Annotated in this window: 63 protein-coding genes, 1 tRNA gene, 1 other RNA gene and 1 pseudogene (1 of these 66 running past the window's edge); 30 read left to right on the top strand and 36 right to left on the bottom strand. The window is 63.3% G+C overall.

Features of this window, described 5'->3' with window-relative positions; genetic code table 11:
- A pseudogene (locus AV929_RS04350) lies at window positions 1-663 on the bottom strand (NAD(P)/FAD-dependent oxidoreductase); the annotation flags it as partial.
- Between the two features lie 271 nt (window positions 664-934).
- On the bottom strand, window positions 935-1,630 hold the full coding sequence (locus AV929_RS04355; RefSeq protein WP_014040677.1) for a ThuA domain-containing protein: 696 nt from the start codon (window positions 1,628-1,630) through the stop codon (window positions 935-937).
- Between the two features lie 279 nt (window positions 1,631-1,909).
- Between AV929_RS04355 and AV929_RS04360 the strand changes: the two genes are divergently transcribed.
- Together AV929_RS04360 and AV929_RS04365 are read left to right on the top strand one after the other, a co-directional pair.
- Window positions 1,910-2,284, top strand: a complete 375-nt coding sequence (locus AV929_RS04360) for a helix-turn-helix domain-containing protein (RefSeq protein ID WP_014040678.1) — start codon at window positions 1,910-1,912, stop codon at window positions 2,282-2,284.
- Window positions 2,285-2,330: 46 nt separating this feature from the next.
- On the top strand, window positions 2,331-2,741 hold the full coding sequence (locus AV929_RS04365) for a CoA-binding protein (RefSeq protein ID WP_014040679.1): 411 nt from the start codon (window positions 2,331-2,333) through the stop codon (window positions 2,739-2,741).
- Window positions 2,742-2,992: 251 nt separating this feature from the next.
- Here AV929_RS04365 and AV929_RS04370 read toward each other — a convergent pair whose 3' ends face one another.
- Both AV929_RS04370 and AV929_RS21735 read right to left on the bottom strand, forming a co-directional pair.
- Window positions 2,993-3,376 (bottom strand): DUF393 domain-containing protein, encoded by a 384-nt coding sequence (locus AV929_RS04370; RefSeq protein ID WP_050007246.1) that lies wholly within the window; start codon window positions 3,374-3,376, stop codon window positions 2,993-2,995.
- A 92-nt stretch (window positions 3,377-3,468) separates the two neighbouring features.
- Window positions 3,469-3,621 (bottom strand): hypothetical protein, encoded by a 153-nt coding sequence (locus tag AV929_RS21735; protein ID WP_155120723.1) that lies wholly within the window; start codon window positions 3,619-3,621, stop codon window positions 3,469-3,471.
- Window positions 3,622-3,694: 73 nt separating this feature from the next.
- Between AV929_RS21735 and AV929_RS04375 the strand changes: the two genes are divergently transcribed.
- Together AV929_RS04375 and AV929_RS04380 are read left to right on the top strand one after the other, a co-directional pair.
- Window positions 3,695-3,937 carry a BolA/IbaG family iron-sulfur metabolism protein gene (locus AV929_RS04375; RefSeq protein WP_014040681.1) on the top strand — a complete coding sequence of 81 codons (243 nt, stop codon included), beginning with the start codon at window positions 3,695-3,697 and terminating at the stop codon, window positions 3,935-3,937.
- A gap of 93 nt (window positions 3,938-4,030) precedes the next feature.
- On the top strand, window positions 4,031-4,369 hold the full coding sequence (locus AV929_RS04380) for a glutaredoxin (RefSeq protein ID WP_008313275.1): 339 nt from the start codon (window positions 4,031-4,033) through the stop codon (window positions 4,367-4,369).
- 24 nt (window positions 4,370-4,393) lie between these two features.
- Here AV929_RS04380 and AV929_RS04385 read toward each other — a convergent pair whose 3' ends face one another.
- Window positions 4,394-4,573 carry a DUF5786 family protein gene (locus AV929_RS04385; RefSeq protein WP_004516241.1) on the bottom strand — a complete coding sequence of 60 codons (180 nt, stop codon included), beginning with the start codon at window positions 4,571-4,573 and terminating at the stop codon, window positions 4,394-4,396.
- Window positions 4,574-4,747: 174 nt separating this feature from the next.
- Between AV929_RS04385 and AV929_RS04390 the strand changes: the two genes are divergently transcribed.
- Window positions 4,748-6,670, top strand: a complete 1,923-nt coding sequence (locus AV929_RS04390; RefSeq protein ID WP_064287560.1) for a beta-CASP ribonuclease aCPSF1 — start codon at window positions 4,748-4,750, stop codon at window positions 6,668-6,670.
- An 8-nt stretch (window positions 6,671-6,678) separates the two neighbouring features.
- Here AV929_RS04390 and AV929_RS04395 read toward each other — a convergent pair whose 3' ends face one another.
- The 3 genes from AV929_RS04395 to moaA are packed head-to-tail and all read right to left on the bottom strand — an operon-like array spanning window position 6,679 to window position 9,967.
- Window positions 6,679-7,692 carry a bifunctional oligoribonuclease/PAP phosphatase NrnA gene (locus AV929_RS04395; RefSeq protein ID WP_014040683.1) on the bottom strand — a complete coding sequence of 338 codons (1,014 nt, stop codon included), beginning with the start codon at window positions 7,690-7,692 and terminating at the stop codon, window positions 6,679-6,681.
- 55 nt (window positions 7,693-7,747) lie between these two features.
- Window positions 7,748-8,833, bottom strand: coding sequence for a putative sulfate/molybdate transporter (locus AV929_RS04400; protein WP_064287561.1), 1,086 nt, complete (start codon window positions 8,831-8,833; stop codon window positions 7,748-7,750).
- A gap of 51 nt (window positions 8,834-8,884) precedes the next feature.
- The gene (gene moaA / locus AV929_RS04405) at window positions 8,885-9,967 is read right to left on the bottom strand and encodes a GTP 3',8-cyclase MoaA (RefSeq protein WP_064287562.1); all 1,083 of its coding nucleotides are present in this window, start codon (window positions 9,965-9,967) and stop codon (window positions 8,885-8,887) included.
- Between the two features lie 109 nt (window positions 9,968-10,076).
- Between moaA and yqeC the strand changes: the two genes are divergently transcribed.
- Window positions 10,077-10,796, top strand: coding sequence for a selenium cofactor biosynthesis protein YqeC (yqeC, locus tag AV929_RS04410; protein WP_064287563.1), 720 nt, complete (start codon window positions 10,077-10,079; stop codon window positions 10,794-10,796).
- Window positions 10,797-10,823: 27 nt separating this feature from the next.
- Here the strand turns inward: yqeC and AV929_RS04415 are convergent, their stop codons facing one another.
- Window positions 10,824-11,429, bottom strand: a complete 606-nt coding sequence (locus AV929_RS04415; RefSeq protein ID WP_064287564.1) for a molybdenum cofactor guanylyltransferase — start codon at window positions 11,427-11,429, stop codon at window positions 10,824-10,826.
- A 78-nt stretch (window positions 11,430-11,507) separates the two neighbouring features.
- Between AV929_RS04415 and AV929_RS04420 the strand changes: the two genes are divergently transcribed.
- From AV929_RS04420 to AV929_RS22740, 6 genes are read left to right on the top strand one after another with little or no spacing between them, the layout of a single operon-like run.
- The gene (locus AV929_RS04420; protein WP_064287565.1) at window positions 11,508-13,280 is read left to right on the top strand and encodes an aldehyde ferredoxin oxidoreductase family protein; all 1,773 of its coding nucleotides are present in this window, start codon (window positions 11,508-11,510) and stop codon (window positions 13,278-13,280) included.
- A complete protein-coding gene (locus AV929_RS04425; protein WP_064287566.1) occupies window positions 13,277-14,065 on the top strand; it encodes a hypothetical protein in 789 nt (262 codons plus the stop codon). Before AV929_RS04420 ends, AV929_RS04425 begins: the two co-directional genes overlap by 4 nt.
- A gap of 48 nt (window positions 14,066-14,113) precedes the next feature.
- Window positions 14,114-14,380: a hypothetical protein gene (locus AV929_RS04430; protein WP_064287567.1), complete on the top strand. Its 267-nt coding sequence runs from the start codon at window positions 14,114-14,116 to the stop codon at window positions 14,378-14,380.
- Complete coding sequence (locus tag AV929_RS22240) at window positions 14,377-14,520, top strand: hypothetical protein (protein ID WP_004591875.1); 144 nt, start codon at window positions 14,377-14,379, stop codon at window positions 14,518-14,520. Before AV929_RS04430 ends, AV929_RS22240 begins: the two co-directional genes overlap by 4 nt.
- Window positions 14,517-14,861 carry a hypothetical protein gene (locus AV929_RS04435; protein WP_191450409.1) on the top strand — a complete coding sequence of 115 codons (345 nt, stop codon included), beginning with the start codon at window positions 14,517-14,519 and terminating at the stop codon, window positions 14,859-14,861. The genes AV929_RS22240 and AV929_RS04435 overlap by 4 nt, the downstream gene beginning before the upstream one ends.
- Window positions 14,862-14,905: 44 nt before the next feature.
- Entirely contained in the window at window positions 14,906-15,040 is a 135-nt protein-coding gene (locus AV929_RS22740) for a hypothetical protein (RefSeq protein WP_008313251.1), read from the top strand.
- A gap of 60 nt (window positions 15,041-15,100) precedes the next feature.
- Here AV929_RS22740 and AV929_RS04440 read toward each other — a convergent pair whose 3' ends face one another.
- Window positions 15,101-16,318, bottom strand: coding sequence for a hypothetical protein (locus tag AV929_RS04440; RefSeq protein WP_064287569.1), 1,218 nt, complete (start codon window positions 16,316-16,318; stop codon window positions 15,101-15,103).
- Between the two features lie 96 nt (window positions 16,319-16,414).
- On the opposite strand from AV929_RS04440, the gene AV929_RS22245 reads away from it, so the two are divergent.
- Genes AV929_RS22245 through AV929_RS04450 form a run of 3 tightly spaced genes read left to right on the top strand, consistent with a single transcriptional unit; the run spans window position 16,415 to window position 17,065 of the window.
- On the top strand, window positions 16,415-16,564 hold the full coding sequence (locus AV929_RS22245) for a hypothetical protein (RefSeq protein WP_014040693.1): 150 nt from the start codon (window positions 16,415-16,417) through the stop codon (window positions 16,562-16,564).
- Window positions 16,564-16,839 (top strand): hypothetical protein, encoded by a 276-nt coding sequence (locus AV929_RS04445; RefSeq protein ID WP_014040694.1) that lies wholly within the window; start codon window positions 16,564-16,566, stop codon window positions 16,837-16,839. Before AV929_RS22245 ends, AV929_RS04445 begins: the two co-directional genes overlap by 1 nt.
- A complete protein-coding gene (locus AV929_RS04450; RefSeq protein WP_050036718.1) occupies window positions 16,832-17,065 on the top strand; it encodes a hypothetical protein in 234 nt (77 codons plus the stop codon). Before AV929_RS04445 ends, AV929_RS04450 begins: the two co-directional genes overlap by 8 nt.
- 8 nt (window positions 17,066-17,073) lie before the next feature.
- On the opposite strand, the gene AV929_RS04455 is transcribed toward AV929_RS04450, so the two are convergent.
- Window positions 17,074-17,700: a molecular chaperone gene (locus tag AV929_RS04455; RefSeq protein ID WP_014040696.1), complete on the bottom strand. Its 627-nt coding sequence runs from the start codon at window positions 17,698-17,700 to the stop codon at window positions 17,074-17,076.
- Entirely contained in the window at window positions 17,697-19,832 is a 2,136-nt protein-coding gene (locus AV929_RS04460) for a hydrogenase iron-sulfur subunit (RefSeq protein ID WP_064287570.1), read from the bottom strand. The genes AV929_RS04455 and AV929_RS04460 overlap by 4 nt, the downstream gene beginning before the upstream one ends.
- Window positions 19,833-20,065: 233 nt before the next feature.
- On the opposite strand from AV929_RS04460, the gene AV929_RS04465 reads away from it, so the two are divergent.
- From AV929_RS04465 to AV929_RS04480, 4 genes are read left to right on the top strand one after another with little or no spacing between them, the layout of a single operon-like run.
- The gene (locus tag AV929_RS04465; RefSeq protein ID WP_064287571.1) at window positions 20,066-23,467 is read left to right on the top strand and encodes a formate dehydrogenase subunit alpha; all 3,402 of its coding nucleotides are present in this window, start codon (window positions 20,066-20,068) and stop codon (window positions 23,465-23,467) included.
- Between the two features lie 11 nt (window positions 23,468-23,478).
- A complete protein-coding gene (locus AV929_RS04470; RefSeq protein ID WP_023843324.1) occupies window positions 23,479-24,141 on the top strand; it encodes a 4Fe-4S dicluster domain-containing protein in 663 nt (220 codons plus the stop codon).
- On the top strand, window positions 24,138-24,548 hold the full coding sequence (locus tag AV929_RS04475; protein WP_064287572.1) for a hypothetical protein: 411 nt from the start codon (window positions 24,138-24,140) through the stop codon (window positions 24,546-24,548). The genes AV929_RS04470 and AV929_RS04475 overlap by 4 nt, the downstream gene beginning before the upstream one ends.
- Window positions 24,545-25,588: a cytochrome b/b6 domain-containing protein gene (locus AV929_RS04480; protein WP_064287573.1), complete on the top strand. Its 1,044-nt coding sequence runs from the start codon at window positions 24,545-24,547 to the stop codon at window positions 25,586-25,588. Before AV929_RS04475 ends, AV929_RS04480 begins: the two co-directional genes overlap by 4 nt.
- Before the next feature lie 28 nt (window positions 25,589-25,616).
- Here the strand turns inward: AV929_RS04480 and AV929_RS04485 are convergent, their stop codons facing one another.
- The gene (locus tag AV929_RS04485) at window positions 25,617-26,015 is read right to left on the bottom strand and encodes a hypothetical protein (protein WP_008313240.1); all 399 of its coding nucleotides are present in this window, start codon (window positions 26,013-26,015) and stop codon (window positions 25,617-25,619) included.
- 89 nt (window positions 26,016-26,104) lie between these two features.
- Between AV929_RS04485 and AV929_RS22250 the strand changes: the two genes are divergently transcribed.
- Window positions 26,105-26,281, top strand: coding sequence for a hypothetical protein (locus tag AV929_RS22250; RefSeq protein WP_008313239.1), 177 nt, complete (start codon window positions 26,105-26,107; stop codon window positions 26,279-26,281).
- A 670-nt stretch (window positions 26,282-26,951) separates the two neighbouring features.
- Here AV929_RS22250 and AV929_RS04490 read toward each other — a convergent pair.
- The 3 genes from AV929_RS04490 to AV929_RS04500 form a co-directional block, all read right to left on the bottom strand.
- Window positions 26,952-27,716 (bottom strand): IclR family transcriptional regulator, encoded by a 765-nt coding sequence (locus AV929_RS04490; RefSeq protein ID WP_014040702.1) that lies wholly within the window; start codon window positions 27,714-27,716, stop codon window positions 26,952-26,954.
- Window positions 27,717-28,053: 337 nt separating this feature from the next.
- Entirely contained in the window at window positions 28,054-28,917 is an 864-nt protein-coding gene (locus AV929_RS04495; protein WP_014040703.1) for a fumarylacetoacetate hydrolase family protein, read from the bottom strand.
- A gap of 455 nt (window positions 28,918-29,372) precedes the next feature.
- Window positions 29,373-29,975, bottom strand: a complete 603-nt coding sequence (locus AV929_RS04500) for a bifunctional 2-polyprenyl-6-hydroxyphenol methylase/3-demethylubiquinol 3-O-methyltransferase UbiG (protein WP_014040704.1) — start codon at window positions 29,973-29,975, stop codon at window positions 29,373-29,375.
- 100 nt (window positions 29,976-30,075) lie between these two features.
- Between AV929_RS04500 and AV929_RS04505 the strand changes: the two genes are divergently transcribed.
- A complete protein-coding gene (locus tag AV929_RS04505) occupies window positions 30,076-31,761 on the top strand; it encodes an acyl-CoA synthetase (RefSeq protein ID WP_064287593.1) in 1,686 nt (561 codons plus the stop codon).
- A gap of 401 nt (window positions 31,762-32,162) precedes the next feature.
- Here the strand turns inward: AV929_RS04505 and ffs are convergent.
- Both ffs and AV929_RS04515 read right to left on the bottom strand, forming a co-directional pair.
- Window positions 32,163-32,475: signal recognition particle sRNA (ffs, locus tag AV929_RS04510), an RNA gene on the bottom strand.
- A 79-nt stretch (window positions 32,476-32,554) separates the two neighbouring features.
- Window positions 32,555-32,968, bottom strand: coding sequence for a hypothetical protein (locus tag AV929_RS04515; RefSeq protein WP_064287574.1), 414 nt, complete (start codon window positions 32,966-32,968; stop codon window positions 32,555-32,557).
- A gap of 79 nt (window positions 32,969-33,047) precedes the next feature.
- On the opposite strand from AV929_RS04515, the gene AV929_RS04520 reads away from it, so the two are divergent.
- Window positions 33,048-33,323: a DUF5798 family protein gene (locus AV929_RS04520; protein WP_014040706.1), complete on the top strand. Its 276-nt coding sequence runs from the start codon at window positions 33,048-33,050 to the stop codon at window positions 33,321-33,323.
- 74 nt (window positions 33,324-33,397) lie between these two features.
- Window positions 33,398-33,472: transfer RNA gene (locus AV929_RS04525), tRNA-Arg, on the top strand.
- A 461-nt stretch (window positions 33,473-33,933) separates the two neighbouring features.
- On the opposite strand, the gene AV929_RS04530 is transcribed toward AV929_RS04525, so the two are convergent.
- From AV929_RS04530 to AV929_RS04555, 6 genes are all read right to left on the bottom strand, one after another.
- The gene (locus tag AV929_RS04530; RefSeq protein ID WP_050036724.1) at window positions 33,934-34,929 is read right to left on the bottom strand and encodes a hypothetical protein; all 996 of its coding nucleotides are present in this window, start codon (window positions 34,927-34,929) and stop codon (window positions 33,934-33,936) included.
- Between the two features lie 89 nt (window positions 34,930-35,018).
- The gene (locus AV929_RS04535) at window positions 35,019-35,435 is read right to left on the bottom strand and encodes a PIN domain-containing protein (RefSeq protein WP_014040709.1); all 417 of its coding nucleotides are present in this window, start codon (window positions 35,433-35,435) and stop codon (window positions 35,019-35,021) included.
- A 9-nt stretch (window positions 35,436-35,444) separates the two neighbouring features.
- Complete coding sequence (locus tag AV929_RS04540) at window positions 35,445-35,675, bottom strand: hypothetical protein (RefSeq protein WP_044951905.1); 231 nt, start codon at window positions 35,673-35,675, stop codon at window positions 35,445-35,447.
- Between the two features lie 409 nt (window positions 35,676-36,084).
- Window positions 36,085-36,963 (bottom strand): mechanosensitive ion channel family protein, encoded by an 879-nt coding sequence (locus AV929_RS04545; protein WP_044951907.1) that lies wholly within the window; start codon window positions 36,961-36,963, stop codon window positions 36,085-36,087.
- The gene (locus tag AV929_RS04550; protein ID WP_004591849.1) at window positions 36,963-37,211 is read right to left on the bottom strand and encodes a YhbY family RNA-binding protein; all 249 of its coding nucleotides are present in this window, start codon (window positions 37,209-37,211) and stop codon (window positions 36,963-36,965) included. The genes AV929_RS04545 and AV929_RS04550 overlap by 1 nt, the downstream gene beginning before the upstream one ends.
- A gap of 52 nt (window positions 37,212-37,263) precedes the next feature.
- Window positions 37,264-37,551 (bottom strand): ribonuclease P protein component 4, encoded by a 288-nt coding sequence (locus AV929_RS04555; protein ID WP_005538431.1) that lies wholly within the window; start codon window positions 37,549-37,551, stop codon window positions 37,264-37,266.
- Window positions 37,552-38,060: 509 nt separating this feature from the next.
- On the opposite strand from AV929_RS04555, the gene AV929_RS04560 reads away from it, so the two are divergent.
- Complete coding sequence (locus AV929_RS04560; protein ID WP_064287575.1) at window positions 38,061-39,110, top strand: glycosyltransferase family 4 protein; 1,050 nt, start codon at window positions 38,061-38,063, stop codon at window positions 39,108-39,110.
- A 39-nt stretch (window positions 39,111-39,149) separates the two neighbouring features.
- Here AV929_RS04560 and AV929_RS04565 read toward each other — a convergent pair whose 3' ends face one another.
- The gene (locus tag AV929_RS04565; RefSeq protein WP_064287576.1) at window positions 39,150-40,472 is read right to left on the bottom strand and encodes an MFS transporter; all 1,323 of its coding nucleotides are present in this window, start codon (window positions 40,470-40,472) and stop codon (window positions 39,150-39,152) included.
- Between the two features lie 120 nt (window positions 40,473-40,592).
- On the opposite strand from AV929_RS04565, the gene AV929_RS04570 reads away from it, so the two are divergent.
- Window positions 40,593-41,696 (top strand): glycosyltransferase, encoded by a 1,104-nt coding sequence (locus tag AV929_RS04570; protein WP_050036727.1) that lies wholly within the window; start codon window positions 40,593-40,595, stop codon window positions 41,694-41,696.
- A 32-nt stretch (window positions 41,697-41,728) separates the two neighbouring features.
- On the opposite strand, the gene AV929_RS04575 is transcribed toward AV929_RS04570, so the two are convergent.
- The 4 genes from AV929_RS04575 to gatC form a co-directional block, all read right to left on the bottom strand.
- Entirely contained in the window at window positions 41,729-41,914 is a 186-nt protein-coding gene (locus tag AV929_RS04575) for a hypothetical protein (protein ID WP_044951910.1), read from the bottom strand.
- A gap of 41 nt (window positions 41,915-41,955) precedes the next feature.
- Window positions 41,956-43,101: a M48 family metallopeptidase gene (locus AV929_RS04580; protein ID WP_064287577.1), complete on the bottom strand. Its 1,146-nt coding sequence runs from the start codon at window positions 43,099-43,101 to the stop codon at window positions 41,956-41,958.
- A 91-nt stretch (window positions 43,102-43,192) separates the two neighbouring features.
- Complete coding sequence (gene gatA, locus AV929_RS04585; RefSeq protein WP_064287578.1) at window positions 43,193-44,470, bottom strand: Asp-tRNA(Asn)/Glu-tRNA(Gln) amidotransferase subunit GatA; 1,278 nt, start codon at window positions 44,468-44,470, stop codon at window positions 43,193-43,195.
- On the bottom strand, window positions 44,471-44,749 hold the full coding sequence (gene gatC, locus AV929_RS04590; protein WP_014040718.1) for an Asp-tRNA(Asn)/Glu-tRNA(Gln) amidotransferase subunit GatC: 279 nt from the start codon (window positions 44,747-44,749) through the stop codon (window positions 44,471-44,473). It abuts the gene before it with no gap.
- 225 nt (window positions 44,750-44,974) lie between these two features.
- On the opposite strand from gatC, the gene AV929_RS04595 reads away from it, so the two are divergent.
- Entirely contained in the window at window positions 44,975-45,949 is a 975-nt protein-coding gene (locus AV929_RS04595; RefSeq protein WP_008313196.1) for a transcription initiation factor IIB family protein, read from the top strand.
- A gap of 43 nt (window positions 45,950-45,992) precedes the next feature.
- The gene (locus AV929_RS04600; protein WP_050007234.1) at window positions 45,993-46,466 is read left to right on the top strand and encodes an NUDIX hydrolase; all 474 of its coding nucleotides are present in this window, start codon (window positions 45,993-45,995) and stop codon (window positions 46,464-46,466) included.
- A gap of 1 nt (window position 46,467) precedes the next feature.
- Here AV929_RS04600 and AV929_RS04605 read toward each other — a convergent pair whose 3' ends face one another.
- The 6 genes from AV929_RS04605 to AV929_RS04630 all read right to left on the bottom strand — a co-directional run bounded on the left by AV929_RS04605 (window position 46,468) and on the right by AV929_RS04630 (window position 51,898).
- Entirely contained in the window at window positions 46,468-46,674 is a 207-nt protein-coding gene (locus AV929_RS04605) for a DUF2061 domain-containing protein (RefSeq protein ID WP_050036731.1), read from the bottom strand.
- A 148-nt stretch (window positions 46,675-46,822) separates the two neighbouring features.
- On the bottom strand, window positions 46,823-47,917 hold the full coding sequence (locus AV929_RS04610) for an asparagine synthase C-terminal domain-containing protein (protein ID WP_050007233.1): 1,095 nt from the start codon (window positions 47,915-47,917) through the stop codon (window positions 46,823-46,825).
- Window positions 47,917-48,603: a PHP domain-containing protein gene (locus tag AV929_RS04615; protein WP_014040722.1), complete on the bottom strand. Its 687-nt coding sequence runs from the start codon at window positions 48,601-48,603 to the stop codon at window positions 47,917-47,919. Before AV929_RS04615 ends, AV929_RS04610 begins: the two co-directional genes overlap by 1 nt.
- Before the next feature lie 248 nt (window positions 48,604-48,851).
- Window positions 48,852-50,087 carry a TIGR04347 family pseudo-SAM/SPASM protein gene (locus AV929_RS04620; RefSeq protein WP_014040723.1) on the bottom strand — a complete coding sequence of 412 codons (1,236 nt, stop codon included), beginning with the start codon at window positions 50,085-50,087 and terminating at the stop codon, window positions 48,852-48,854.
- Window positions 50,084-50,398 carry an Htur_1727 family rSAM-partnered candidate RiPP gene (locus AV929_RS04625; RefSeq protein ID WP_014040724.1) on the bottom strand — a complete coding sequence of 105 codons (315 nt, stop codon included), beginning with the start codon at window positions 50,396-50,398 and terminating at the stop codon, window positions 50,084-50,086. Before AV929_RS04625 ends, AV929_RS04620 begins: the two co-directional genes overlap by 4 nt.
- Window positions 50,399-50,746: 348 nt before the next feature.
- Window positions 50,747-51,898, bottom strand: a complete 1,152-nt coding sequence (locus AV929_RS04630) for a multicopper oxidase domain-containing protein (RefSeq protein ID WP_014040725.1) — start codon at window positions 51,896-51,898, stop codon at window positions 50,747-50,749.
- Window positions 51,899-52,110: 212 nt separating this feature from the next.
- On the opposite strand from AV929_RS04630, the gene AV929_RS04635 reads away from it, so the two are divergent.
- The 3 genes from AV929_RS04635 (at window position 52,111) to AV929_RS04645 (ending at window position 53,244) form a co-directional block, all read left to right on the top strand.
- On the top strand, window positions 52,111-52,488 hold the full coding sequence (locus AV929_RS04635) for a helix-turn-helix domain-containing protein (protein ID WP_004591803.1): 378 nt from the start codon (window positions 52,111-52,113) through the stop codon (window positions 52,486-52,488).
- A gap of 2 nt (window positions 52,489-52,490) precedes the next feature.
- Window positions 52,491-52,790 carry a hypothetical protein gene (locus tag AV929_RS04640; RefSeq protein ID WP_014040726.1) on the top strand — a complete coding sequence of 100 codons (300 nt, stop codon included), beginning with the start codon at window positions 52,491-52,493 and terminating at the stop codon, window positions 52,788-52,790.
- Between the two features lie 157 nt (window positions 52,791-52,947).
- On the top strand, window positions 52,948-53,244 hold the full coding sequence (locus AV929_RS04645) for a hypothetical protein (protein ID WP_023843329.1): 297 nt from the start codon (window positions 52,948-52,950) through the stop codon (window positions 53,242-53,244).
- Between the two features lies 1 nt (window position 53,245).
- Here the strand turns inward: AV929_RS04645 and AV929_RS04650 are convergent, their stop codons facing one another.
- Window positions 53,246-53,678, bottom strand: the final stretch of a protein-coding gene (locus tag AV929_RS04650; RefSeq protein WP_064287579.1) for a hypothetical protein. It continues 881 nt past the right edge of the window; the window shows 433 of its 1,314 coding nt (coding positions 882-1,314); the start codon falls outside the window, past its right edge — the gene reads right to left on this strand; its stop codon occupies window positions 53,246-53,248.

Below are 53,678 nucleotides of genomic sequence, written 5' to 3' on the forward strand. Positions count from 1 at the left end.
TTCCCTTCCGCGTGGACGCGGTGGTTGCGCTCGTCTTTGTCCAGATCGACGTCTTGCATACAATCGCGGCCGGTGATGCCGCCCGTCCAGACCAGTACGTCGTAATCCAGTTCGTCCTCGTCGCCGATGTACACTGTCTCCTCGTCGACTTCGCCGATGAACTCCCCGCACTTGATGTTCACGTCGGCGGCTTCCAGACGCTTACGCAGGGCACCCTGCAGTTCCGGGTCGCTGTTGGGCAGGACCTGGTCGAGCCCTTCGACGAGGTGGATGTCGATGGGCGCGTTGTGNNGCGTCACGAGCGGCCTGCTGGATGTTGTCGTGGATGTCGAGCGCGTCGTCGAGGCTCTTGAGCGTCAGCGCGTGCTCTTTGAGGCCCTCGATGCCGAAGAATGCGGTCTGCGATCCCAGCCCCACGAGCAGGTAGTCGTACTCGACAGTGTCGGAATCGGCGAGGGCCACTTCCTGGGCGTCGGTGTCGATGCCGACGACTTCGTCCTGAACGAACGAGGTCGAGGGCTGTTTGATCTCGTGGACGGGAATAGTGATGTTCTCCTGGACGCTCGGGTCCCGAATGCAGCGGTGGGACTCGTGCAAGACCAGGTGGTAATCCGTCTCNNCACCAGCGTACCCCGCACCGAGTACGACCACGTTCTCTGTCATAGGCCACTCTCCGAAGTCATTAGATACAAACCCTTTGGAATCGGTCTACGGCTCCGCTGTTGTCCTCGCATGCTGGCTCACGGTCGTGACCCAGCCCCCTAAGTTTGCAGTCGCCTTCGGTCACCCTCCCGAGGTAAAACAGCACCTACCGTTCCGAAAGACGCCTCCTAATCACCTATTTACAGAGACAGTCTGTCCTTTCTGGTCGGCCAATCAAACAGAAGGAGGGGCAACCGAGAGCTAACAGACAGCACAACGGTTGTCCCGACTGTCAGGACTGTCCAGCGCAGCGGTGGTCGGTCTCATCCGGCGCGGCCCAGGTAACAGCGTTGTGCAGGAGCTTCTGAACGACCGGCCGGTGATACACTGGAAACGTCTCGTGGCCGGGTTGGAAGTAGAATATCCGTCCTGCATCACGGTAGTAACAACACCCGCTGGGAAACACTGTGCCGTCGCCACACCAACTTACGGTCACCAGGGTGTCCGGTATCGGCAGGTCGAACCCCTTTCCGTAGATCTCGGCACGTTCGAGTTCGAACTCCTCGGGAAGCCCGTCGGTAATTGGGTGGCTCGATTCGACGACCCAGACGTGCTCGCGCTCGCCCTCCTCGCGCCAGCGCAGGGTGCCAGTCGTTCCCATGAGTGCCTCGAACGGCTTCGATTCGTGACTGGAGTGTAGCGGGATGAACCCCATTCCCTCACGGACAGCCTGCTCGACGCGGCTCGCAGTCGCATCGCTGACAGCATCGTGTGCGACATCGCCCCACCACAATAAAACGTCAGTTTCGGCGAGTATCTTCTCGGTTAGTCCGTTGGCAGGGTCATCGAGTGTCGCTGTCTGGACGGTGTGGCCGTAGGAAGTAAGCATCTCAGCCAACGTCGTGTGGATCCCGTCGGGGTACATCGCATTGGCCGGGCCTGTCGCCCGTTCGTGCCGGTTTTCGTTCCACACGGTGACTGCAACCATACAAGAATACACTGAATAACCGGAGAAAAATATAATTACTCTCTCATGGCTGGGAAGCTGCCGCTCGCCATGATTTTGGGCAGGCACACGCTGTGCGAGGGTCCACTGTGTCTCCCAAGCTATAGTAGCCATTGAAAATCAATACACACCTGATCGCACGACAGCAGTGCGATCAGGTGTGTACATGTTTCAATTGTTACTATAGCCCACGAACAGTAGCGTCCGGCTACCTGCACAGGGGTAGTTATTAGCCGGCCGCGGCCGAAATCCCGACAAGATATGAGCGATTCACCGGAGAAGCTCTCCGTCTGGTGTGCTGGCGAAGAGTGGTGTCCGATAACCACGACGGCGTCCCTCATCGGGAAGAAGTGGCACCCCGTCATCATCCACCGACTGCTTGATAACGGCCCGTCAGGATTTAACGAACTCAAAGAGAACGTCGACGGGATTTCTTCCAAAGTGCTCTCTGACAGCCTCGAAGACCTACAGGAGAAAGGGCTCGTCGACCGGGAAGTAATCAACGAACAACCGTTTCGCGTCAATTACTCGCTCACCGAACACGGGGAGTCACTTGAGTCCGTAATCACCGAAATGGCAGCGTGGGGCCAGACATACCTGCAGGAACCGACAGGGGCCGACGAGCCCACGGAGTAAGTCCCGCAGGCAATCGCTTTTGTTGCTGCCCGGCTAACATCCGTGTATGCCTGTTACTTCGGACGACGAACTCCGAGAGATCCTCGAACTGGACCGCGTCGCCGTCGTCGGGTGTTCGACCAGCCCCGGCAAGGACGCTCACGAGATCCCGAAGTACCTCCGCGAACAGGGGTACGAGGTGATTCCGGTCAATCCCTTCGCAGACGAGATATTCGGACAGAAGGCCTACGACTCGCTGTCAGAGATTCCCGGCGAGATAGACATCATCGACGTGTTCAGGCCAAGCGACGAGGTCAGCGACATCGTTGACGCGGCCCTGGAACGGGACGACGACGCCGTCATCTGGCTCCAGCTCGGCATCCACGACGACGAGGCCGTCGAACGTGCCGAAGCGGCCGGCCGCCGCGTCGTCCAGGACCGCTGTATGAAGCCGACCCACCAGCAACTGATGGCCTGAACAGGCAGATAACGGCTGAATGCGGTTGACACAGCCGTCGCCCGTACGGTCAGTCTGTGTCTGGGCCACATCCGGAGTGTGCTGCCGTGGGAGCCAGAGGGTACTGGCTCGTCCGGATGCTGTTCACCGGGCGCTGGCGGTCAGTTACCTCCTGGTGTTCGTTGTCGCGACCACGCGGTTCCGGTGTCGGTTCTGCGCTACGCCAGCCCGGTCAGCGAGGGCAATTTGCAACACGCCAGGGTCCGAGGTCGTCAGTTCGTGCCGTCCCTGCGCGCTGGCGGCGTCTTCGACATGACCTTCCCCCACTTCGAACGGTTATCGGCGACCTGTCGATAGGCCCGCTCGCGGAACCGCTCGTAGTCTTCGAACTGCCGGAAGAAGGAGACCAGCGGCCGCGCCGGCTTGCCTATGTCAGTGTAGGTGAGCGCTGTCTCGATGGACTCCCCACAGGAGTACACCTCCTCCTCGGTCACCAGATGCGAGCAGGACTCGTAGTCGTCCGGGAGTCGCTCCAGCAGGTCATCGTCGAGGTCGGAGAACCCGACGATTTCGAGGTCGGACCGCTCGTCGATGAAGTCCGCCCACCACGTACAGAAGCCGCAGTCGTCGTCGTAGACGAGCGTAGCGTCGCTCATATTCGAGCTACGTACCCGAGGCACAAACACCTATGGTTCAGCCGGCGGGAATTTACAGCCGATCACCACAGGTACGGACGTGGAGCGATTCGTCAGACTGATTGTTGATCGTGGCCGGCGGGCTTGCCTTGGTGGTCGCGCTCTGGACGGTTTGGCTTGTGGCCTCGTTCTCGGCAGTCCGGTTCGGCGGGGTCGCGCTCGCACTTCTGGGACTGGCCGCCCTCGGAGTCGGTATCAGCCGGCAACTGTCACTCAGTTAGTGACCGCGGCGTGACTGTGACGCCAACTGTTTTGCCTGCCGCTCTCTTCAGAGCGCGTATGGACGAGGATGCAGTCGCCGAACTCATCGAAACGGAACTGCCGGAGGCACAGGCGACGGTCACCACACCGCGGGACCCCGACGACGACAAACACTACGCCGTACGCGTGGTGTCCCCGGCGTTCGAGGGAGAATCACTAGTCGACCAGCACCAGCTCGTCCACGACGCGCTCGGGGACCATCTCACCCGCGACATTCACGCTATCGAGCTGACGACACTGACGCCCGAGGAAGCCGAGTAGTCGTATCCCGGCGGTGCGGTTCCGCTCGACCCGTCGGTACAACCTCGTTTGTCCCGTCGGTACGCCTTTATTGCCGACGGCGTTAGTGAGGGTATGGCATTCGAGCCCGAAGAACTCTCGCCCGAAGAAGTCACGGACCAGGTAGACAGCGTCATCGAGGACAACGAGGTCGTGCTGTTCATGAAAGGCAACGAGCTGATGCCACAGTGTGGCTACTCGAAGAAGGCCCTCGCACTACTGCAACAGCACCGCGACGACATCGAGACAGTGGACGTGCTCAAGGCGACCGACGCCTATCGGGAGGCCCTAGAGCGCCACAGCGACCGCGAGACTATCCCCCAAACGTTCGTCGACGGGGAGTTCATCGGCGGCAGCGACATCCTCGAACAGCTGGACGAGCGCGGTGAACTCGCGGAAAAAGTCGGCCAGTAAGCGCAGTCGGGAATGGCGGCGGCGTTACTCCTCGTCCTCGTCTTTCATGTCGCCGAGTTTGTCGACGAGGTCGCTCGTGGTCGCCTCCGTCTCGAAGGAGACCGACCCGTCGTGGTCGTTCTCGTGGACTGCAACGCCCTCGCTGTCGTCTGCGTCTACGTCGTTGTCCTTCTGTTCGGATTCATCGTAGCTACCAAAGCCCATACAACTACAACTCGCAGTCCCACACTAAAATTCGCCGGTTCCTGCCGAGACACGACCACACGATGACATACCGAGACAAGCAAAGGTTCTTTACCGTGCTTGCACTCCCGCTAGATAACGGCAGTCGAGAGCCGTGGTTTTACCGACGGCTATCGGGCCTCCATCTCCAAACTTATGAGTTCCGCAGACGAGACACTTGATCGAATCAAAGCACAGGTCGAAGAAGAGACACCGGACGACATCGAAATCGATTCCGTCGCGTTCGAGGGGCCGGAGCTGGTTATTTACACGCCGGATGCGCAGACGGTCGCCAACCGCGACGGGATCGTCAGAAACCTCGCACAGACGCTTCGCAAACGAATCAACGTTCGCCCCACGCAGGAAGCCCTCGTGCCGCCGAACGAAGCGCGGGCTCGGATCACGCAGACGATTCCCGAGGACGCCGGCGTCCAGAACCTGGATTTCGACCGCCAGACCGGCGAAGTGTTCATCGAGGCCGAAAAGCCCGGCCGCGTCATCGGCCGCCACGGGGCGACGCTGGACGATATTTCCGCCTCCGTCGGCTGGACTCCCGAAGTCGTCCGGACGCCGCCGATGGAGTCCTCGACCGTCTCGAACGTCCGGAACTACCTCAAGCAGGAACGCGAGGAACGACGGGACATCCTCCAGCGCGTCGGTCGACAGATCAACCGCCCCACTACGAGCGACGAGGACTGGGTTCGACTCACGACGCTGGGCTGCTGTCGTGAGGTCGGGCGCGCCGCGTTCATCCTCTCGACGCCCGAGTCCCGCATCCTCATCGACTGCGGCGACAAGCCCGGTGCTGAGGGCGAGGTCCCGTACCTTCAGGCACCCGAAGCGCTCGCGGCGGGGCCGAACTCCCTCGATGCCGTCGTCCTGACACACGCCCACCTGGACCACTCCGCGCTCATTCCGATCCTGTTCAAATACGGCTACGACGGCCCGATTTACACGACAGCGCCGACACGAGACCTGATGGGCCTGCTCCAGCTGGACTACCTCGACGTGGCTTCGAAGGAAGGGCGGACGCCACCATACGAGAGCCAGCAAGTCCGTGACGCGCTGAAACACACGATTCCTCTGGAGTTCGGCAACGTCACCGACATCGCGCCCGATATCAAACTCACGATGCACAACGCCGGTCACATCCTCGGCTCGGCGGTGTGTCACTTCCACATCGGCGAGGGACGGTACAACGTCGCCTTCTCCGGTGACATTCACTACAAGGACACTCGGCTGCTCGACGGCGCTGTCAACGACTTCCCGCGGGTGGAGACGCTCGTGCTGGAGTCGACCTACGGCGGGAAAAACGACTACCAGACCGACCAGTCCGACTCCGAACGGGTCCTCAGAGATGTCATCAACGAGGCCTACGAGAACGACGGCAAAATCCTGATTCCGGCGTTCGCCGTGGGTCGGTCCCAGGAACTCATGCTCGTCCTCGAAGAGGCGATGCGAAAGGGCGACATCCCGACGATGCCGGTGTATCTCGATGGGATGATTCGAGAGGCAACGGCCATCCACACCGCGTATCCGGAGTACCTCCGGGACGACCTCCGCCAGCGCATCCTGTACGAGGACGAGAACCCGTTCCTCGCCGAGCAGTTCGAGCAAGTCGACGGCGGCGACGAGATGCGGCAGGACATCGCCGACGACGAGCCGGCCATCATTCTGACCACCTCCGGGATGGTCACTGGTGGCCCCGTTATGTCCTGGCTCCGACTGCTGGGCAGCGACCCGGACAGCACGATGGCCTTTGTCGGCTATCAGGCCGAGGGAACGCTCGGTCGCCAGATCCAGCGCGGCCAGAACGAGATTACCTTGGGCGATACGAGCGGGCCACGCGCCGAACGGGTGAGCCTCAGGCTCAACGTGGAGACGGTCGATGGCTTCTCCGGCCACGCCGACCGACAGGGGCTGGAGTCGTTCGTCGAGACGATGCACCCGCGACCGGAGAAAATCCTCTGTGTCCACGGCGACGCGTCCACGACGAACCAGCTGTCCTCGGCGCTGTACCAGAAGTTCAATATGCGGACGCACAACCCGAAGAACCTGGAAACGTTCCGCCTGTCCTGAACGGCGTCTCAGTCCTTTTCAGAGAGGTTCAGTCCGGCAAACAGCCGCGCCGAAATCACTTGCTCGACGATGTCGACGAGCACGGCGTCGTCGCTCGTGTAGTCGGCGAAAATGCCAAGCGGGACCTCGCCGCCGGCCATCTCTCTGTGACCACCCGCGCTCCCGACATCGCCCAGCGATGCGTCCAGAACGTCACCGATATTGATACGGGAGTCCGTTGACCGGGCGCTGAGCTGGATGGTGTCCTCGACAATGCCGAAGACGATGGCCGTCTCGACGCCCTCGAGCGTCGCCAGGTAGTCGGCCGCCTGCGGTAGTGCGTCCCGCTCCTGTGTCCGGCCGACGTGCGAGATTAACACCGAGCCTTTGACCGTCCGGTTCTCGATTGCGTCCGCGATGGCGTCGACGGTCGCACCACTGACTGATGGCGAGGAAAGCTGGCGCAACAGGTCCGAATCAGCCGCCGCTGTCAGGAAGCCGGCCGCCCCGTGCTCGTCTGTCGTCACGCCGCGCAGGAAGCCCAGCGTCTCGCGTCGAATGGCAAACAGTAGCGCCGTCGCCAAGCGGTCGTCGAGTTCGATGTCGAGGTCCCGCAGGTACTCGGTCAGTATCGTCGCCGTCGCCCCGATTTCTACCCGGTGATCGACGAACCGGGCGCTGATATCCTCGGCGGGATGGTGGTCGATAACGATGTCGACCGAGACGTCTTCGGGGACCCGGTTGTTCGCCCCCGGAATCGAGTGGTCGACGAAGGCGAGCAGTTCCGAGGATTCCCGGTCGGTCACGTCGGCTGCATCGAACTCCTGGATGTCCATCTCCAGCAGATTGACGAACGAGCGGTTCTGCTGGTGTGAGATCTCGCCGCTGTAGAGGATGCGTCGCTCGTCGATGCCGACGGCGGCCGCGATACGGCCGAGCGCGAGCGCGCTAGCCAGACAGTCGGGGTCGGGGTTGTTGTGACAGACGATGGTGAGTGACTCCGCCTCTCCGAGCAGGTTTTCGAGTTCCGTTGCGGGGCGCATCTATCAGTCGACGCTTCGGGCTCCTGCTACAAGCGTGTGGGGGCCAGCCGCTGAGTCACAACTGGGCGCGCAGTTGCTGGACGAGGACGCCGACGACGAACGCGAGGCCGAGGTTGACGAGCACGCCGAGGACACCGATTGCCGCGACGACCGCCAGGTCGTCCGTTTTGGAAACGCCGGTCCAGCCCAGTTGGAGCGCGATCAGTACCAGAATGACCCCGAGCAGCGCCGTCGGGTAGGCCGCGATGACGCCGACGGCGAGGAACGCAGTCAAGACGTAGCCCGCGCCGAGTAGCAGGTTCGCGCCGGGCGTTCTGGCACCGAAGGCGTACTTTCCGGCGACGCCGCCGCTCCCGTGACACATCGGGAACGCGCCGAACGGGACCGCGACCAGATTCATCAGTCCCATGCTGTTCGAGAGTTGGTCCGCGGACACGTCCCGGTCGAAGTAGTCCGCAAGCAGGACTGACGTGGCGATGGCGGCGTTGCCGACCGTGACCGCAATCTGGGCGAGAACGGCCTCTGCCGTCTGCACCGACAGTGTCATGCGTGGAAGCATGAACATGGCGTCGACAGCGGGGACGGCCGGCGTCGGTACGCCGGTCTCCGCGAGGGCGAGAACGACGCCGAGGACGAAGACGGCGAAGGCGCTCTGCCCACTGTAGCCCAGAAGTGCGAAGAGGGCCACAAGGCCGACGGCGACGGCCACGAGTCTCGGATCGCTGAGCCCGAGGTCAACGCCCGTCTCCAGCAGGACCAGCGCGACGCCGAGTTGTACCCCACGAACGACGGTGTCGTCGACGTACTGATTGACCGTTTCGAGTGACCGCGTGGTTCCGAGCGCGAGCAGGATGCCGGCCAACAGGAGCCCTGCGACGACGAGCTCGCCGGTGGAGATGGTCCCGGCGATGACCAGCGCGGCGAAAGCCTTCATCGGCTCGATAGAGATGGGAACGCCGTAGTACAGCCCCCAGACGACCTGAAAAACGCCGAACCAGACGAGCATGACCGGGAGCGAGAGCTCCGTCAGCACGGCGACGGCCACGACGACCGGGAGCACCGTCGCGGAGTCCCCGACAGCGCCGGTGAGTTCGTTCCACGACAGTGAAATCGCGGTTCGGTCGCGGAGCGGGAGACTCATCCTGGCCGGTTTTCACGATGGAACAGTAAGAGCGTTTGCCCGCGGCGACCGCTACTCCGAGTACTCGTAGGGCGCACGGTCCCCGTCGGTGTCGATGTACTCGTCGTTTATCTCCCACTCGCCGTCCTCGGTCTCGACCATGTACTCGCCGTAGTAGGGGACGCGGGTGTCGACCGTCTCGCGGAACGCGGCGCGCATCGACTCCTTTGTCGTGCCGATGTCCCGCAGGTCGTCGTTGCGGTTCAGACAGCCCTTGAGATAGCCATCGTGGGTGAGCCGGACGCGGTGGCAGTTCGCACAGAAGTTCTCGTTGCCGACGGGGTCGACGATTTCGACCATGCCGCTGTTCTGGTTGTTGACCGGTTCCGTCTGAACGCCGCCGTCGGACGCGGCCAGCGAGGTGGTCGCGCCGCTCCCTTCGACCGCCGCCTCGGTGCTGTGTATCCAGTAGCGCTTGCGGTCGTGCATCTCCCGGTGTTCAACCGTGTCCGCGCGGTCTTCGAGCCAGTCGTGGACGCGGTCGATGTCGATGGCCCACTCCGGGTGGCCGGCCAGTTCCGGCATGTACTCGATGAGCTGGAGCTGGAGCCCGGGGTTCTCGGCGACGTGGTCGACCATCTTCGGGACGTAGCCCGCGGTCGGCTCGAACACGACCATGTTGAGCTTCACCGGCGCGAGGCCGGCGTCCAGCGCCGCTTCGACGCCTTCGAGGACGCGGTCGTAGGCCCCGCTCTGTGTCAGCTCGGCGAAGGCCTCGCTGTCGAGCGCGTCCTGCGAGACGTTGACCCGCTCAAGGCCCGCGTCGACGAGGTCCGGGGCGCGGCCGGGGAGGAAGGTGCCGTTGGTCGTCATCGACACCTCCATCTCGTCGGGGGCGCGCCGGACGATTTCCTCTAAGTCCTCCCGGAGCATCGGCTCCCCGCCCGTGAACTTCACCGAGTCGACGCCGAACTCGGCGGCGACTTCGAGGAAGGCCACGATGGTGTCGGCAGTGAGTTCGTCGTCCTGTGCCTCCATCGGGCCCCGTGTGTCGCCCAGCCCCTCATTGTGGCAGTAGACGCAGTCGAAGTTACACCGGTCGGTCAGGGAGACGCGGACACCGGAGACCTCGCGACCGAAGTCGTCTTCGAGCATTTCCTTGCTAACTGTTCACAGCACAACCTCTTAAATGGCGTGACTGGTCCGGTTCCGTTGTCGCGCGCACCAGGGTAACGATTAATTCGGCGACTGCCGTGCACTGCGTATGAACATCGTCGATGCGCTGGACGCGCGGCGGGGAACGACCTGTTTCGTCGGCGCTGGGGGGAAGAAGACGACGATGGCAACGCTCGCCGGCCGACTGGACCGCACGGTTGTCACAGCGACGGTCCGGATTCCGATATTCGACGGCTGGGTCGAGAACGTTGTCGTGACGGAGACCCCACGGACAGCCATTGACGAGGCGTCTGCGTGGCCGCTGGGCGTCGTCCCGACACAGGAGCGGCCGGACCGCTACCGCGGCTACGACCCGGAAACCGTCGCCGACCTGGCTGATATCGACCATCCGATTCTGGTGAAAGCCGACGGCGCACGGATGCGAGAGTTCAAAGCGCCGAGCGACCGCGAGCCACAGCTCCCCACGTCGGCCTCGACCGTCGTCCCGATTGCCAGCGCCCACGTCGTCGGCGAACCCTTGACCGACGACATCGTCCACCGGGTCGACGAAGTTACCGCGATTACCGGGCTCGCTCGCGGTGACGAGATTCGACCGCAAGACGTCGCTGCGGTCCTCGCCCACGAGCAGGGCGGGCTGAAAGACGTGCCAGCCAACGCGACCGCGGTTCCGCTGCTCAACATGGTCGATGACGCGGGACTCGAAACAAGCGCGCGGGCCGTTGCCGAGGCGATTCACGACCAAGCCGACGTGTCGCGTGTCGTCCTTGCTGAGATGCGGAGCGACGACCCGCTGGTGGCAGTCGTCTGAGAGCGAGGCGACACCGGCCCCGCTCGTTCAGAACCGCTCGGCCGCGGCCTCGAACTCCTCACGGGTGTTGAGGTTCTTGAACGTATCCAGTGAGGTGTGTGCGAGTACGTCTTCGCGCTCAACGACAACGTACTCAAGGTCGAACAACGGTTCGACGATTTTGTGCTCGCCGCGTTCCAGCGCTCGCTGGCAGGCCGCCTGCATTGCCTCGGCGTGGTACACCGCCTGTGTCGTCTGGAACCACTCGTCCGGGCGCGGCACCGCGGCCTCGTGGGACGCTGCCCGCTCGAACAGATAGTCGAGGAACGCGGGATCGACGAAAGGCATATCACAGGCCACCACGGCGGCGTACTCGCTATCGACGGCCCCCAAACCGGTTGCGATGCCCGCCATCGGCCCCTGATCGGGGTCCTCGTCGAGCGCGAACGTCGGGTCGAGGGTGTGGCCCGACAGCGCCGCGTCGATGGCCTCGACCTGGTCCTCGCGGCAGTTCACGACGAGTTCGTCGACGGTTTCGCCGAGGCGGTCGGCGACGCGGCGGACCATCGGTGTCCCCGCGAGGTCAGCGACGGCCTTGTCGCTGTCGCCGAACCGCGTCGACCGGCCGCCAGCGACGATGACACCTGCGCGCATACCCTGCCTTCTCGGGTCTGGCAGAAAGGTGCTTGGTGCTGTGGGTAATCCTTTAGTCGACAGACGGAAGAGTGAGGTATGATGACAGTAGCCAATCGGGACCGGATGCTCCACGTCGACCTGTCGTCGGCATCGGTCGAGAGCTGTCCGGTTCCGGAGGCCTGGCGTCGCCAGTTTGTGGGCGGCAAGGGACTCGGCGCTCGGTACCTGTACGACAAACTCGACGCAGGCACCGACCCGCTAGGCCCCGAGAACGTCCTGTTGTTCATGCTCGGGCCGGTCTCCGGGCTGCTCCCCGGCGAGACACGCTACGCGGCGGTCACGAAGTCGCCCCTGACTGGCGGCTTCCTCGACTCCTATGCGGGCGGGACGTTCCCGGACACGCTGGCCGGCGCGTTGCAGGACCACACCGGGATTCTTGTCACCGGGCGCGCTTCGGAGCCGGTCAAACTCGTCGTCGAGGCCGACGGCGCGACGGTCGAACCCGCCGAGACGTGGGGGCAGGATACAGCCGAAACCGACGCAGCGTTCCCCGAGGCTGCGGTGGCGTGTATCGGCCCGGCGGGCGAGCAGGGCGTCGCGTTCGCGACTATCGCTTCTGACGGCGGCGAACACCACGCGGGGCGGGGCGGTGCCGGAACAGTGATGGGCGCAAAACGGCTGAAAGCCGTCGTCGTCCGCGGTGAGCCGCCGACGGACCTCGCGGAGCTACGGGAGCAGTACGCCAAGCGGTACCGCGAGGGCGACACCGGACAGTGGCTCAACGCCAGCGGGACCGTCGAAACGGTCGACTTCGCCAACGAGATCGGCGCGCTCTCGACGCGCGGCTGGGAAGACGGCCAGTTCGAGGGAGCCGACGGGGTCGGTATCGAAGCCGTGCAGGAACTTGCCGCGGGCCGAGAGTACGACGACGGAGGCAACCCCGGCGGCTTCCGCGTCCAGACGGAGGACGGCGAAACCGTCCCGCGCGGCGCGACGGCGATGAGCCTAGGGGCCGGCCTCGGCATCGACGACTTCGACGCCGTGGCGGCGCTGGGCGAGACCTGTAACCGGTTGGGTCTCGACCTCATCAGCGCCGGGAGCGCCGTCGCGTGGGCCATCAAAGCCGGCGACGCCGGCCTGCTCGACGAATCGCTCGATTACGGGAGCCCCGACGACGCGCGGGCGCTCCTCGAAGCCATCGTCGCGCGGGAGTCGACGCTCGGCGACGCTCTGGCCGACGGCGTTGACGCGGCCTCGGCCCGTCTAGGCGGGGACGACCTCCTGCCGACGGTCAAGGCTATGGAACTGCCAGCGTACGACCCCCGCGGCGCACGGAGCATGGCACTGGCGTACGCGACCAGCGACCGCGGGGCCTGTCATCGGCGGGCGCTCCCCATCGAGCGGGAAGCCTTCGACTCCGATTGGGACCCGGAGCGGGCGGCCGCGGCCGTCATCCGCGAACAGGACCAGCGCTCGGTGCTGTGGTGCCTCGTCGTCGACGACTTCGTCGGCGACGCCTTCGAAGACCTCGGCGCGGAGTGGCTCGACGCTATCGGCCTGGACACGGACGGCGACCTCGCGACGGTCGGCGAGCGGGTCTGGACGCTCACGCGCCTGTTCAACGTCCGGGAGGGCGTTTCCCGAGCCGACGACGAACTCCCGGCAAAGCTGCAGGAACCGCTTGATTCTGGCCCGAACGCTGGCGCGGCAATCGACACCGAGTCGTTCGACGCGATGCTCGACGAGTACTACAGCCAGCGCGGCTGGGACGCCGACGGCCGGCCCACCCCCGAGACAATCGAGCGACTCGGCCTCACGGACGCCGTCGACCAATCGACACGACCAGCGGACACGACACTCGGAGAATGACAGACGAAATCGACCTCGACGAACTCGACGTACAGGACGACGAGGAGACGCCGAACCGGGGCGACTGGTTCTGGAATGGAAAGGGCGACCCCGAAGACGAACCCGACCCCGGATCGACTGGGACCGTATCGGTGCGGCCCGACAGCGATACCGAGGCTGAGAGTCCCGGCGCGGCCGCAGATACGGGTCCTGCTTCGGACACTGGTGTCGAAGGGAACGGCGGAGATACCGCCAGCGCAGACTCCAGAGACCAAGCGGTCCCCCACGTCCCGCGGGAGAACAAGGACAAGCCGGTCGGTATTCCGACAGACAGCGGCGGCGCGGGCGGCGCGGCCGCGACCGACACAGACCCGGCCTCGAACGTCGCCGAGGACCCCGCTGCCGGCGAGGAACCCGTCGAAGCGAGCGGTCCCCACGGCGGCGGCATCGACGACATGACGATGGCTGTGACCTACGACGCGGCCCGGCAGTTCGCCGACCCGCAACTGGTCTTCCGCGAGGCGCGGGCGTGGGCCGACTGGGTCGGTATCGTCGGCGACGTAGAGGCGTTCGTCATCAACAAGTTCCAGCGTGACCACGGCATCGATGCCGACTTCTTCAGCGGCGCGGGTCAGGAACCGGCCGAACGCCTCGCCGACATCGGCGAGCACTCGATGTTCTACGCCGAGCGGATGGTCCTCGTCGGCCGTCCGGACGACGAGCCCATCGCCGACCGGACGGGCTGGGAGTTCATCCCGCTCGCCGACGCCGCAGAGAAGGCGGAGTGGGAACTCGCTGACGAGTGACGCCCTATATTTATAATGCTTGCTGGTCATTGTCATACACGAACGACAATGACACTCCGAACCGCGGTCCACCAGTCGAAGATACTCACGTTCGTGGTACTGGGGGCCTTCGTCTGGCTCTTATTGACACTGTTCGAAGTACTGTCGACCATCGACTTCGCGACCGGAACAGCGACGTTCGTCGGTCAGAACGCGCTGGGCGGTCTCGCCGGAGTGCTTGTGCTGACTATCGTCCTCGGAGCGCTCGTGGTCCTGTACTCCGAGATAACCGAGTCAGACCCGGCCCCGCAGTCGTGGCCCCCGTCGGAAGAATGACGTACTACAGTTGCGAAGAATGCGGCCAGATGATAGACCTCTCGGCGTTCGAGGGGCAGCCGCGCCGGCAGAACTGTCCGGTGTGTGAGGAGACGACGCTGTGGACGCCCGAGTTCGAGGGTGAAGGGGTGTCGTTTTGACACTCGCTTTCGAGGTGAGCGACCGCCTGTACGAGGCCGCTCAGGAGTGGGCCGACCGGCGGTTGGAGGACATCGACGAAGCGATGGAAACGAAAGTCGAGCAGGCGTTGCTGGAGATCGAACACCTCGTCTCACAGTCCCACGACGTGGCGTTCGAGGTCGACGGCCGCGAGGTACGGTACGAACCGACAGAGGAACTGGCCGCGTTGCTCCGTCGGCAGGCCGAGGAGAGCGAAATCGACGAGAGTACCGTGCTGAAGATGCACGTCGACCTCTACGCGAACGCGTTCCTCGACGAAGTCTCGGACGAGCAGAAACCGCCGGGAACGCCGTCTGAGTGACGGCACCAAAACTTAAGCCCGGCCACTACGACAGATGATATACAATGGCACACGAAGAGAGTGAGTGGAAACCGAAGGGTGCGACAGAGACGTTCAACGACTTCGAGGTCTGGGACCACGGCGTCTGGCCGGGCGACGTGAACCAGAACGACACGACGACGGACGACGACGAGGAGTGACCCGCTGCCGGCGTCAGGTTCGTACTGTTTTCGTGGCCCCTCTCTACATGCGAGCGACAGCTACGGGGCCGGGAAGACCCGTTTGTCACGCGGCGGGACGTAGAAGTTCGAGCGTGACGCAACCTCGATGAATTCCAGCAGGCCGTTGTTCTGTCGATCCCGGAGTTCCTCGTGTTCCTCCCGGAGCCACCACCCGTTCATCGCGTCCCGGACTTCCTCGAAGTCACGCGGGCGTTCCTGTAACGAGAGGAAGTGAATCCCGGCCTGGCCGCCGTCAATCGTGTTGAAATCGCGCCGGAGGACAATCGGCTCCCCGTCCTTGCGGGCGCGGGCCACCTTCTCGAAGTGGCCGACCTCCCCCTCTGTGCTCGCGTGCTCGCGGACCATGTCGGCGAAGGGGAGGGTACCTCTATCGATGTCCTCCGGCGAGAACTCCGCCGAGAACAGTCGCTTGACGCGGTCGGACTGGGCGAGTTCCCACCAGTTGTCGAAGGCCTCGTTGATTCGTGAGAGGTGTATCGTCGTCCCGCCGGCGTACGGGCCGTCGTCGATGGTGACGCAGTCCTCGCTGGCCTGCGTCCCGGCCCGGCCGGCGAAAAAGCCCGAGAACATATACGACTCCTCGGGGATGTCGGCGGGGACGCCCTCCGCGTCGGCGTGGGCCGCCGGGAGCCCCTCGCCGATGAAGCCGCCGCGGCGGTCGGCGACGGAGAACACGTCGCCGAGTCGACCCTGAATCTCCGCGTCCGCGAGCGTCGGCCGCGTGTCGAACATCGCCGACTCGGCGGCCGCGAGGTGCGAGGGAACGTCGCTCGCGAGGACGAGCATCGCGTCGAAAGACTGCAGGTCGGGGTTGTCCGTCCGGGAGAGGACTCGCGGGCTGCGTATCGGGGACGAATCGAGCGACCCGTAGGTGTCGAAGTAGCTCGTCCCCCAGCCGAGCATATGCAGGAGCCCCGAACTGGTGAACTCGTAGGCGTCTTCCAGTGTTCGCATCGCTAGCTCGACAGTCTCCGCGGCAGAATCCGACGGTGACCCGTCGAGGTCGAGCATGAACAGACGGAAATGACGTGGCAACAGGTCGTTGCCGGCGGCGTCGCTCCGGAGGCGCGCGTTCCAGGCGTGTTGCCGTCTCGGGAGTTCGTCGGCTCGGGGGTTCGGGTCGAGGTCACCCGTCGGCGACTCCGCTTGCCTGGCCAGCAGGGACGAACACCCGCTGAGACCGGCTGCTCCGGAGAGTGCGGAGAGTCGAAGCAGCAGCCCTCGGCGCGAGTTCATGGTATGATATCACAAGGGTAGGTCTGCGTGGAGAAAAACGTTGTCTCAAGGGAACAGGTCGCAACGGTTTTTACTTGACATTCCGTACCATATACCATGTTAACTATACTCATACACTCGGAATCGGGACTCACCCTCCCGTTTCCACCCGATATGGGCACGGCGGTCCTCGGTGTCGGACTGGTCGTCCTCGCCGTCGTCACGTACGATATCTATCAGCAGCACTGGACCGGGGAGGGAACCTGATGGCCACCGAACAATCGGACTCCCGGCTGACAGCCGTCTCGCTCCTCGGATATCTTCGAATCCTGGTCTACACTCTCGCTACGCTGCTGGCGCTGTCACTGCTTGTCGTCGGAACGATCGGACTCATCGCCGAGCTCAAGGGGAGCTGGCACTGGGAGATTCACCTCAAATCGACTATCAGCTACATCGGCCTGTTCGTCAGCCGGCTGCTGATCGTTCTCGTCCCGCTGTTCGTGGTCCTCGTCGTCGGTCGGCGGGTGGTGCCCGATGCGTGAGCGACTGCGTGTGAACCCCTTCGGCGTCGTCGCGGCGGCGTCAGTCACGCTCCTCTGCGTGCTGGTCGCGGGCGCGGGAGCCGTCGCAGTCGTCGCACGGTCGGTCAACTCCTGGCGGTCGCTCTTTTTCATGGAACAGACGATGGCGTTCCTGCTGCCCGCGGTGAAGGTCCTGCTGGTCGTCGGCCTCATCGCAAGCACGGGCCTCGTGCTCCGTATCCGGTAGCCGCCCTGCTAGCCGATCTGCGCGACGATCTCGTCCTCGAAGCGGACCAGCCCCTCACAGATGAGCGCCGCCGCGAGGAACAGCCCCTCGTCGGCTTCCTCGCGCATCTCGTCGGCGAAGTCGATGACCCACTCGCTGAGGTGTTGCTCGATGAACACCCGCTCGTAGCCGACGGTCTCCTCGTCGCCCTCGCGCTGGCGCTCGATGAGATACCGCAGGAACGCCAGCTCGACGGCGATGAAGTCGTCCTCTTCGGGGTAGTCCTCGGGCGGTGCCCAGCCTGCCGCACCGTAGCTGGCATCGACTTCGGCGAGCCCCTCGCCGATGAACTCCGTGTCCTCGCGGTAGTTCGTCTCGTGGGGCAACACCGGCGGCCGCGGGCCGACGAGCAGGTCCGTGTACTCCCGTTCGAGTTCGTCCTGCACGTCCGAGACCGACCGGTCAGTGTTGTCGTCTATCCACGCCTGCAGCATCTCGAAACCCTCGTCCAGCTGGTCGTTGATGGAGTCCTCCGGCAGTTGAACCTCGCCGCTCAACAGCCGCTCGACGAACGCCTCCTCGGGCACGTCCCAGAACACGTCGATGACGAAGTCCACCAGTTCGAGGCGGGCCTCGTAGACAGCCGCGTCGTTCATCGTTTCTCCCCCTGGTCGAACAGCAGGCGACTCCGACAGTCGCTGCAGTACTCGAAGACGCTGTGGTCGGCGTCGGGGGCCAGCCCCTCGACCCGGTCGCCGACCTCCGCCTCGATCTTGTCGGCGGAGGCGACGCTGGTGAACGGTTTGCCACAGCGAACGCATTCCAGCATATCGCCCTCGTGGACGGTCACCCAGGCCTCGCCGTCGCGGTTCTCGGGGAGCAAGGAGAGGTCGAGCCCGTCATGCATCGTGATCGCCGTCTCCGGACACCCCTCCTCACAGAGGCCGCAGTTCACGCAGTCCGCGTGGTTGAACGCCAGTTCGCCCTCGCCGGTTCGCTTGATCGCGTCAGCCGGACAGAGGTTCGTGCAGGTCGGCGTCAGCGTACACGCGTCGTTGACGTCCATGACGCCGAAGTCCTTCAGCCCGCGGATCACCTCGCGTTCGGGCTCGACGTGGTCGAGAATGGTTCGGACACTCTCTAAGGTCCAGCCGTGGCTGTCGAAGTCGGGATTGGGGCGGGGCTCCTCGCGGTCGGTGTCGCTGCGGCCGGTCGCCTCGTAGTCGCCAGCCGGAATCGGCGTCTCGTCGAGGCCGAACTCGACGAAGCCAGACAGCGATTCGACGAAGGCTTGGGGGTTGCCGGCCTCCGGCGCGAAGAAGCCGACCCGGTCGCCCAGGCCCAGATCGGTCGTCGCCTGATTGAGCCGGTCGACCAGCTCCTGCTTGGGGTCCGGGCCAGAGTGGAGGCAGGAGCCGCCACAGCCGACGATGGCGACGCCGTCCGCGCCGGCCGCCAGCGCGTGCATGACGTGTGCTTCACCGACCGTGTCCGTGCAGTTGACCTGCACCGGGAGAATCGGTGGGTAGTCGAGATCGCCCGATTGGACGGCTTTGCGTCCGTGTGCGCGGAGCCGTTCGGCGGCGTACTCCGAGCAGACGAACGCGATGACCTGCGTGTCGATACCTGCGCTGTCGCCACGCGAGAGTAGTCCCTCGTCCGTGTCGTCTTCCAGCAGCGCCTCGACTTCGCGCGCAAGCCGCCGGTTCGAGGGCTCGCGGAGCTGTGTCGCGCCCGTCGGACAGGAACTCGTACAGGCCCCGCAGTTCTCGCAGGCTGCCTCGTCGAACTCGACTGAATCGATAGTGGGCCGGTCGACCGCGCCGTGGGGACAGGCGTCTACGCAGGCCGTACACCCCTCCTGGCTAGATGCCCCGGCGGCACAGACGTCCATATCGAGGTCGAGGAACTGCGGCTTCTCGATGCCGCCCAGTTGCGATTCCACGGCGGCGATGGTTCCGGCGTCGACGGGACCCGTATAGAAGCCAAGCCGGCCACCGCGGGCGTTGTCCCGGCCGCCGGGGTAGATGACCTGGTCGACTTCGACGGTGTGGGTGACGCCGTCCAGATCGATAGCGTCGGTCGGGCAGATGTTCGTCCATTCGCCGTCGGGCGCGTCGGGGTGAATATCGACAGGGAACTCGATCACCATTCCGTCCGGCCCCTCTCGAACGCAGTCCATGCAGTCGATGCAGTCGTCGGTGACGCGGGCTTCCAGCGTGAGTTCGTACTCGCCGTAGGAGCCATCGATGTCGACGACGCGGCCGCACTCCATCGTCACGTCGCCGAGCCCTTCCACGTCCGCGAAGTCCCGCCCGTCCGCAACGAACGTCACGTCGGCGCCGTCGGTCAGTGACCGCGCTGCTTCCGGATCACCAACGACGGCGACGCGGTTCCCGGCGTCTTTCGACACCGTCCGCGACGGCGCTTCCTCGTGGAGGCCGGCCCGCTTTGCATTGATGAGACGGGCCGTCTTGTCGGTGGCCGCGGCCCCGTCGTGGACCCAGGCGTTGGTTTCCCGGTGGTCGACGAACACCGACGCCTCGGGGTGAAGGCCGTGTTCGTCGGCGAGCCCGCGGATGCGATCCTGACACGACGGTTCCGGTGTCGTCGCGATGACCTGATCGAGATCGTACTCCTCGATGACCTGTGACATCCCGGCCAGGCCGTCCTGACAGAGCAGTTCGGAACTGGCCACGACGTCGACATCGCTGACACCGTCCCGTACCGCTTCGAGGTCGATATCGCACGATCCCCCACAGGAACACACGAAGGCGCCCGTGTTCATTAATCATCCAAAACCCTGTCCCGGTAATAGACCTTGCGGAGTGTTCACACATCTATTCATGAATACAACCCCAAATATTTGGCTGGGTAGAAAATTTCATGAATTATTATGGCTAACTATGACACATTTTATCATGGATGACATCGAATTTGTGGCACGTCTAGAGAGACAATGACAAACCAGATTTCGTGGCAAACACGGACAGCATCGGTAATGGGTGGGCACCATTCACCATGAGTACACAGCAGGAACCAGTCTCACTGGATCTCGACCGGCGCTCGTTTATGAAGGCGAGCGCCCTGGCGGGCGGGGTCGCCCTCGGCGTCAGCGGCGCTGGTCGGGCACTTCAGGAGGACGGCGAGGAAACCGACGGGACAGACACGGACACCGAACTGACCAAGACAATCTGCAACTACTGTTCGGTGGGCTGTGGCTTCCGTGGTGAGCGAGAGGGGAACTCCTTCGTCGGCATGGAGCCATGGCATGAACACCCGATAAATGCCGGGTCGTTGTGTTCGAAAGGGGCCGGCATCTACGAAACCGAACATTCCGAGAAGCGTCTCAAACACCCGATGATACAGGAGGACGGGGAGTGGCGCAAACTCGGCTGGAACGATGCCTACGAGCGCCTGGCGACGGACATCCGGGCGCTGTGGCCCGACTCCGATGTCTCACCGGCGGAAGCCGTCGATGTCGAGGCGGAACACAGCCGCGAGAGTGTGATGCTGCTCGGCAGTGCCCACCACTCCAACGAGGAGGCCTATGCTATCCGAAAGCTGGCGGCGTTCATGGGCACGAACAACATCGACCATCAGGCGCGTATCTGTCACTCCACGACGGTGACGGGGCTGGCAAACACCTGGGGCTATGGCGCGATGACCAACACCGTTCAGGACTACCGCAACTTCGACCTGAACATCATCATCGGCCAGAACCCCGCCGAGGCACACCCCATCGCGATGCAGCACATCCTCGAAGGGCAGAAACGCGGCGGGACCATCCTCAATCTGGACCCGCGGTTCACGAAGACGTCGGCCCATGCCGACGAGTTCATGCGGTTCCGTCCGGGGACCGACGTGGCCCTGATGATGGGCATCATCAAGGAGCTCCGCGACAAGCACGGGCTTGCGACAGACCCCGACGCGGACGAAAGCGGGCAGAACATGCTCACCGACCGCGTCCAGGGCTGGGAAGACGTCGACGCAGAACTCGACCAGTACGACAAGGAGACCGTCGAGGAAATCACCTGGGTGTCCGCCGAGGACATCGAGCGCATCGCCGACATGATAGACGAGGCCCGCCCCCACGTTCAGATTGAGTGGGCGATGGGCGGAACCCAGCACAACAACGGGACCCAGAACATCCGCTCGTACGCGATGGCGAGTCTCGCCTCCGGGAGCGCGGCCCGGAGCGGCGGCGGCCTGCAGGTCATGCGTGGCCACGCGAACGTTCAGGGAGCGACCGACCTCGCGGTCGCGAGCCACATCCTGCCGGGGTATTACGGTCTCTCAGCCGGTGGCTGGTCCTGGTGGGCCGAAATCTGGGACCGCACGCCCGAGACTAGCGGCGACACGTCGTTTGCGGACATGTACAACCGGTTCGAGCTGATGCCGCCGGAGAAGTACGTCCGCCAGAGCCCCAACTACGAGGGTAGCGAGGATGCGAGTAAACTGCCGCCAAACGGCGACCACGGCCCGGACAACCCGGCGGAGAACTCGATGCTGTTCCAGAACGGGCTCACGGTAGCCCGCTGGTTCGAGTCGGCCCTCGATAAGGCAGACCGCTATCAGGAAACGCCAATCTATCAGCCCGACCAGACGAAAATCGCGTTCTTCTGGGGGCACTCGGCGAACTCCATCAGCGAGATGGAGCAGATGAAAGAGGGGATGGAGAACCTCGACCTGCTGGTCGTCATCGACGTGTTCCCCTCGGTCGCGAGCGTCCTCCCGGACTACGAGGACGGACCGCCGGTGTTGCTGTTGCCGGCGTCCAGCCAGTACGAGCACCACCGGTCGCTTACCAACACGAACCGGTCGGTGCAGTGGTCTGAACCGGTCCGCTCGCCGGCGCACAACTCCAAGCCGGACCTCCAGATCATGCAGGAACTGGCCGGCTATCTGGGCTTCGGCGAGCACTTCGACTGGGGCGCGGGCTCGGAGCTGTACAACGGCAAGTCGAGCTACGAGGGCGTCGTCCGGGAGTTCAACCTCGGGACCAACACCATCGGCTACCGGCAGACCCCCGAGCGGCTCCAGCAACACCTAGAGTACGACTGGGCGTTCTCCAACGAGGACCTCAAGGGGGCCGAAGGGACGCCTGTCGCGGGCGAGTACTGGATGCTTCCCTGGCCCTGCTGGGGCGAAGACCATCCGGGCACGCCGATAATCTGGAACGACGACTTAGACCCCAACAACGGGGGGCAAGACTTCCGGACCCGTTGGGGCGTCTCGGCACCGACCCCGGAGGACTGGGACGCGATGCCGACGGACGACGAGTACCCGATGCAGGAGACGCTCGACGCCGTCGGCGACCGATACGACAGCCAGGCGGAAGCGCTGGACCTGACCCGGGCACCGTACAACCCCGAGTGGGCCGACGACGACGACACGGCTGCAGACGGCATGATTCACGGCATCCCGGAGTATCCGGGCTGGAAGGTGACGCCGCCACAGAGCCTCGTGGACCCCGAACAGGAGGTTCAGCCGGACGAACTCACCATTCCCCAGCAGTACGCACTCGACAACCAAGAGTCGGTGTACACCGCCGCGCAAGCGTTGAACAATCCCGACACGGGGAGCGCGGTCTTCGACGAGTACCTCGAAACGATGATCGGGCAGGGGGTCGACCCCGAGTTCTACGAGGAGTACGATTACAACCAGCCCGACGCGCCGACCGGACGCGGCCGGGCGCGTGCCGTCGTCTGGAGCTTCCTCGACAAGGTGCCGGTCCACCGCGAGCCAATCGAGGGGCCGGACACGGAACTGCTGAACGAGTGGCCGGCAAACGGCCAGCAGCGGAACTTCTACCGGCTCGACCAGAACAACCTCGTCGAACAGGAACAGGCCACGGACATCATCCACAATCAGGACGACGGGCCTGATCTGGACATGATCATGACCAGCGGTCGGCAGGTCGAACACCAGGGCGGTGGTGCGGAGACGCGGAACAACATCCACACCGCCGACCTCCAGCCGCATATGTACGCTGAGATAACGCCGAACAAGGCGGCGGAACTCGGCGTCGACGGCGGCGACCTCGTCGTCATCTCCTCGACGGACCGTGGCTCCGTGCTGGTGAAAGCCCGCGTGACGGACCGGCCGAACGATCAGGAAGTGTTCCTGCCGTATCACTGGGGCGGCGTGTTCAAAGGCGAGAGTCTGGAGGACAAGTACCCCGACGGCCACGTTCCCTACGCAATCGGGGACTCAGCCAACGCTATCACGTCCCGCGGCTACGACGTGGAAACCCAGATGCAGGAGACAAAAGTATCGATGGTCGCGGTCAACCCGGCGACGCCGGAGGAACTGGACCGGTACAACATCGACGTGGACCTCGATCTCACGTTCCCGCAAGACGAGAACGACGTCGGGACACAGAAGGACTTCGACGTCCGCGACAACTCGACGGTGCAATGAGGTGAGCTAGTATGTCAACAGGCAACGAAGTGATGCACGACGGCGTGATGAGTACCGGCGAGGACGCGCGCATCTTCCCGGACGTCGAAGCGTGCATCGACTGTGGCGGCTGTGTCGTCTCCTGTAAACGAACGTGGGACGTCCCGCGCGACGAACAGCGAATCAGCATCGCGACGATGCTCGAAGGCCAGGAGGCCGCGTCGGGGCTCAACGCCAGCAGCGGCAAGGCGATGGAACAGGGCGAGTCGCCCGGCGAGACCGCGGTGCCGATGCAGTGTTACCACTGCGAGAACGCGCCGTGTGTCTCGGTGTGTCCGACCGACTCGCTCATTTCGAAGGAGAATGGCTTCGTACGGGTCCGGGACGACCTCTGTATCGGGTGTCAGTACTGCCTCTCGGCGTGTCCCTTCGGCGCACCGCAGTTCCCGAGCGAGGACGAAGGAGTCGCCAACCTCGTCGGCAGCGGTGGCAACATGGACAAGTGTACCATGTGCGAGGAGCGCCAGGACGTCGGCAAGGGGCCGGCCTGCGCCGAGGAGTGTGCCACCGACGCTATCCTGGTCGGGACGCCGGCCCAGATCTCGGACGAACTGGACAACAGGGACAGCGGCACGTTCTTCAACGACGTGGCCATGGACATCATCTTTGGCGAGGACGCCAGTGAGTTCCAATGACTGACAGGGATGACCTTCCGGAGGTGAACGGGTATAGCCGCGTCTCGGTGCTCATCAGCACGGTCGTCGGCCTCGCCGTCGCGGGGCTGGCGCTGTTCTGGGCACAGGGGTTCAGACTCGGCTACGAATCGCTGTACCGGGTCAACCCCAGCGTCGAAGGCGGCGGTATCGGTTCGGACTGGGTGTTCGGCAACACCATCCCCGCGCTCGATTTCCTCATCGCGCTCATCCACGCGGCCGACGTCATCATGGGCGCGTTCATCCTCGTGATGGTGTTCATCCACTGGGCGGCGTTCCAGCGCCTGGCCGGCAAGATGCGCGAGCCGGGCGAGGACGTGGGCGAGGCCGTCGCGGCCGACGGCGGCTCGCCGGCCCGCGGCGACGGACAGGGGGGTGACGGCGCGTGAGCAACCTAGACCACGGGAAGTTCACGCGCGTGACGACCCTGTTCCACTCGCTTCTGGGCCTGGACGTGTTCCTGCTGTTTTTCACCGGCTACGCCATCATGTTCAACGACGAACTGTGGTGGATGCTCACGCTGATGGGCGGGGCCTCCGGCGTGACGGCGATTCACCGCATCACCGGCATCGGGTTGGTCGCGCTCGTCGTCTTCTGGATAACCCTGCAGTTGATATCCTCGACCGGCCGGAGCAACTTCTCGAAGATTCTCCCGGCGAAAGACGACGTCAACGCGTTCATCCAGGACATCCAGTTCGTGCTGGGGCGGGCCGACGAACGCCACCCGAGCGCACGGCAGTTCGCCGGCTACAAGGCCGACGAGGTCCCGCTGCTGTCCTACATCGGGAAAGGCGTCGTCGCCATCTTCTCCATCGAGCTGACCCTGCTCGCCATCTCGGGGCTGCTCATCTGGAGCAAGACCGGACTCGCCGCGATGTTCCAGACGAAGGCGGCCGCGATGGCCTTCGTGACGTTCCACGGCCTGCTGGGCGTCATCATGCTGATGGGGGTCATGTTCCACATCTTCGAACACGGGATGCATCCCGCCTTCTATCCCGTCGAGACGAAGGCGTTCATCCCCCGGAGCATGGTGCCGGAACACCACGGCGACGACGACGAGGAGCCCGACACCACCGGCATCGAACGGCTCTCGCTGTCGCCGTCCTGGCGCACCGTCTCGACCGTCTTCGGGGCGATGACCGTCATCGGCATCGTCTCGGTGCTCATCGGGAGCATCTTCGACGAGGGGTACCCGGTGCCCCGCGAACTCGCCATCGGCGGCGGCCCGTCGAGCATCCTGTTGACCGTCGGTATCAACCTCGGGATGGTCGTGCTCGGCGTCGGGCTCGTGCTCTCGATGTACGGGAACGTCCTGCGCATCCGCTGGGAACGGCAGCTAGAGCAGGAGCGGGAACCGACGACGGCGGCCGACGGGGGCGAGCCCCAGACCGACGGCGGCCAGCCTAAATCAGACGACAACGAGAACTGAACCGACTCGGGGCCGTTTTTCCGTGCAACTACGCGATGAGTGCCTGTCCTTCAGGTGATAGCTCGACGTCGACGTCCTGGCGGGTCTGCTCTTGAATCTGGTTCAGGTTTCGAGTCAGGACCTGGAGGATGTCTTTTGGCTCCGGGTAGACGAGCATGTTGCCGTCGCCGTCCTCCATGACCAGTTGTGTGTCGGAGAGCGCGACCTGGTCGCCCTCAATGCTGGCGACGATGACGTCCAGTGCCTCCGCGCCGCCGGGGTCGCCTTCCGTCACCTTCGTAATATAGAGTGCATCGAGGCCAATGAGATCCTTGTACTCGCGGACCTGTTCGGCGCAGGCGACCATATCCTGTGTCACAGCCGTCTTTTCGGCGTTGCCGTGATCCCCCTCGTGGCAGTGTTTACAGATTCGGAGTTCGAGACGCATGCCCCTGTCTATGTGATTGGCTCTCATTACCGTTGGGGAGGGGGCGCTCAACCAATAGTGTTTACTGTACCGCTGTGAAATGGTATCATATGGCATCAGCGCTCAACGCGGTGTATCTGGCACTGGTCGTAGTCGTCGGCGTCGTCGGAACGCTGTTCGTCGCAAGTATCAGGTCCGCCGACGTGCGGTCCCGGTGGCTCGAACTGTCATCGATCGGGATCGTGGTACTGTTCCTGCTGTCCCTGGGCGTCCAGTTCCTCGCGTAACCGTACCCGATTGCCGGGAGACACTGCCGAAGCGATAGCCATCGTTGTGTCTCTGCCAAGCAAGATCCATCGACGGATGGCTCGAACTCTAGCTCAGTACCGGCAAATATAATCCAATCTACCCAAACTTATGAATATATTTTCCTCTATCTATTTTTCAGGCACTGAATTAGCGCTATATATCGGAGACTCGTATATAAATACAGTATTTGGGTGTACTCCCTCGAAAGTCGGTGGGTTTAGCTACTACTTAGAACGTATCCAGTGATAGGAAACCGATAGTCGATATCCCTCGTTTAGAGTAACAGTAGTACATCCATTATTGAGATAGGGGCCGCGTCAGGGGCGTGGTACTATCTAGTACCACACGGTGTAAGATAGCGTTGGAACGTCGTTCACTCATGATGAATGATACGTATGATAGCTGTTTATCAAACAAAACCAAGAACCGGTATCTATGAGATGAAAGCCGGAACTCGTGTCTACTCGTTCGCGTCGCGGGACCGAAACACATGCTCGAAACGCCTTCCAGACATACTTCCAGTACTCTCCTGACTAGTCTGTGCTGTTCTGCAATCACTGGCCGAGGACGGTGCTATTGTCGAAATACGCTGTCTAATTACCGCTGTCACAATACTGTACTACCGTTCACCATTTCTGAACACTGCTGTTACGAATAGGTAACGTTCAGCTCGATGACGTTGGCGACTTCCAGTACCTTCTGTGGGAGTTCCTCGCGGAACCGATCGCCACGGAACCGATTTGTCGGTCCCGAAACGCTAATCGCACCGATGATTTCGTTATCGTGGTTGAGCACTGGGGCAGCGACACAGCGGAGCCCTTCGAGACGCTCTTCGTCGTCGAAAGCGACGCCGCGGTCCCGGACGTCCGCTAGCTCTTGCTCCAGTTCCGCTCTACTACTGATCGACTTGCTGGCCTCCCCGCCGAGTCCGTGGCGGTCGACGATTGCATCAACCCGTTCGGTCGACATATGTGCGAGGATCGCTTTTCCCAGCGCTGTCGTATGAAGCGGAACGCGTGTTCCGACGTGGGCCTTGACCTGGACAGCTTTGTCTCCCCGAGCACGGTACAGGTACGACCCGCGGCCGTGTTCTTCGACGAGAATATTCGCGAGTTCGCCGGTTTCTGCGGCCAACCGATCGACCTCTGGCTTCGCGATCCCGAACAGTTTCTCCCGGTGGCGGGCGTAGGCCCCCAGCTCCAGAAACCGGAGCCCTACCTCGTACACACCGTCCCTGTTGACAACGTACTCCTCCTGTTCCAGCGTACTCAGATAGTTGTGAACCGTGCTCTTCGGGACGTCGAGGTGCTGGGCCAGTTCGGTGACACCGGCCCCGTCGAGGTCTTTCAGTGCGTCAAGCACCTCGAACGTCGTCTCGGCGGATTTGACTGGGTTTTGAGCGGTCTTTGCCATACCCGGTCATGGTACGCCCTCGTATTAAACAGTTGTTCAAACATCTGGGACAGAGCGGTGGCTCCGATGGCACACCAGTTTCTGTCACGACATATCGGTGGCATATCACCGCACACAGGCACGTACGTTCCGGCCGATTGTCGTAAGTAGAGATACCCATAGAGCGTGTAGTCAACCGAAGGGTGACAAAACTCTGTCGGGACAAATCCTCACAGCAGACCGACACACAGGCACGCACTCGGAACCAGTCGAGGGCCGAGTGGGGTATCACGCTGTGAAACCCCATGCGAAGGGGTTCCCAGAGAGACCGCGGCCCCGTTCCCGGTTCACTAGCCGCTTAGACGACCGTGGCGGGATTTTTCAGCGTTCCGATGGACTCGATGTCGATGGTGACTTCGTCCCCTTCCTGCAGCGTAAAGTCGTCGTCGGGAACGAGCGAGGTCCCGGTAAGTAGCACCGATAGTTCGGGGACCGCGTTGTGTGCGGTGTAGTACGAGACGAGTTCCTCGCAGGTGCGTTTCATCTCGCTGGTGTTGGTCTCCCCGTGGTAGACACGCTCACCGTCGCGGTGGATCGACATCGAGAGCGCCAGCGAGTGCGGGTCTTCGATGTCCGTGACGACGGCCGGGCCGACCGAACAACAACGGTCGTACACCTTGGCCTGAGGGAGGTACAGCGGGTTCTCCCCCTCGATAGACCGACTGCTCATGTCGTTGCCGATGGTGTAGCCGACGATTTCTCCCTCGTAGAGAACAATCGCAAGCTCGGGCTCGGGCACGTCCCAGTCCGAGTCGGCCCGGATACCGACTGCTTCGTTGGGGCCGACAGTCCGATTGGGCGTCGACTTGAAGAAGATCTCCGGTCGCTCCGCGTCGTGCACGTACAGATACATCTCCGGCGTGTCGCTTTCTTCTGTCCGCGCTTCTTCGCTGATCTGGTACGTAACGCCGGCGGCCCAGACTTCGTCGGCAGTGACGGGGTCGGTAGCATCGGCTTCGAGTCGCTGCTCGGACACCGCTTCAGCGGTATCGAGATGGCGGGCACTGAGTTCATCCGGTGCAGTCTCCGCAATCGAGGCCGACTTGAGGAGGTCACGGAACGTGCGGAGTTGCGGTTTGACGCTGGTCAAATCGTACACACCGTCCCCAGTTTCGACCGCTAACCGCTGTGAGTTCCCGTCGCGTAGCTGGTAGTACCTCATACAGAGTAGCAAACTGCAACAATACATCAATCTTGCGCTGCCAACGGCGTACTTCCTGCCTGTCGCAAGGGGACACAGACACTAGTTGTGGAGAGCATCAGCTATCCGGCGGTAGACACACAGTCGGTACAAACGGCACTTTCCACAGAGGCACACAAGGGAAACTCGCTTCCGTCGGTCAGTAATCCATTTCCCTTCAGGCGAACCGCCGTTCAGTAATACGGAACATCATGGATGACAGACGTACATACGTTATTCTGGTGTCCCAGTGAGTCTGTCGTGAGAAATGGACTTCTATCGAGCCACAGATCACGTCCGAAGTTGGACTTGAGTTCCCTAAGTACCACGTAAACTTCTAACCGCACTCATTTTTCTTACCAAATAGCACATATATGGATAGATCTTATTAATATCTAGCACCGTATTACTTAATATAGAGCTATCTGTGCAAACTCTCACTTAGGTGGCCGAAATATGCGGACAGTATCCCGCTTCCCATCCATCGAATCTACTTCAGTAAGTCCACAGTCTGTGAACACCGCGTTCCAGTCCCGATAGTACAGCGGGACGTTGTCGTCGACGTAGTTTACCTCACCCGGGTCGCCGCCCTCGTTCTCGACGGTGATCAGCAGGTCATCGACGATACGCGCCAACTCCCCGAACGCCCAGTCCACGTCCGGGTGGAGGTGCTGTAGCGTCTCGACGGAGAAGACGACGTCGTACGCGTCGTCCGCGACATCCGTGACGAACTCCTCGATAGCCATCGCGTGGAACGAGCCGGTGGCCGCAAGGTCGGGATACGTCTCGGCGAGGACATCTAACGCGTCGGCGTTGATGTCGACCCCGGTCAGATCCGAGTAGCCAGCGTCAGACAGTGCAGCGAGATGTCGCCCGGAGCTACACCCGACCTCCAGAATAGCCGCGTCCTGCTCGACGTGCTCCGCAAGTATCGACTGCACTAGCTCACTCGTCTCGTCCGCTCCATAGTAGGCATAATACGCGGGGGAGTATTCGCCGGACCGGTCGGCCCACTCCTCGCGGATGTCGGTAGAGTCCACGGTCAAGTCGGGAGGGGAAGACGGAAAGTTCTGCCGGCTCGGTCGCAGCGGCGGTGGTTCGACCGAAAGACGCAACAGCCACCCAGCCGACCGGTATGCCATGGTCTGGACAGTGATGCCGGACTTCGAGGGGTACGACGAGGCCCGCGATCAGTTCAGCTGGGACCTCCCGGCGTCGTACAATCCGGCGGTCGATTTTCTGCAAAAACACGACGACCCCGACAGGGTGGCGCTCGAACAGGCATACCCCGACGGGCGGCGCGAGCAGTACACGTTCCGCGAACTGGACGAGCTATCGGACAGGCTCGCCGCGGGGCTGGCCGGGCTCGGTGTCGAGGCCGGCGACCGGGTCGGCGTCGTCGTACCACAGAAGCCACAGAACCCGATCACACACTTGGCGAACTGGAAGCTCGGAGCCGTCTCGGTTCCGCTGACGGTCCTGTTCGGGACGGACGCACTCCGGTATCGGCTGGACGACGCCGGCGCGACCGCCGCTGTTATCGACCCGGCCGTGCGCGACGATATCGATGCAGTCCGAGACGACTGTCCGGCGCTGGAACACGTCGTCGAGATCGAAACCGACGCACCAGCCGGCGATGTCCACGCCTTCGAGGACGTGCTCGCCACGCCGGAACACACCGATATCGAACCCTACGAGTCCACACCGGACACCGATACGGCGATACTGTACACGAGCGGGTCGACGGGGCCGCCGAAAGGCGTCCGGCACTCACACGCGCTCTGGCTCGGGCGAGCCGCGGCCGCGTACAACTTCTTCGATCACGGGCTGGGACCGGACGCGACGGTCTGGACGCCCGCGGATTGGGCCTGGGGCGCGGCGCTTGGGGGGACGCTCTTCGCGACGTGGCACCACGGCGGGACTATCGTCGGCTACCCCGCTTCGGGGTTCGATGCCGAGGGAGCGTTCAGCCTGCTTTCTGAGTTCGGCGTTACCCGGTCGTTCATGCCGGCCACCGCCCTCCGAATGCTGATGGACGTCGAGAACCCGACGGCGGCGTACGATCTCGCAATCAAGACGTTCGCCGTCGGTGGCGAGTCACTGACCCCGGAAATCGTCGACTGGGTGGCTGAGACGTTCGACTCTGTCACGATTAACGAGTTCTACGGCCAGACGGAGCTGAACCTCGTCGTCGCCAACAACTCGAACTGGTTCGACACTCAGCCCGGCAGCATGGGTAAGCCGTTACCGGGGTATGACCTGACAATTCTGGATCCCGAAGCCGCCGACAGCGGCGTTGCCGACCCCCTCCCAAGCGGCGAACTCGGTGAGATAGCGGTGCGACCCCACGACCGCTCGGTGTTCTTCGACGAGTACTGGAACATGCCAGACAAAACCGCAGCCAAGGAGGTCGAGGGCTGGTTCGTCACCGGCGACCTGGCTCGACGGGACGACGACGGCTACGTCTGGTTCAAATCGCGCAAGGACGACGTCATCATCACCAGCGGCTACCGCGTCGGACCGATGGAAGTCGAGAGTGCAATCCTTGAGCACCCCGACGTGGTCCAGGCGGGCGTCATCGGTGTGCCCGACGACACGCGTGGAGAGATCATCAAGGCCTACGTTGAGACAGCCGAGGACGCACCGGCCCGCGAACGGCTTCGGTCGGAAATCCAGTCCGCCGTCAGAGCGCACCTCGCCGAGTACGAGTACCCCCGCGAGATCGAGTTCGCCGATGCGTTGCCCCAGACGACCAGCGGGAAGATCCGGCGGAAGGAATTGCAGGAGTGGGACGCCGACGACAGCGCTGCCGGCGGGCCACCGTAGTCCCCAGTGTAACTCTCGGTAGTCATAGAGCGTCCGAAATCAGTTGTGTATCGCGGATACTGTCGGCAGCGAGGGGTACGTTGGATCTCGATATGCAAATTTCTGGTTCGAAAAGACGATAATCGATAGAAGATTGTAATTATAGTCCTATCAGCTGTTTTGATATTCATATCCTAGATATGCAGAGCTAAATCTGAAGGTCAGATCTAAGACACCCCTTCATTGGTGCCCCTCTGTAGTGTGTTGGTCAACCATAAGCCGGGAGCGTGGTCCAGCGGATGGTGGACCTCAGTCGTCAACCTCCGTTGACCGGCACCCGAGCGACGTGCAGATTGCGTCGATAGCTTTCGGAAAACGACTACAATACGGCTGCTCGGGGAAATTAAACGCAGGTATGAATGGAACGGACAGCCAGGATGGCCCGGCGTTCGGACGCGGGTAATCCCGTTTGCCTCCTCCACCCCGCGACCCCACGAGCGACGGGTGTTCGATGGTCCGCTGCTCACTTCCGTGCCTGGCGGAGTGCCATCGTTTAACCACATGGGCGCACCCCTGCAGGTGCGACCACGCGGACCGCCGTCCCCGTGGGACGAGGCTTCCACGTTAGCTTACGGGGTCCACGTCCGTCAGACCGGACGCCCCCGGTGTTCGGTCCCCGCTCAAGACCACAGTGCGGGCGAGGAGGGGGGCCTAGCCCCCCGACCTAGTCCACCTGAAACTCCGCCGCCGCCCCATAAGGGCCTTTCGGATGCGCCCACAGACCGCTGGACGACGCGCCGGTGGGCAGACCGGCCTACAGCAGGTCCAGCGCCCGGGCAAACCATGTCCCACCGAGCGGGATGAGCACACCTGCGAGGACGACACCCCAGCGGTGGTACTCCATCAGTGTCGACTCAGTCAGTCCCAGCACGAGGCTTTCGGGAACGGTGACTGCCCAGAGGGCGCTGAGGGCGACGATGAACACGCCCATGCCGATGCTGGCCCCCGCCGCAACGCTCGGGTCCGACCGACCCTCGCGGCCGGCCGCCAGCACGATGATGCAGACGAGCGCGAATACGCCCGGTAGCAGCGGGGATAGCGCCCCTGAACTGTAGTACGCCCCCACGGCACTGGTCGTCTCGACGAGGCCATACGGGACCGCGAGTGCAAGGAGATATAGAACGCAACCGACGATGCCGACAGCCGGAGCGAGCCGTAAGTCGTCCATACCGTTGCTCGGTCCGGCGGCGTCATAACAGCGACGTTCGAGCGAAACGAGGAAATGTCGCCTCTCCGTAGCCGTGACCATGGGACTGGGCTCCACCGCGAAAAAGATACAGAAGGTCGCCGACATCGCCGAGGACCTCTACAAGAAGGTCAACGAGCTGAAGACGCAGCTGGAGGACCTGCGCAGCACCGTCGACGAGACGAACACCCGCGTCGACGGGATGGAGCGGGAACTGGCCGAACAGCGCGCACTCATCGAGGCACTCGCCGAAGAACGGGGCGTTGACACGGAGGCTGTCGTGGCCGAGGTCGCTGCTGACACCGACTCCGACACTGCTGAAGCGGTTTCGGAGTAATCCCATGACTGCGGTCCCATCACGCGGCGGAACCGGTTGGTTTAAACCATAACGTCATCATACCATTGTACGTAGGGCGCTTAGCTCAGCTTGGACAGAGTGCTTGGCTTCGGACCAAACCGTCGGGGGTTCAAATCCCTCAGCGCCCGTGTTCTGCCGCGAGCAAATTCGCGAGCGGCTGCCACGGTAAACTGAGGGATTTGAACCACGCGAGACGCACACAGTGGGTCTCGCAATCGGGTTCAAATCCCTCAGCGCCCGTATCGCTTAATTCATCCGAATTTTCCGCGTACAGGGGTTTAAGCCCCAAATATGATTTTATTACCTCGATTCCTTTCGTTCGACAATCGAACGGTTCTGAGTTGGAGCGGTGTCGTCTGGTGATTCGCGTACTTCTACACGGACCTCACGGGGAAATCAACCGCCAATTACGACGCTACCACCGCTTGTGTCGGGTAACTTACGGCGCTCAAGAACCTTCCTAAACTTCGTCAAGTAGTTCGGGCTGAATACAGAGAGTGTAGTCAGCACAGCGGCCTCATTTGCTCCAGATACGTTACGTTTTGTAAGCTGCTCAGTAGGCGTGTCACGACGAATCAGCTGGACCACACTACGTGGAGTCGCCCGCCCTTGTCGTCACCTGGTAACGTTCTCCCTGGAACTCGTAGATGCGGGAATCGTCAAGTCCGAAGGGCGGGATGGAGCTGGTGAACTCTTCTATCCGGACTCGGGCGGCGTCGTATTCCCGGCTCAGTGCGATGGCATCGCGCAACTGATCGTCGCGTACAACCTGCTCAATGATGATTTGCTCTGCATGGGGCTCGGAGTCGTCGATTCGTTCGAGCATATACGCATCGTGTTCATCGTTGTCGTTGTCAGCCTCACCCCGGGTTGACCGTGCAACCAGCGTCTCGCCGTCCCATTCCGTCTCGGCGATGGCGGCTGTTGTGGTCAACTGCAGTGGATCGGCCTGCAAATCGAAGCTTGCCGCGAGCGCAATTGGCTCCTCGTAGGAACCTGCTTCGAACCACCCATCGGTTGCAAACGCGTAGTGCCCGCCGCCGAGCCCATCGGCTGAGAGTGATTCCGTCCCTTGGACCCTGTCGATGGCAGCGCCATCGTTGACGCTACCAGTCGTAACGGTTAGCGTCCAGGTGTGGTCCTCGCCGGCCGCCATTATTGCCAGTGGTTGTGGCGTAGACCGAGGCATGATATAGTACCAGCCGCCATCGACTCGTTTGTACAGTTGCCAGTTGTAGAAGTTCGCCTCGAACCGCTGTGCACTCCGGTTTCTGAGCGTGAAATCGGTTGGTTGATCCAGTTGGACGGTCTGGGTTTCTGGAACGAGGACCACTGGCATCGCCTCAGGATCGACCGCCTCATAGCAGACGACTTGGGCGGCGTCATCGAACGGTGGGCACGCCTCCGAGGCAGTGTCACCGGGGAACTCCGGCACCGCTTGGGTCGGTTCGGTTGGGGAGTTGCCATCGGCGGTTGTCGTCGATGTCGCGTTTGATTCGTCTGGGGCGGCCGTACAGCCGGCAAGCAGTGTGGCAAAACCTGTAGAGAGGCCAGATAGAATCTGTCTTCGAGAGGGCTTGGGCATGTTAGTTCGCTCCCGATGCGATTCGTATATGTTTTCTGTCCGGTCAGAAGGATCTCCACTGCGCGCCGCTGAGAGCCTTATTCAGGCGTTTAGCGGGTGTCAAACGAGTTAATCACGTCGATCGTCGAGTAAGTCTCGGCCAGATCCTGGTCGTCAAAGTCGGAATCATCGCTCCAGATAGCTGCATCGTTGGCAATCGCACACGCCAGATAGAGAACATCGTCCGGGTCGGTGTCACCGATTGCTTCCTTTGCCCGTTCGATAGCTTGGTAGAAGTCGTCAGCAGGAACAACGTCGATGTACTGGAACAGGAGGTCGATGAATTGTGTCACTCGGTCCTGCTCCATCCCAGATTTCTTCACGATTAGCTCCTCGTAGTTCTCGATTTCTTCGTAGACGAAGGCGGGTGTCAGGAGGTCGGGTTCGAGCGTGACGATGAGCTCACGCGTTTTCGAATCAGCGATGAGTGCAGATATGACAACGTTGGCGTCGATGACCAGCTTCATTCGTCGTGTCTATGCCGATTCCTCGTCAACGCGCTTACGTCCGCTATCGTTTATTTTGTCGGCGATTTCCTGTACGTCGCTCTCGGTGAGATTACTCTCACTGGTGAGTTCGTCCATCACTTCGAGCGCCTCGATTTTTTCTTCGATGGCCTGTCGCGTGATCTCGCTCCAGTTGATCTCCGGGTGGCTCTCCATTCGCTCCTTGAGGTCGTTGTCCACATTGACGGTGATACTAGGCATACAGAAACCTATGGATTCACAGATTACTGTATTTTTTGGTGTATCTAAGAGCGCTCGAAGTCGGTTGCCTCACGCCTATCAAGGGGATTCGCTCGCCCCACGAACGAGCGCCCTCAGCGCCCGTGATTTCTGTGCGAACGACAGTGAGCGGTGAGGAGCGTCGGCTGCGGGATTTGAACCACGCGAGACGAGCGAGAGCGAGTCTCGCAGTCGGGTGAAAATCCCGCAGCGCCCATCGCAGATCTTCTCCACCCAAACCGTCCGACAGCGGCGGCTTAGTTCTGCCAGTAAACGGAATGGACTTACTGTCCCGAGGTGACGGAGGCCGCGACCGAAGCACGAGTATGGCGATACCGACACGGTAGCCAGATACCCCGGCATTTACAGCCAAAATACGCTACTGTGCGGTTCAGTCGTCGGCCGGCTCCACGACGCCGTCGAGTCCGGTCATCTCCAGCCCGCCACCGATGGTCCGGTTCGGGTACGGCATATTGATGTCCTCGGCATCGAAGCGTTGCTTGACTGCCTTGACGTATTCGGCGCGCGTCTTGACGAAGTCGGACCGACTCGGGTTCTTGATCCAGATACGGGACTGCAGTCCGACGGAGGAGTCACCGAGTTCAACGAGGCGAACCGATGGCTCGGGGTCGTCCATAATCTCCGGGTGTGCCCTAGCCTCGTCGAGAATGATTTCAGTCGCCTCGTCGATGTCGTCGTCGTAGTCGATACCGAACACGAACTTCAGTCGGAGTTGCTCCTTGGCGACGGGGTTCTTGATGACGCCGTCGGTCAGATTCGAGTTCGGCACGGTCAGCAGCTCGTTGTCGAAGGTCCGGACGCGGGTAACACGGAGACTAATGTCCTCGACGACGCCGGAGTTGCCGTCCCACTCGATCCAGTCGCCGATCCGGAACGGCTTGTCGGTGTAGATGAACACGCCGGCGACGAAGTTCTGGATGACGTCCTGCATCGCGAAGCCGATGGCAAGCGTCGCCGCGGCGGCGATGGTTGCCAGCGACTGCAGGAAGTTCCCGTACTCGGCCATCCCGAAGGCGACGGAGATGGCGACGAACACGACACCGATGCTGACGACCTTCTTCAGCGGCCGCCGTGCGTGGGTATCGAGGTCCCGTGACTTGAGCGAGCGGTCGACGATGGGGAGCACTATCGCCTTCCCCAATGCGTAGACGAGGACGAAGGCGACGACGAAGACCACTGCCGAGGCGATGGACCCGGCCGCCGGTACGCCGAAGCCATTGAGTAGGTCGGTGAGCGGTTGGACCTGCATCATTTCTCGAACACCGCGGTGTGGCCCCGCACTTGAATCACATCAGCGTTGACCATCTCGGCCAGGTCGTCAGCGAGTTCCTCGGCCGTCGTGCCGCCCCGGGACGACCGGAGGAACTTGACCTTCACGAGGTCCGTGTTTTCCAGTTGGTCGTCGAGTTCGTCCGCTACGGATTCGATGCCGTGTTTGCCGACGCGGAGCGTCGCGTCGAGGTCGTGTATCCGCGACTGTCGAGAAGAGTCACTCATGTACACCGTTTAGCGAAGACAGCCCCTTAAAACCAGCAGTCGTAAAGAATCCTCAGTCGTACGGATAGCGGGACTGTGACCCACAGTCACACGTAATGACGACGTGGCCGGACTGGGTCCGGGATCGGGCGTTGTGTCCGTGCAGCAGGTACGTGTCGCAGGCGTCACACGTCGACCGCTCGAACGACCGCGGCAGGCGCAGCCGGTGGCGTTCGGCGACCCGGCGAGCCCGGCGGACGTACGACCGGGCGCGCTCCTCGTTGCCGGCCTGGACGGCCTCGCGAGCGAGCGACTGGAGGCGCTCGATCCGCTCGCGGGCGATGGTCGCCTCGTCCGTCATTGGCGGTACTGGGTCGGCGGCGGGAAAATGCCTTCCGAACGAGCTAGCAATGGTCGCCGTACGATTTGGTAGCTTTGTGAACAGCCGGAAAGCCCCGAGACGCTGGGCTACTGCGACTCTCACGGCTCGCTTCGCTCGCCGTTCGAGTGGTCGCGGCGCGGAGCGCCGCGCACTCGCTGCGCGCTTCTTCGCTCCCTACCGTCGCTCATGCAGTGCTTGCTTCGTCTCGAACGCCCAGCGTCTCGCCCCTTTCAGTCCCACCTGTGACTGTTCGACCAGCCGACACGGGTGGGACTGAAAGGGGCCCCGCTATCGACGAACCCCGGTGAAGCAAGCACTGGACTGAGTGAACGGAGTGAGCGAGGGAAGCGCACAGCGAGCCGCGGGAGTCGATAGCGCGGGGGCTTTCTGGCTGTTCTGAACGTTTGTTTGGTAAGTAAACGCTTCTAATCACACCCTCCACAAGTGAAGTCGATAGGATTTTCGGCCCCGACAGAGTTGCCCGAGACGTGCGCGTCCTGAACTATCTCGAACTGGCCGACCGCCTCGACCGGTCGGGCATCGGCACCGCCGTGGACCACCAGCGGGCGGCGCTGTCCGAGACCGACATCGAGGTGGAGACGACGCCCTGGCAGGAGGGCCATCCGGCGTGGGCACTGGGTGGCAATATCGCCTTCAACGACCCGGTGTTCCGCGAGTTCGACATCGCCCACTGCAACATGATCGGACCCGGCTCCGTCGCCGTGGCGCAGCACGCGGCGCAGGCGGACATCCCGCTCGTCCTGCACGCTCACGTCACCCGCGAGGACTTCCGGGACAGTTTCCGCGGGTCGAACCTGGTCGCGCCGGCGCTGGGTCGCTATTTGAAGTGGTTCTACTCCCAGGCTGACCTCGTGCTCTGCCCCTCCGAATACACGAAGAACATACTCGAATCCTATCCCGTCGACGCGCCCATACAGCCGATGTCGAACGGCGTCGACATCGACGCGCTGGCGGGCTATGAGGACCTGCGCGAGGACTACCGGCGGCGCTACGACCTCGACGGGATGGTCGTCTTCGCCGTCGGCAACGTCTTCGAGCGCAAGGGGCTGACGACGTTCTGTGAACTCGCCCAAGAGACGAAGCACGACTTCGCGTGGTTCGGCCCCTACGACGCCGGGCCACAGGCCTCCAGGACCGTCTCGCGGTGGGTGAACGACCCGCCCGAGAACGTGACCTTCACCGGATGGATCGAGGACATCCGCGGCGCGTTCGGGGCCGGTGACGTGTACCTGTTCCCGACGAAGGCCGAGAACCAGGGCATCGCCGTGCTAGAGGCGATGGCCTGCGGGAAGGCGGTCGTCCTCTCGGACATTCCGGTGTTCCGGGAGTACTACGAGGACGGCCATGACTGCCTCATCTGCGAAGACGAGGCGGAGTTCCGCGAGGCGCTAGAGCGTCTCGCCGAGAACCCCGACCTGCGGGATCGACTGGGCGAGAACGCCAAAGAGACGGCCAGAGAGCACAGCCTGGAACGGGTCGGCCGGCGGCTGGTCGAGACGTACGAAGAACTGGCCTGAGCGGATCGAGGCAGATGGCTCGAGCGGTCGAAGCGATTGTTATGCCGATAGCGGTTCGCTGTTGACAGACACCGACGGCGAGCGCCGCCAGACGACCGCGACCAGCACCGCGCCGACCAGCACCAGCGCGCCAGCGACGGCGAACGCGAGCAGGAAGTCGTAGCCGCCGAGCCAGCCGCCCAGTAGCGACCCGACGCCGCTCGCCAGCCCGGAGACGGCGGTGTAGATGCCGAGCGCCTCGCCGCGGATGGCCGACGGCGCGAGCTGGGTGACGACGCTGGCCGCGGTGACGGCGATGACGGCCCAGGCGACGCCGATGAGGACGAACACGACGCCGTTGATGATCGTGCCCAGGAGCGTCGCCGACAGCAGGAGCCCCACGACGGCGACAGCCGGATGAAGCGCGGCGCGGGCCAGCAGGCCCCCGACCTGGAGCCCGCTCGGGCTGTAGCGTTCGGCGAGTGCGCCAGCGCGGTCGTACCACAGCGCCGAGCCGACGCTGGAGACGAGATACAGCGCGAAGACGAGTCCCGACTCGTAGCCGAGCGTCCGCGAGAGATACAGCGGCAACGGCCCCCAGAACACGCCGAAACCGACGAAGAAGGCGATGACGGCCCCGAAGTAGATGGTCAGCGACGGGGAGAACCGGGCCGCGACTTCTCGGGGGTGTATCGACCGCGTGAGCCAGTACAGCCGCCCCTGACTGACCGGGAACGTCGCGCTCCGGACCGGGAGCCGGCGCGACCGGGCGATGGCCCGCGCCATCCGACTGGCCCGCGGCCGGTCGAGTTCGTCGGGGTCGGACGGCAGCCACTTCGCCCCGAAGAACACCGACAGGCCGACCGCGGCCGCACACAGCCACAGCAGCGACTGCTGTGCGGGGATCTCTCCGAGTGGTCCGGAGAGCAGCGCCGTCCACACGAGACCGAGGACTAACCCGCCGGCCCAGCCCCAGCCCTGGTAGCGGTTCAGGACGGCGAACCGGGCCGGCCAGTCCCGCTCGACGGTTCCGGTGGTGACAAGCAGCGTCAGCACCGGCGCGGCAGCGCCAGCCGCGAACCACAGCAGGCCGTTGCCGACGATGACCAGCCACGGCTGTTCGGTGAGCGAGACGAGCAACAACGCGGAAGTCGCCAGCCCCAGTGCGAGGAGGACGAGCGACCGGCGCTTCCCCGTTTTGTCGGCGATGCGTCCGAAGATGAGTGCCCCCGGCGCGCCCGCGGCGGCGGCCACCCCGGCGAGGACGCCCAGCATGAACGTCTCGCCGCCGATGGCGACGAAATACAGTGGAACGAGCAACGAGCCCGCGCCAAACGCGACCGATGCGATTGCCCAGGCGTACAGCCAGCCGTCCCGATCCATTACCTCAACTGTGCCACGGTCCCCCAAAAGAACTCTGGCACCCGCCAGCGAGTGACAACTGTCTGACTGATGGCGTGCCAATGGCAACGGTTTAAGGCCTGGTCCTGCTACGCCGCGGCGATGACACTGCCGCACGTCGCGACGTTCACCGACACGTACCTGCCGACCGTCAATGGGGTGACCTACACGGTCCAGACGTGGCGGGACCGCTGGCGCGACCGCGGCGGTCGCATGGGCGTGGTCTACCCGAAAAGCAATCACGACCCATCAGAGAACGAGTATCCGGTCCGGAGCCTTCCGTTCCCCTTCTACGAGGGGTTTCGCCTGGGGATGCCACAGATACCGAAGGGTGTCCGGGACGCCGAACTGGTCCACGCCCACACTCCGTTCAGCCTCGGGATGGCGGGCCAGCGACTCGCCGGCAAACTCGATGTCCCCTTCGTCGCGTCGTATCACACGCCGACGAGCGAGTACGCCGAGTACGTCTCTTTCAACGGCGCTGTCGAGTCGGCGGTCCGCTCCAGCGCCGAGAGCTACGAACGCTGGTTCCTGGGCCGTGCCGACACCGTGATCGCGCCAAGCGAGCGCGCGGCGACTCACCTCCGGGAGGCTATCGGCCTCGATACGACAGTGACCGTCGTTCCGAACGGCGTCGACACGACCGTGTTCGAACCGGTCGACACGGCCGACTTCCGGGACCGCTACGACCTCCCCGATAGCCCTATCGTCGGCTACACCGGCCGCCACGGCTACGAAAAGTGCCTTGAGGACATCATCACCGCCTGCGAGGGGCTGGACGTGACTGTCGTGTTCGCCGGTGACGGCCCGGCCCGTGAATCGCTCGAAGCGACGGCCGAGCACAGCGACGTCGACGTGCGGTTTCTCGGATTTCTTGACCGTGCAGAACTGCCCGAACTGTACTCGACACTCGACGTGTTCGCGTTCCCCAGCCCCGTCGAGACGCAGGGTCTGGTCGCGTTGGAGGCAAACTGCTGTGGGACGCCCGTCGCCGGTGTCGACGCTGGCGCACTCAGCGACACTATCGAGGACGGCGAAACCGGCTACTCCTACGACGAAGGCGACATCGACGGCTTCCGTCGGGCTATCGAGCGCGTCCTCAACGAACGCGAACACCTTCGGGAGCGCTGTCTCGCCCGGCGGGACGTGATCAGCGTCGAGCACGCTATCGACAAACTAGCCGACGTGTACGACAGCGTGCTGTAGCTGTCGCCGGCACAGCGTCTGCGTCGCGTAACTCAGGCCCGCGAGTGCGACCAGCCGATACCGAAAGCGAGCCCGTTGAGTGTGCCAAGCAGTATTCCAAGATAGAAATCCCCCAGTGACACGGCCAGTATCAGGCCGGCCCCGACTCCCAGCGCCAGCCCTTTCAGGACCGTTGGCCAGTGGAGCCAGCTGAGTCGCCCCTCGGCGTCGTCGCTCATACGCTCTCTCGGGTCGCCGGCGAGTAAACTGTACCCCTTCGTCACGACTGCCCGCGCCGGTCGAGGGCGGACTGGTGGTCCTCCAGAGCAGCGATGCGGTCAGCGACATCTGGATGCGACCCGGGCAGCAGCCGCTCGGAGACGCTCCGCCAGCGGTGAGCGAGCCGTTCGGCCCGCCCCTCCGGCGGAGTTTGCTCGTCGGACGCAATGGCGTGTGGGATCACACAGAGTTCTCGAACACCGGTCTCGGCGGTTCGGATGTCTGTGGTCGGACGCTGGTCGTCTGTCAGCGTCTCCAGCGCGCTGGCGAGTGCTGCCGGGGAGCCACAGATGGCGACACCGCCCGCGTCCGCGGCGTACTCCCGAATCCGTGAGAGGAGCCGGTAACAGGCTGTGCTGGCGAGATACAGCGTCGCCGTGACCGGTATCGCGATGACAGCGAAGAGCAGCATCACGAGGTGAATGTTCCCGCCAGCGACCCACGTCCCGTCCTCGTCGTCGCCGCCGAGGAACCAGTGGAAGAACATCGAGTACTGCAGCGTCTTTCCGAGCGTGCGAGTAAACAGCGCGCTGACGGTCGGGAGGAACGCGGCCGCAGTCATGACGAACGCGTCGCCGTTCTTGAGGTGGGCCAGTTCGTGGGCGATGACGGCGTCGAGTTCCGCGTCGTCGAGCTGGTCGACGAGCGCCGTGGTCACGACCAGCGTCTGTTCGCCGGGCCGGCTGGCGACGTAGCTGTTGGGCGTCTCCGAGTCGATGACTGTCACGTCCGGTGTCACCATATCCGCCGTCTGTGCCAGCCGAGCCACTCGCTCTCGGAGGCGGTCGGCGGTTTCGCTACGCCGTATCTTCGCCCGCATCGCGTCGACGGACTCAGGATCGGACGCCCTAGATTCGGTCGCAGTTGTTCCGGAATCCCGGAGCGTCATCCGGTAGCCGTAGATGGACTGGACGGCGAGCACGAGCGGCGTCCCGACGAGGACGACGGGCCACAGCGGCACGATATCGAACCCCATCGTCCAGAACAGCGTCCCGGTATCGTAGCCGACCAGCGGCAGGAGACCGAACGCGACGTGGCCCAGCACGTACGTGACGGCGACAGCCACGGCGTCAAAGGCGACGAGCACCACTACGAGCGCGAGGAGGCGTGCGCGGAGGGACCACGTAGTGGACAGGAGGGAAGCCATAATTGTCTGTTCGTCATGACGAACAAAAAGTGTACGGAGGGTTCGGCCCCAGCCTCAGGCCATCAGCTCGGATGATTGCTTACTCGCGTGCTTATGCCAGTGCGCTGCCGGCCCGGATAATTTCGCGTTCACCGAACGCCGGCCCGACCAACTGGAGCCCGACCGGCAGTCCATCGTCGGTTTCGCCAGCGGGAACGGAGATAGCCGGAAGGTTTGCAAGGTTCACCGGCGTCGTGTTGGCGTCGGCCAGATACATCGTGAGCGGGTCGTCGAGGCTTTCGCCGCGTTTCATCGGCGGGACGGGCATCGTCGGCGAGGCGAGCACGTCGGCATCGTCAAGCGCCTCGTCGAAGTCCTGTTTGACCCACGCGCGGGCGTCCTGTGCTTTCTTGTAGTACTTGTCGTGGTAGCCCGCCGAGAGGGCGTAGGTTCCGAGGAGAATCCGACGCTTGACCTCCTCGCCGAAGCCTTCCTCACGGGCGTTCGCGAACGACTCGTTCCAGTTGCCGTCGTAGCCGCCGGACTGCCCGTACCGGACGCCGTCGAACCGCGCGAGGTTCGAGGAGGCCTCGGACATCGCGATGACGTAGTACGCCTCGACAGCGTGTTCGACGGAGGGGAGGTCGACCTCGTGGTAGCTCGCACCCTGTGCTTCGAGGTCGTCCATCGCCGCCCAGAACGTCTCGACGACGTCCTCGTCGGCCCCGTCCAGCAGTTCCGTCGGAACGCCGATAGAGAGTCCGTCGACGTCGCCGTCGGCGGCCGCCGCGTAGGAGCCGTCGCTCTCGGGCGCTTCCTGCGTCGTCGCGTCGTGTTCGTCCGGCCCGGCGATGACATCCAGCAGTTCCGCAGCGCCCTCAACAGACGGCGCGATGGGGCCGATCTGTTCGAGGCTGTTGGCGTAGGCGACGAGGCCGTATCGGGAAACCAGCCCGTAGGTCGGCTTGATACCGACGACGCCACAGAAGGCGGCCGGACAGCGGATAGAGCCGCCAGTGTCGCTGCCGAGTGCGAGGTCAGCGTCGCCGCTGGCGACGACAGCAGCCGACCCGCCGGAGGAACCGCCCGGCACCCGGCCCTCGGCGACGGGGTTCTCAACGGGCCCGAACGCCGACGTCTCGGTGGTCGTCCCCATCCCGAACTCGTCCATGTTCGTCTTGCCGGGGATGGTCGCGCCGGCGTCTTTCAGGCGCTCGACGACCGTTGCGTCGTACGGCGGGACGTAGTCTTCGAGCATCGCCGAACCGCAGGTCGTCCGGACGCCCTCGGTGGAGATGTTGTCCTTGACCGCGACGGTCTTGTCCGCCAGCGGGCCGTCGTCCGCGCCCTCGATGGTCTCGTCGGTGATGTAGCCGTTGTACGCCGTCATCTACGACACCTTCGGCCCTTTGAACTGCCCTTCCTCGGTGTCGCTGGCGTTCCGGAGCGCTTCCTCCTGTGAGAGGCTTTCGCGTGTCTCGTCGGGGCGCATCACGTTCGAGAGTTCGGCCTCGCGTTCTGTCTCTGGGACGTCATCGAGCGCTTCGAACGCGTCGAGGATGTCGCCCAGCTGCTCGGTGAACCGCTCGATCTCGTCGTCTGCGAGGTCGACACGGGCGAGGTCGGCGACGTGCCGAACCTCCTCGGGATCGACGGCGGGGTCGCTCATGTCGGGCCGGAGTGCTGGATGCGCGGTAAGCGTTTCGAAACACCGGGCAGATATATAGCATAGTTAATAATTGTGGAAGCGAATACACAAGAATTGCCAACTCTTGTTTCCCCTTCGGAAAATTGGACTTCTGAAACGGACAAAAGTTTTAAGTCGCCGTAGATACAACAGTAGGTTACAACACGTTTTTCGGGTACGATACCCGGTTGTCCCACCCCCCAACAAATGACCGATACCAGCATCCGCCGATACTCGAACGAGCGCGAAACGGAGACAGAGCAGACGGACGAAGAGGAGTCGGAAACGCTCGTCTGTCCGGAGTGTAACGGGTCGTTACTCTCCGACAGCGAGCGCGGTGAAACAGTGTGTGAGGACTGTGGGCTGGTCGTCGAGGAGGACGAGATCGACCCCGGTCCCGAGTGGCGCGCGTTCGATTCGAAGGAGAAAGACGAGAAATCCCGTGTCGGTGCGCCGACGACGAACATGATGCACGACAAGGGCCTCTCGACGAACATCGGCTGGCAGGACAAGGACGCCTACGGCAACTCCTTGTCCTCGCGCCAGCGCGAGAAGATGCAGCGACTGCGCACCTGGAACGAGCGGTTCCGCACCCGCGACTCCAAGGAGCGCAACCTCAAGCAGGCGCTGGGCGAAATCGACCGCATGGCGTCCGCGCTCGGACTGCCCGAGAACGTCCGCGAGACGGCCAGCGTCATCTACCGTCGCGCACTGGACGAAGACCTGTTGCCCGGCCGCTCCATCGAGGGCGTCTCGACGGCGTCGCTGTACGCCGCCGCGCGACAGGCCGGGACGCCGCGGTCGCTCGATGAGATTGCCGGCGTTTCGCGCGTCGAGAAAGACGAAATCGCCCGGACCTACCGTTACGTGGTCCGCGAACTCAGCCTCGAAATCCAGCCGGCCGACCCCGAGAGCTACGTCCCGCGGTTCGCGTCGGACCTGGACCTCTCCGAGGAGGTCGAACGGCGCGCCCGCCAGCTGCTCCAGAACGCCAAGCAAGAGGGCGTCCACTCCGGGAAGTCGCCGGTCGGCCTCGCCGCCGCTGCGGTGTACGCCGCCTCGCTGCTCACCAACGAGAAGGTGACTCAGAGCGAGGTCAGCGAAGTGGCCAATATCTCCGAGGTCACCATCCGCAACCGCTACCACGAACTGCTGGAAGCTGAGGACAACATCCACCCGTAACCGGTATCGTAACCTAAACCACCGACTGTGCCGTGCCGTCGGTATGGAAACTACTCGGCATTTTGTCGCAACCGTCTACGTCGTTAGCGAGGGTTGTGTCGCGCTCCACGAACACAGTAAGCTCGACATGTGGCTGCCCGCCGGCGGCCACATCGACCGCGACGAACTCCCCCACGAGGCCGCGCTCCGCGAGACGCGCGAGGAACTGGGCCTCGACGTGGCCCTCATTGCCCCACAGCAGGACATCGAAAGCGAAACGGTCCAGTCGATGCCCCAACCACAGCACTTCCTGCTGGAGGACATCAACGTGAACGCCGAAGGCGAGGTCGGCCACCAACACATCGACTTCATCTTCTACGGCCGGGCGGATACCCGCGATATCGCGCCGGGGCCGGGCGAACAGCCGGCCGAGGACTGGGAATGGTTCTCTGCTAATGACCTACAGAATCGGAGCGATGAACTCCCGGCAGACGTCGTCGAGGTCGGCCAGCAGGCAATCGGTGCTGTCGGCGAGTGACTTACGCCTCACTGACTCCCCAGTCGATGTTCGCCCAGAGTCGTTCCCACACGTAGTACAGGACTGTCTTAGCAGCCGCCGCTGAAAGCCCGATTTTCGCAGACGACCCGAGTTCACCGGTAAACAGGAAGGCGATGCCGAACACGACGCTGGTCGCGAATAGTCGGTAGCTCACGGCTTTGACGACTGACCGCCGGTGTTGTGTCATTACGGCCCACCCCACTGTACTGCCAGGGATTCGCTGGGGCGGCGTTCACATCGAACACCTATCATTCGAGAACAACTATCGACGCCGCACACTAAAACCTAATTACATATTATTATTCACGGGGCTGACTGCAAGGACACCGCCCGTGTCATTCCACGAGCGACTCGACGTACTGCGTGACGTGGTCGTCCATCCGGCGCTTGTAGCCGGCCTGTCGGGCCAGACGGTCCAGTTCCCGGGCGGCGAGTGAGCCGTACTGTGCGGCCTTCTTGTCCCGGTTTGCGATCTCGTCGGGGAGTGATCCGCGCGCTGCCGCCCGGAGCGCGACCTTCCGCGTCTCGCCGTCCACGAGCAGCTCGCCGTCCAGTCGGAGCGCGGCCTCGACAACGCGGTCGTGTAACAGCGGTGTCACCGGCTCGACGCCGGCGGCCCGCAGTGCGAGCACGTCCCGCTCCAACTGGTCGGGGAGCGAGCCGATGACCTCCCGCTGTGCCCCGCGGACGGTGTCGGCTTCTACGCGGGGGTCCTCGGGGGCCTTTGCGACTTTTGCGTAGCCACCGAACAGCTCGTCGGCTCCCTGGCCGAGCGCCAGCCGGTCGAAGCCGTCGGCGGCGACCCGTTCCGCGGCGAGATACAGCGGGAGCGCAATTTGGACCGCCATGGCGTTGGTTCGACCGGTGGCGTGTGCGATTTCGGGGACCGCCCGCTCGATAGCCTCGTGAGTCAGTTCGACCACACGGACCTCGGTCCTCAGCAGGTCGGCGGCCGACCGAGCGGCCTCAACGTCGTGACTGTCCGGGAAGCCCGCGACGTACAGCGGCGCGTCGAGACGAGCCGCGAGCAGCGCCGAGTCCACACCGCCTGAGAACGCGATAGCGAGAGAATCAGTGTCGACGGCGTCGATGCTCGTCTCGACAGCCTCGCGAACCCGATTGATGGCTGTCTCGCGGTCGCTGAACGGGTCGGGCGACGGGAGCGACCACCGCTGCCGGGTCCCGTTGTCGTCCCGAATATGACCGGCGGGGAACGACCGCGGATCGGCCAGCGCGGTCGGGTCGCGGCTCCACTGCCCGGGGTCGAGAGGCTCCCCGTCAGAAACAGTCCGCTCCACGAACAGCGGGTATCGCCCGAGAACGTCCCGGAGGAGCGTTCCGTCCAGTTCGCCCGCGAACCCGCCGCTTCCCGGCAGCGCGTCGCCGCTGTCGAGGGCGTCGGCGACGGTATCTGGGTCAGCTCCCTGCATCACTGCAGTAGTTCCGCAATGCCGTTCTTGACGCGTCGCTTCGCCCCGCCGGCGGCCTGCCGGAAGCTAATCCGCCACGGCGTCCGCTTGCCCTCGACAGTCGTCTCGCCCTGGCGGATGGCGTCGAGAATCGCGTCGGCCGTTCGTTCGTCCGTGCCGACGTTGGTGACTGCCTGCCCGACCATCTCCGCGATGTGGGCGTCACTGCCGGCGGTCATCGGCAACCCGTTGCGACGGGCGAACCGCTCGGCCTGCCGGTTCGACCGTCCGGTCAGCAGCCGCGAGTTGTACACTTCGATGGCGTCGGCCGTCGCGAGTTCGGCCTTCGAGATGTGTTCCAGCACGCCGTGGCGGGACTCCTGAAACGGGTGTGGGACGACTGCGAGTCCCCCCTGATCGCGAATGCGGTCGAGCGTCTCCTCGAACGGAAGGTGTGGCGGAATCGCCTCCTGAATCCCCAGAGCGAGGACGTGTCCGGCGGCACATGTGACCTCCATCCCGGGAATCCCGACGAGGCCGTACTCCGGGGCGAGTTCGGCCGCCCGGAGGCTGGCGTCGATTTCGTCGTGGTCAGTCACGGCCAGCGCGTCCAGTCCGACGGCGCTGGCTTGCTCTAAGAGGAGCTCGACCGGGTCCCGGCCGTCGTACGACAGCGACGAGTGCGCGTGTAGCTCAACCGACTGCACAGGTATCGATAACGGGGGGCAGGGCAAAAACGCCCCGGTCCGCCCCCGTTCTCACAGAGAACAAACCGGCCGCCGTGTCCAAGGCAGCCGAGTGCCCGAAGAACGCCCATCTGTCCCACGAGACTGAGCGTGTGCTTCCCGACGATACGACCGTCAATCGACGGTCGCATGTTGCAATTACTGGTGTGCAGGAATGAGTGAGCCCCCTCAGCTTGGTGGGGATTAAAATGGGGTTAGACGCTGCCGACTCAGTCGGCCGAGCTCCCGCTCGCCACCGAGCGCTCACCGGTGTCGAACGGCGGCGACCCGTGGATCTCCTCGTCTTCCAGGTAACACTGCGGGTCCGGGGCGAACAGGTCGTCTTCCACGGTGAGCGCCCGGAGCCGGGACCCGCCGCGACAGACCTCGGCGTAGCGGCAGTCGGCGCATTTCCCCGTGAGGTGCTCTTCGCGGTTGCGGAGTGCCGTCAGAAGCGGGTTCGACTCGTCCTCCCAGATAGCGCCGAACGAGCGGTCGCGGACGTTCCCCAGCGAGTACCCCTGCCAGAACTGCGTGAGGTGGACGTTGCCCTGATAGTCCACGTCGGCGACGCGTTCGCCGGTCGGGTCCCCGCCGTTGACCCGCAGGTACTCGTACACCCGCTGGGCCTGTGCCTCGCTCATGTGCTCGCGGGCGTACTCGACGAGGTAGGCCGCGTCGGCGTAGTTACCGACCAGTAGCGTCTCGATCTCCTCGCCGCGGTCGTGGTACTCGCGAGTCATGTCACAGACTCGCTTCACCGCCTGCCGGCGGTCCTCGGGCGTGAGATCGGCGTCGACAATCTCGGTCCCGCGGCCGCCGTAGTCCAGGTGGTAGAAGCAGAAGCGGTCCACGCCCACGTCGGTCAGCAGGTCGACGACGCCCTCCAGGTCCGCGGCGTTGCGCTCGGTGATCGTGTACCGGAGTCCGGTCTTCAGGCCCGCGTCGAGGCAGTTCTCTATCCCCTGAACCGCGCCCTCGAACGCGCCGTCGACCCCGCGGAAGTCGTCGTTTCGCTCCGGCAGCCCGTCGACTGAGACGCCAGCGTATTTCAGCCCGGCGTCCTTGAGCGACCGGGCGCGCTCTTCGGTGATGAGCGTCCCGTTGGTCGAAAGCACCGGTCGGACGCCGACCTCGTTCGCGTAGGCGACCAGTTCTTCGAGGTCCTGCCGGACGAGCGGCTCGCCGCCGGAGAACAGCACCACCGGCGCGCCGTAGTCGGCCAGGTCATCGAGCAGCGCTTTCCCCTCCGCGGTCGAGAGCTCCCCGTCGGCGATTTCGGTGTCGGCGGCAGCATAGCAGTGATCACAGTAGAGGTTGCACTGCTTGGTGACGTTCCAGACGACGACGGGCCGGCGCTGCTTCTCGTCCCGGATCTGGCGTTTGGTCGACTCGTTGGCCGCGTCGTACCGGAGGCCGTCCCCCTCAGCGTCGAGGTCACAGAGCAGTTTCGAGACCGAAATCATCGGTTTTCACCCCGGAGCGTCTCCGACTCCATCTCGTCGACGCTCATAGTGGCGTCGTCCCCCGCGTTCCCCGTTCCGAGCGTCGCCTCGTCCGTCTGGTAGCGGTGCGTCTCGTCGGCAGGACACAACCACAGTGTGACGGCCGTCCGCGCGAACAGCGACGCTGCCTGCTCTCTGGCGATGTCGGCGGACGGCGCGCTGACACTGCCGACGTGGGTGAGCGGGTCCGCCGTGTCCTCGCGGACGAACACCTCCCACTCGCGACTCGTTGCGCCGCGCGGGGCGTCTACCTCGTGGTCGAACTCTTCCATACCCCTCTGTTAGACTCCCCAAGAAAAACGGGACTAGCGTGTTCTCAGCTACTGGGAACCACTCGGTCAACGGCGTTTCAGTTCGATTGGAATACAGCGTTTGCCGTCCAGACGCTGGGCGGGAGCTGTGCAAGCACAGAGTGAGACTGGAGGATAGCGGTCACAGTCGAGTTGCTCGTGGCTGCCGGAAGTGGTCGCAATAGCCGAACTCCGAATTTTGGTATAGCAGTATCTGATTTACTAACGGGTCGTGCCTGCGTGGCTTAAAAGGAAAGTCTGCTATTCGAATGTAGCCGAGATGTCCCGCGAAAAGACCAATCAACTCACGCAGCCTATCGAAACGCCGTCTTACGCTTCGTAGCCGGCGTAGTCCATCAGCTGTTTGAAGATGTCGGTGTCCATCGCCTCCTTGTAGACGACACCGGTGATCATCCCACCGGGGTAGGAGGTCCCGTTCATCGCGTGGCTGACCTTGTGACAGTGCGCGAGGTAGATGCCGGGGTCGGCGTCGGCCTCGAACTCGATAGTGTGCCGACCGGCGGGCGGGATGCTGGTGATGTCCTGGTCGTGGCGGGCGGCTTCCGGAATCTTCCCGCCGTCCTTGTGGGTCACCTGGAACCGGTGGTTGTGAATGTGCATCGGGTGGTCCATGTACCCGTTATTACACATGTGGATACGCACCGTATCGCCCTGCTCGACGATGATCGGCGAGCCGTCCTCGGGATGCAGCGTCCGCGGCGCGGACTTGCCGTTGACCGTGAACGTATCGGGGCGACGGTTGCGAACATCGTAGCTGGCGTCCATGCCGGCCATCTGACGGTTGAGTCGGGAGTCCCACTCCTTCAGCGTCATGAAGTACTCCTTGTCGGCCGGTTCGTAGCCCTTCGGGTCGACGCGGAAGATGCCGTACATCCCCATGTCGATGTGGCGGTGAGTCTGGTAGTGGCAGTGATAGAGATGCGTGCCCGTCACGTTCGCGGGGATCGTGTAGGTGTGTTTCTCGCCGGGGTCGATGCGGATGCCCGTCGTCGTCGGGACGCCGTCGTCTTCCCACTGCTTCTGGACGGCGTGGAAGTGGACCGTGTGCGGGCGCATGCCGTCCGTGTTGTCGAAGGTGACCTCCATGTCCTCGCCTTCCGTCGTCCGGAGAATCGGTCCCGGAACGCTCGGTTCGCCGTCGTCGGCCTTGAACGCCCACACCTTTGGCAGTTCGACCGGGCCGCCCATCGACTCGCCGGGATGGGCCTCGTGCTTTGCCGGGACAGAGGAGAGCGTCACTTCGCCACCCTGTTCGTCGACGTTGACGATCTCAGGCGGCGACGTGGTCGGGAGGTCGCTGTCGGATTGTGCTGGAGTTGTGCTGGTGTCGACTGACTCTTCGGTCGGAACCTCACCCGGGGCGGTACAGCCCGCAAGCGCGACCGTGCCACCGAGGCCGGAGGCTTTCACGAAGTCACGACGGGAGATGCCCGATCCGGGTGCGCCAATCTGGTCTTCCATAAGCAACTGTGGATAAGACACCACAGTATAAACCCCCCGAAGGGAGTTCTCAGACCGACAGAAGCGTTCTCAGTTGCTGGGAACGAACGAACGGTTACAGATAAGTCCCCCATATATTGCGTGCTGTGTGGCGCAAACGTCGGCTGTGTCGGGCGGTAAGCGCTCCCAAGTCGGTTACATTAAACGTCTTGGGCGGGCAGTGTCGAGCAAGGATGGTCCGGGACCCCTTCGCTGACGAGGAGACGCCGGAGTTACAGACGGTCCTCGACGCACTCGACGACGAGGACTGTCGCGCCATTGTCAGCGTACTGGAGGAACCGTTGACGGCGAGCGAGATATCCGACCGGAGCGGCGTACCGCTATCGACGACCTACCGAAAGCTCGAACTACTGACCGAGTCCTCGTTGCTGTACGAGGGCGTCGAAGTCCGGTCGGACGGCCAACACGCGAGCCGATACGCGATCGACTTCGAGGAGGTCGTCATCAGTCTCGACGAGGAACTGTCGCTCACCGTCGACATCTCACACCGCGCTCGGACGCCGGACCAACGGCTCGAAAACCTCTGGTCCGAGGTGCGAAAGGAGACATAACCATGGTACACATTCCAAGTTCACAGGTCGGCATCGTCGTCTCGAAGACACTGATCCTCATTCTTGGCGGACTGATTACGTACTACTCGTATCAGGCGTACAGCCGGACGAAAAGCCCCCAGCACAAGTGGCTCACCTACGGGTTCGGTGTGGTGACCCTTGGCGCATTTATTGGTGGCGTTCTCGATATCGTTGTCGGCAGGTATCTCGGTCAGCAACTGCTCTCCGTGAGCGTCTTCACGTCGAGTTCACTGACGGCCATCGGCCTGGGTATCATCCTGTACTCGCTGTACGTTCGGTAGTGACCACGCGACGTACCCGCGCAGCAATCTCGTCGCCTCTCGCTTCTCGATTTCGGCCGGAGCGGGCAACTGGTCCGTATCGTGTCGTGACACTGGTATTCTCACCGACTGGAAACGCTACGGACGGTATATTTATCAGGACGTGTCAATCAAAGCCATGCTTGGAGCGAACGCAGTGTTGTTAATCGGGATGAAGACAGTCACGCTGTTCTGCGGTGTGATACTGACGACGTTGACATACCGCGCATACCGCCGCACTCGGGCACCGGCGATGCGAGCGCTCTGTCTCGGTATCGGGTTCGTCACACTGGGTGCAATACTCGGCGGCAGCCTCCACCAGTTCGTCGGCATGCCGGTCGCACAGAGCGTCACTGTCGAAGAACTGTTCACCGCTGCTGGGTTCTTTATTCTGACCTACTCGGTGTACACTGACCAGCCGACCACGACGAACTGAGTTACGAGTCCTCGGCGGGCGTGCGTCCACGACCGGTCAGGAGTGTTGGTAGCGATTGCGGGCTGTGTTCGACGAGGACGGCGACGAGGTTCCCCGCGAACAGGACAGTCCCGAAAAACGCGAGCGCCCCGGCGACTAACGCCGTGCCGTCCGGTGTCTCGAGCCACTGATTGCTCACGAGGAGGCCGTACGCAACTGTCAGCGCCACACCATCTATTGCCGCGATTCGGTGGTCGTACAGGTCATCGACCATCGGCACGTCCTCGAAGCCGAGGCGGTCGCTGTACCGGTGGACCCAGACGATAAACGGGACGACGTGATACAGCGTCCCGAGGACGACGAAGCCGACGCCGCCGACGAGCAGCACCGTCGACGGCTGACCGAGCAGCCCGGCGTACGCCAGCGGGTCGTTCCACCACGCGAACACCGTCAGT

The organism is Haloarcula sp. K1 (genome assembly GCF_001647155.1).
Lineage (GTDB): Archaea > Halobacteriota > Halobacteria > Halobacteriales > Haloarculaceae > Haloarcula > Haloarcula hispanica.

Coding starts and splice junctions, on each gene's coding strand:
- AV929_RS04445 (WP_014040694.1), top strand. CDS start 16,564: ATGGCCACCGAACAATCGGACTCCCGGCTGACAGCCGTCTCGCTCCTC.
- AV929_RS04625 (WP_014040724.1), bottom strand. CDS start 50,398: ATGGAAGAGTTCGACCACGAGGTAGACGCCCCGCGCGGCGCAACGAGT.
- AV929_RS04400 (WP_064287561.1), bottom strand. CDS start 8,833: ATGAGTCTCCCGCTCCGCGACCGAACCGCGATTTCACTGTCGTGGAAC.
- gatC (WP_014040718.1), bottom strand. CDS start 44,749: ATGAGCGACCCCGCCGTCGATCCCGAGGAGGTTCGGCACGTCGCCGAC.
- AV929_RS04610 (WP_050007233.1), bottom strand. CDS start 47,917: ATGCAGGGAGCTGACCCAGATACCGTCGCCGACGCCCTCGACAGCGGC.
- AV929_RS22250 (WP_008313239.1), top strand. CDS start 26,105: ATGGCATCAGCGCTCAACGCGGTGTATCTGGCACTGGTCGTAGTCGTC.
- AV929_RS04535 (WP_014040709.1), bottom strand. CDS start 35,435: ATGAAGCTGGTCATCGACGCCAACGTTGTCATATCTGCACTCATCGCT.
- AV929_RS22240 (WP_004591875.1), top strand. CDS start 14,377: ATGACGTACTACAGTTGCGAAGAATGCGGCCAGATGATAGACCTCTCG.
- AV929_RS04600 (WP_050007234.1), top strand. CDS start 45,993: ATGGAAACTACTCGGCATTTTGTCGCAACCGTCTACGTCGTTAGCGAG.
- AV929_RS04460 (WP_064287570.1), bottom strand. CDS start 19,832: ATGAACACGGGCGCCTTCGTGTGTTCCTGTGGGGGATCGTGCGATATC.
- AV929_RS04430 (WP_064287567.1), top strand. CDS start 14,114: ATGACACTCCGAACCGCGGTCCACCAGTCGAAGATACTCACGTTCGTG.
- AV929_RS04415 (WP_064287564.1), bottom strand. CDS start 11,429: ATGCGCGCAGGTGTCATCGTCGCTGGCGGCCGGTCGACGCGGTTCGGC.
- AV929_RS04395 (WP_014040683.1), bottom strand. CDS start 7,692: ATGCGCCCCGCAACGGAACTCGAAAACCTGCTCGGAGAGGCGGAGTCA.
- AV929_RS04380 (WP_008313275.1), top strand. CDS start 4,031: ATGGCATTCGAGCCCGAAGAACTCTCGCCCGAAGAAGTCACGGACCAG.
- AV929_RS04485 (WP_008313240.1), bottom strand. CDS start 26,015: ATGCGTCTCGAACTCCGAATCTGTAAACACTGCCACGAGGGGGATCAC.
- AV929_RS04360 (WP_014040678.1), top strand. CDS start 1,910: ATGAGCGATTCACCGGAGAAGCTCTCCGTCTGGTGTGCTGGCGAAGAG.
- AV929_RS04640 (WP_014040726.1), top strand. CDS start 52,491: ATGGTACACATTCCAAGTTCACAGGTCGGCATCGTCGTCTCGAAGACA.
- AV929_RS04375 (WP_014040681.1), top strand. CDS start 3,695: ATGGACGAGGATGCAGTCGCCGAACTCATCGAAACGGAACTGCCGGAG.
- AV929_RS04540 (WP_044951905.1), bottom strand. CDS start 35,675: ATGCCTAGTATCACCGTCAATGTGGACAACGACCTCAAGGAGCGAATG.
- AV929_RS04570 (WP_050036727.1), top strand. CDS start 40,593: ATGACACTGCCGCACGTCGCGACGTTCACCGACACGTACCTGCCGACC.
- AV929_RS04420 (WP_064287565.1), top strand. CDS start 11,508: ATGATGACAGTAGCCAATCGGGACCGGATGCTCCACGTCGACCTGTCG.
- AV929_RS04470 (WP_023843324.1), top strand. CDS start 23,479: ATGTCAACAGGCAACGAAGTGATGCACGACGGCGTGATGAGTACCGGC.
- AV929_RS22740 (WP_008313251.1), top strand. CDS start 14,906: ATGGCACACGAAGAGAGTGAGTGGAAACCGAAGGGTGCGACAGAGACG.
- yqeC (WP_064287563.1), top strand. CDS start 10,077: ATGAACATCGTCGATGCGCTGGACGCGCGGCGGGGAACGACCTGTTTC.
- AV929_RS04370 (WP_050007246.1), bottom strand. CDS start 3,376: ATGAGCGACGCTACGCTCGTCTACGACGACGACTGCGGCTTCTGTACG.
- AV929_RS04465 (WP_064287571.1), top strand. CDS start 20,066: ATGAGTACACAGCAGGAACCAGTCTCACTGGATCTCGACCGGCGCTCG.
- AV929_RS04620 (WP_014040723.1), bottom strand. CDS start 50,087: ATGATTTCGGTCTCGAAACTGCTCTGTGACCTCGACGCTGAGGGGGAC.
- AV929_RS04635 (WP_004591803.1), top strand. CDS start 52,111: ATGGTCCGGGACCCCTTCGCTGACGAGGAGACGCCGGAGTTACAGACG.
- AV929_RS04630 (WP_014040725.1), bottom strand. CDS start 51,898: ATGGAAGACCAGATTGGCGCACCCGGATCGGGCATCTCCCGTCGTGAC.
- AV929_RS04605 (WP_050036731.1), bottom strand. CDS start 46,674: ATGACACAACACCGGCGGTCAGTCGTCAAAGCCGTGAGCTACCGACTA.
- AV929_RS04515 (WP_064287574.1), bottom strand. CDS start 32,968: ATGGACGACTTACGGCTCGCTCCGGCTGTCGGCATCGTCGGTTGCGTT.
- AV929_RS04450 (WP_050036718.1), top strand. CDS start 16,832: ATGCGTGAGCGACTGCGTGTGAACCCCTTCGGCGTCGTCGCGGCGGCG.
- AV929_RS04425 (WP_064287566.1), top strand. CDS start 13,277: ATGACAGACGAAATCGACCTCGACGAACTCGACGTACAGGACGACGAG.
- AV929_RS04505 (WP_064287593.1), top strand. CDS start 30,076: ATGGTCTGGACAGTGATGCCGGACTTCGAGGGGTACGACGAGGCCCGC.
- AV929_RS04365 (WP_014040679.1), top strand. CDS start 2,331: ATGCCTGTTACTTCGGACGACGAACTCCGAGAGATCCTCGAACTGGAC.
- AV929_RS04595 (WP_008313196.1), top strand. CDS start 44,975: ATGACCGATACCAGCATCCGCCGATACTCGAACGAGCGCGAAACGGAG.
- AV929_RS04645 (WP_023843329.1), top strand. CDS start 52,948: ATGCTTGGAGCGAACGCAGTGTTGTTAATCGGGATGAAGACAGTCACG.
- AV929_RS04355 (WP_014040677.1), bottom strand. CDS start 1,630: ATGGTTGCAGTCACCGTGTGGAACGAAAACCGGCACGAACGGGCGACA.
- AV929_RS04440 (WP_064287569.1), bottom strand. CDS start 16,318: ATGAACTCGCGCCGAGGGCTGCTGCTTCGACTCTCCGCACTCTCCGGA.
- AV929_RS04520 (WP_014040706.1), top strand. CDS start 33,048: ATGGGACTGGGCTCCACCGCGAAAAAGATACAGAAGGTCGCCGACATC.
- AV929_RS04455 (WP_014040696.1), bottom strand. CDS start 17,700: ATGAACGACGCGGCTGTCTACGAGGCCCGCCTCGAACTGGTGGACTTC.
- AV929_RS04565 (WP_064287576.1), bottom strand. CDS start 40,472: ATGGATCGGGACGGCTGGCTGTACGCCTGGGCAATCGCATCGGTCGCG.
- AV929_RS04385 (WP_004516241.1), bottom strand. CDS start 4,573: ATGGGCTTTGGTAGCTACGATGAATCCGAACAGAAGGACAACGACGTA.
- AV929_RS22245 (WP_014040693.1), top strand. CDS start 16,415: ATGTTAACTATACTCATACACTCGGAATCGGGACTCACCCTCCCGTTT.
- AV929_RS04575 (WP_044951910.1), bottom strand. CDS start 41,914: ATGAGCGACGACGCCGAGGGGCGACTCAGCTGGCTCCACTGGCCAACG.
- moaA (WP_064287562.1), bottom strand. CDS start 9,967: ATGCTCGAAGACGACTTCGGTCGCGAGGTCTCCGGTGTCCGCGTCTCC.
- AV929_RS04490 (WP_014040702.1), bottom strand. CDS start 27,716: ATGGCAAAGACCGCTCAAAACCCAGTCAAATCCGCCGAGACGACGTTC.
- AV929_RS04390 (WP_064287560.1), top strand. CDS start 4,748: ATGAGTTCCGCAGACGAGACACTTGATCGAATCAAAGCACAGGTCGAA.
- gatA (WP_064287578.1), bottom strand. CDS start 44,470: ATGACGGCGTACAACGGCTACATCACCGACGAGACCATCGAGGGCGCG.
- AV929_RS04475 (WP_064287572.1), top strand. CDS start 24,138: ATGACTGACAGGGATGACCTTCCGGAGGTGAACGGGTATAGCCGCGTC.
- AV929_RS04580 (WP_064287577.1), bottom strand. CDS start 43,101: ATGGCTTCCCTCCTGTCCACTACGTGGTCCCTCCGCGCACGCCTCCTC.
- AV929_RS04555 (WP_005538431.1), bottom strand. CDS start 37,551: ATGACGGACGAGGCGACCATCGCCCGCGAGCGGATCGAGCGCCTCCAG.
- AV929_RS04545 (WP_044951907.1), bottom strand. CDS start 36,963: ATGCAGGTCCAACCGCTCACCGACCTACTCAATGGCTTCGGCGTACCG.
- AV929_RS04530 (WP_050036724.1), bottom strand. CDS start 34,929: ATGCCCAAGCCCTCTCGAAGACAGATTCTATCTGGCCTCTCTACAGGT.
- AV929_RS04550 (WP_004591849.1), bottom strand. CDS start 37,211: ATGAGTGACTCTTCTCGACAGTCGCGGATACACGACCTCGACGCGACG.
- AV929_RS04495 (WP_014040703.1), bottom strand. CDS start 28,917: ATGAGGTACTACCAGCTACGCGACGGGAACTCACAGCGGTTAGCGGTC.